Here is a 57,671-nt window from a genome sequence, read left to right as displayed (position 1 = left end):
TGAGCCGTTCTTCACCGACACCCTTGGGTCCGAGATCTTTGGCGGGCCGCGCTCCACCGAGCCGGAAACGTACGACGACGACGACGACTACGGTCCCGAAGAGGAGGATGACCGCCCGGCCAGAAAGTCTCGCTTGTCAAGAGCACGTCTGCCGAAGTTCGGCAAGGCAGCTCCTGCGGCAGGAGCGGCGGCAGGGGCCACCGCAGGCGCCGCTGCCACGGTCGCCGCCACCAGGGCAGTCCCGTCCGGCTCCCCGGCGCCCGGGTCCCGGGTTCCACCACCCCCGGCCGTGGCACCTCGAGTCGCTGATGGAGGTAGCGGCGGCGATCAGAGCCAGCCGAAAGTATCACTCTGGTCTGACCAGGACTACGACGCCGGTACCGAAAGCTCCCGGGCTGATCAGACCGGCCGGGCGGCATCGCACTTCCCAGCCGCGGCCGCTGCCAGCGCCCCTGCACTAGATGATGGCGGCGAGTCTGTCGACGACGCTGACGACGACCGCGGAAACAACCCGAAGTACACCCGGGTGCTCGTTGGTGTAGTGCTGACCATCATCTTGGTCACCGTTGTCGCGTTGGCAGTCAATCAGCTCAGTGGCTTTTTCTCACCCGACCTGGAGGCCGGACCCGGTACCGCCACAACCACCACCGCGACCCAAGCTACGGAGGAGCCGACCGAGGATGGCACTGCAACACCCTCTGAGGACAGCGAAGATACCGCCGAGCCAACCGTTGATCCAATCGATCCCATTCCGGCCGGCGTCACACGGCTCGTCCCCGATAATGCCGCCCTAAATGCCGCTAGCGACGGGGACTTGCCCCTCATCGTTGACGGTAATCCCGGTAGTTTTTGGGGAAGCCTGGTCTTCGCCAATGAGACCTTTGGTGGCCTCGCCCAGAGCATGGCTCTCGTTGTCGAACTTGAGGAAGAGTCGACCATCAACCAGATTCAGATCGAGCAGCTTAACGGTTCGGGCGGTAGCTTCACCGTTCTTCTGAACGACGAGCCAACCCTCGACGGTGCTGAGCAGATTGCGCAAAGCTCATTCACCGGTCCAACGACCAACATTCCGGTCCCACCCAACGCCGACGGTGAACCCGCTACCGCACGGTACATCATCGTTAACCTTACTCAGCTTCCTCGCTTGACCAATGTCCAGGCGGTCTTCCCATGGGGCGTCCGGATTGCCGAGATTAGCGCCTCCTAGCTTGATCCTCAGCTGTTGAGCCAACCTGGCCTGGACGGAATAAGCTGGTCGGTGGAGCGGTTCTTATCAGTAGTCGCTCCATCGAGCCCCAAGGCTACTGTTGTGGTGTCAACAAAGGAAGGTTCACCAAACCCGTGAGTATAGAAACCGGCACATCCGGAACAACCAGCAACGATACACAGAAGATCCACGATGTGATCATCGTGGGCTCAGGCCCAGCCGGGTACACAGCAGCTGTGTACACCGCGCGTGCCAACTTGGCTCCGTTGATGATTGCCAGTTCGGTCAAGGCTGGCGGTGAATTGATGAACACCACCGATGTCGAAAATTACCCTGGCTTCCCTGACGGGGTCATGGGTCCAGACCTAATGGAACAATTTGAGAAACAGGCCGTCCGCTTTGGCACCGAAATCCTGTTCGAGGATGTCACATCGCTCGAATTGAGTGGGCTGGTAAAGAAGGTCACCATCGGGACCGGTGAAACCTACCTGTCCCGATCCGTCATTATCTCCACCGGATCTGAATACCGCGAGCTGGGGCTCGATGACGAGAAGCGCCTATCCGGTCACGGCGTCAGCTGGTGTGCCACCTGTGACGGATTCTTTTTCAAGGACCAGGACATTGCCGTTATTGGAGGGGGCGACTCGGCAATGGAGGAAGCACTCTTCCTGACGAAGTTTGCACGGACCGTCACAGTAGTGCACCGCCGTGAGTCCCTTCGCGCTTCCAAAATCATGCAGGATCGGGCGCTCAATCACGAGAAGATCCGTTTTATCTGGAATTCGGAAGTCATCGGAATCGACGGTGAGGCTAAGGTGACCGGTCTACGGCTTGGAAGCACTGTTGACGACTCCACCCAGCAACTCGCAGTGACCGGAGTGTTCGTTGCTATAGGTAATGATCCCCGGGTCGAGCTCGTCAAGGATCTGCTCGAATTAACGTCCGAGGGCACCATCGCCGTTCAGGGACGTACGTCAAAGACCTCGATGCCTGGCGTCTTCGCTGCCGGCGATGTTATCGATCCCACCTATCGCCAGGCCATCACGGCGTCGGGCTCCGGCTGTGTCGCCGCACTCGACGTCGAACACTATCTTGCCGACCTTGGCGATTCGGTCGACACCGCTGCTGCAGTCCCTACCCCACCTGCCGAAAAAGTCTCTGAAGAAGCTCGCGTACTCAGCCCCAACCTAGGAGAACCACTATGACCGCTAGAGAAGTTACTGATGCCTCATTCGACGTCGACGTGCTGCAAGCCAGCAAGCCGGTACTCGTAGACTTCTGGGCAGAATGGTGTGGGCCTTGCCGGAAACTATCGCCAATTCTCGATGAGATCGCCGGAGAGCATTCCGAAAAGGTTGATGTTGTGAAACTCAACGTTGACGACAACCCCGCGACCGCCGCCAAGTATGGCATCACGTCCATCCCTGCCGTGTACGTTTTCAAAGATGGCGTCGTCGCTGCGCAGTCAATCGGCGCGAAGCCTAAGCAGGTCATCGAAGAAGAATTCGCTGATTTTCTGAAGTAACCCAGAGGTCCTTCTGGATCAGCTATTTGGATCTTCGAGTAGCCACTGCCCCTTTCAACGGGGCGGTGGCTATTCTCGTTTTAGCACCCGCTTCAGATGAATTATGGCCGCCGAGGAAACATTCGGGCAGATCTACCAGCCGAGGCAGACCTAAACGACCATCCAGCCCTCTGGTGTACCCGCATCTCAGCTCAGTATCGGTTGCCTGTCATCTGACCTGTGAGCCTTGTCAATCGAATGGCCACACACGGGTCACCTCCAGAGTCTGGGCGCGTTAGTGAGCCCGCTACCGGCAGCGCACTCAGGTGATCCCCAGCTATTGGTTCGGCTCGTTCCCTCCACCCGTTTGCCAACATCAGGCGGCCGCCCCTGTGATTGACCGAAAAGATTGGTTTCACGTGAAACACTGGCGGCGCTGGGGTCCGCTCTAACCCCAATAGGACCCCAAAGTGAACTCAGAATCCGGGCGGAGGAGGAGGGGCCACAGGTCGACAGGTCTTCTCTACGTCATGGATTTGGCCGTGACTGACTGACCGTGACCATGACCGACCACCCAAGGCCCGAATATTATGACTGGAGGATACGCTGTACATCCCCGATGGATCTGCCACGTCTACTATCCGGATCCAGGTGTTTCACGTGAAACGAGCAAGCGATGCTGTCCGGGGTCGCCTGAGGCTACCCGAAGGCCGGCGTCGACGGAGGCTCATTCGGAACAGTAGCGCCAGCGATCACGGCAACGCATACTTGCAACCCAAAGCCGCTTGTGGATGCCATGGTTCGCTCAGTGTCCGATTCCGCGCAGTGTGTTCCGGTGCACTGTCACGCAATCGACAACCGCCCGCCACCGATGGAATATGTTCGGCCGCTGGCCTTCGACGTGAACCATCCTGACCTGGTTACGATCGCTCACTACCTCGGTGACACTACAATCATGAATAGCGGTCGCATCTCTGGTCCATGCTGTCGGCGATCCGTGACTCCCATTTGACCCCGCTGTCCTCAACCCCGCCGTGAACTCTGCTTGACACGTATCGCCATCGGGTAGGCGGGGTCGATAAAAGTCTACTTCGTGAAAGCTTCATCTGCATGATTGTTTCACGTGAAACAAGCCCCCGAGGGACTACAGATTAGGCGAAGTAGCTCGGCGGTGTAATCGGGTGAGTAATCGAGCCAATCTGGTCACGACTACTCATGCCGGATCCTCATAGAACAAAAGCGGACTAAGGCGCCCAGTCGCTCCGGGCAAGGGGCTGCACCGCACGAGGAAAAGACCCCGAAGTCCGCCCCAGATACGCCCTGCAAGGCCCGGAACCTGCTCAGGGGACTTCGAGTTCCACGCGGAACATCAGATTCGAACCCGGGACGTATGGGGCGGCCCATGAGATAGTCCCGACGGCATGCCGCCTTGCCTGAGGCCGATCGAGCGCGGCAGGCAAGCTACCGAAAGTCCGTCGCATCATGCTACATACCCTGATTGGACCAACCGAACTACAGTTCCGCGGGCTGGTCATCAATCCCAACTGTTTCACGTGAAACAGCAGATGTAGCATGAAGCCAAGGCGAACCAGGCGTGCTTACGTGGGTTGCGACGCTCCCAAAACCCCCATAATTCGGTTAAGATCATCCACGCTGGCGAACTCAATGCTTACTTTTCCCTTCCGAGCTCCCAGGGTGATTTTCACGCTGGTGTCCAGTCGATCGGAAAGAGAGGTTGCTAGATAATCGAGCCGCTCATGTCGGGCGCCTGCGCGAGGGCTGGTGGGTTTCACAGGTCGCCTGAGCCCGTCACTCATCGACACCAGCTCCTCCGTTGTCCTCACCGAGAGGCCTTCAGCAACAATCTTCTGAGCGAGTTTCTCCATCTCAACCTGATCACTCAATCCGAGGAGGGCGCGGGCGTGTCCGGCCGAAAGGATCCCTGCCGCGAGCCTTCTTTGTACCAGCGGAGGGAGCTTCATTAGCCGAAGCGTATTGGAGATCTGGGGGCGCGAACGTCCAATGCGCTCAGCCAGCTCGTCATGGGAGCAGCCAAAATCATCAAGCAACTGCTGATATGCTGCTGCTTCTTCAAGCGGATTGAGCTGACTACGGTGCAGGTTCTCCAGGAGAGCATCCCTGAGAAGATCGTCGTCAGACGTCGATCGGATAATTGCCGGTACCGCAGCCAGGCCGGCTTCCCGCGAGGCACGCCAACGTCGCTCGCCCATCACCAACTCGTAGGGCTGGTCGCCGCCTTCTACAGAAGGGCGCACCACGATAGGCTGCAGGACACCTATCTCACGAATCGAATTGACGAGTTCCGCCATCTCCTCATCGTCAAAAACACTACGGGGTTGCTTGCGGTTAGCGTGGATCAACCCAACCGGGATCTCCGCGAAGGTTGCCCCAGGCACCGCCACGAGGTCCAGTTCAGCATCGGAATGCGTCGTTTCACGTGAAACGTCTTCCAACTCCTCTATCTCTGCCGTCACCACATCACGACTGACTAAGGACACACCGAATTCTTCAGGAGCGCGCGCGAACTGAGATTCGACCTCGATCGACGGGGGAGCCCCGCCACCCGTGGGTGCGTTCGCCGCGGCCGCATCGGACCCTGGGGACGCTGCAGGCACTGCGGGACTGCCGCCTGACTTCCGTTGTCCGGCGCGTTTGGGGGCCCTGGTCGGGGCTTTGAGGGCGTCTTTGTTGATTACCGAAGCATTCCGGGTGGACCGCGGCGAGTCGTCAATGGTACCGCCCTCGCTCACCGGGCGTTCCGGAGCGGCGGGAAAGAAAAGGTCGGCAGGGCGGCCGCTCCTCGGCGTTACCGTCTCTCTGACTGGATCCGGAGTCTCCACAGGTGCGCTTGGGATGAGAGCACCTAGCCCACGTCCCAATCCGCGTCGCTTTTCGGCCATGACAGGTCCCTTCAGGAGTGCAGAAACAATCTGCATCGTGTGAATAGCTAAGTCCCACCCTACTGCGGATCGGGATCAATGGAGTCGAGGCAGGCTAACTGCGTTCGGCAATCTCGGAGGCAGCTTCAAGATAGGACAACGCGCCACTGGACGAAGGATCGTACGTCATCACAGTCTGTTGGTAACTGGGAGCCTCTGAGATTCTCACCGACCGAGGGACAACCGCCTTCAAAACCTGCTTCGGAAAGTGTTCGCGTACTTCCGCTGCAACCTGAGCGGCAAGGTTCGTCCTACCGTCGTACATGGTAAGGAGGATGGTGGATACCACCAAGTCAGCATTGAGATGCTTTTGAATCATCTCTATATTCTTCAACAGCTGGCTCAAGCCTTCCAGTGCATAGTATTCGCACTGGATGGGAATCAGGACCTCTTTGGCTGCAACAAACGCGTTGACAGTCAGGAGACCAAGGCTGGGGGGACAGTCAATAAAGATATAGTCCAATCGTTCCTCGCCCTGTTTGGACCGATCCTGTGCATACAGATCAATCGCCCGGCGCAGTCGCTGCTCCCGAGCGACAAGAGAGACCAATTCAATTTCAGCCCCAGCCAAGTGAATTGTCGCTGGTGCGCACAGAAGATTTGGTACGTCGGAGCAAGCGACTACAACGGTGCCCAACGGCAGATCATCGATTAGGACGTCGTAGATACTGTCAACCTCCGCATGATGAGGCACACCAAGGGCTGTCGATGCGTTTCCCTGCGGATCAATATCGATCACCAGGACCTTGAGTCCGGCCGCTGCGAGGGCCGCCGCAATATTCACGGTCGTAGTGGTCTTTCCAACCCCGCCCTTCTGATTGCTGACCGTGAGTACACGAGTACTCTCTGGTCGAGGAAGTCTCCGACTACTCAGCTTTTCCCGGCGCCGGTTCTCGCTGGCAAGCTCGCGGGCAAGCGGTGTGCTGTCGTCCATCGCATCCATGACATTCCTTGGTGCTGCGCTAGTGGTGTTCAACGGGGCAGAAGCTGGTGCCGTCGGTTGGGGACTAGTGATCATGAATGTTGTTTCACGTGAAACAATGCCCATATTGGCGGGATCAGCAAACACTTCTGGTTGAATTTCCCCGAGGGTCACTGCGAGGGAAGATCCTGCGGACATCAACGACTGATTCCGCTTTGCACTGTCTTTCGTGGTCACGCGGGATTACTCGCTTTCAACATACCGGGGCCGGTCCTCCTTCTAGACTAGCCTGTGCCCCCGACGAACCGGCCGTGAAACAGACGGTTCGGAGGAAGATTCGAGAAGCCTCCCCGCTACTATCCGACAATGATGCGCACAACAGTTGTTGGCTGTTCCAGAAGTCCATCCCCGACCTGAAGTACTACAGTTTGTCGTCCGCCCAGCTTGCGGATAAGTTTCGCGGCCCTGCTGACTTCCTCCGCGGCACTCTGTCCCTTGATCGCCAGAACCTGGCCGCTTCCGGCAAGAATAGGTATAGTCATCTCCGCAAGCCCCCCCAACGCTGATACAGCCCGAGCAGTGACCACGGTCGGGGTCACCTTACCCACGGCGTCCTCCGCGCGTCCACGGAATACCGCGACATTTCCGAGGTCGAGATCCTCAACCACTTCGTGCAACCATGTCACGCGTCGTTCGAGGGGTTCGATCAGCGTGAAGGTAAGATCGGGCCGAGCAACCGCCAAGGCGATGCCCGGCAGGCCTGCGCCGCTTCCGACGTCCGCCACTGACACCCCGGCGGGAAACAGTTCAGCGATGACCGCGCAGTTGAGCACGTGACGGCTCCACAGCCGGGGGACCTCTCGCGGCCCGAGTAAACCCCGTTCAATTCCGGTTGTTGCGAGATGTTCCACGAACCGTTCGGCGAGACCTAGCCGGTCACCAAAAATTGTCTGCGCGGCGCTGAACTCCGCTTCAGTCATGTCCACCATATGTTAGCCCTATCTTGGGGGGCTAGGAGTCAGCGGGCGAGACGACGATGTGCCGATCGGAGCCCTCGCCCTCCGACTCGCTAATCGATCCGGCCTCGGCCACAACGTCGTGCACAATCTTGCGCTCGTACGCCGACATTGGTTCCAGGGCTACGTCGTCGCCCGACTCCTTGACCTTATTGACTGCCTCGAGAGCGATCCCGCGGAGTTCCTTACCCCGCACCTCCCGGAAACCGTCGATGTCGAGAACCAGCCGTGAACGATTGTCCGTCGACGTCAGCACGGACAATCGGGCGAGCTCCTGCAGCGCCTCAAGTACCTCCCCATCTCTGCCCACCAGCCCACTCAGTGAACCACTGGGAGGGTCTTCAGAGACGATCGAGATATAGGTACGCCCGTTCCTCACCTCGATGTCGATGTCACCGTCGATATCGGCAATGTCCAGGAGTTCCTCAAGATAATCGGCTGCCACGTCGCCCTCATCCTCCAGCCGGCTGATCGTAGCTTGAGAGTCCGTTCCCGTTTCATCAGTGTCGACCACTTCTTTGGGGGTTGTCCCGGGAACATTCTCGACTGTCATTTCCGCTTCCTGTTCTTGCGCTGTGGCTGAATGCGCTGGCCCTTGGTCTCGGCGACCTCTTCCGCAACGGGATCGGCCTTCCTCTCCCCAAGCAGCGGCATCATCGGAAGTCCCTTTTTGGCACGTCTTTCGGCCAAGGCCTTGGCCGCAGGGGACCCCGGGGTAGGCATCCGGCGGATGACGTAGAACTGCTGTGCCATCGTCCAGATATTTGTTGTAGTCCAATAGATCAGTACACCGATAGGAAAGTTGATTCCACCAATACCGAAGACCAGCGGGAGGATGTAGAGCATCAATTTCTGCTGCCGCATGAAGGGGCTTTGCATGGCTTCTTCGGACATGTTCTTGGCCATAATCTGCTTCTGGGTAATGAACTGCGAAGCTGTCATGGCCAGGATCATGATCACCGACAGGATGATGACGCTGAGGTTGGCGTTGTCGCCGAAACTTCCGAGAAAGGTCGAGGATAGCGGAGCGCCAAAGATCGTGGCGTCGTCGAACTGACGCACCTCCTGCGCCGTCATCTCCCCGATGGTTTCACCGGTTTCGGAAGCGCTCGATACTCCGTTGAGTACAGTAAAAAGCGCGAAAAAGAACGGCATTTGGATCAGTATGGGCAGGCAGGCAGCAAACGGATTGGTGCCGTGCTTCTTGTACAGCGCCATCTGTTCCTGGGTCATGGCTTGACGGGACAGTTGGTCCGTTTTGCCCTTGTACTTCTTCTGCAACTTCCTCAGATCCGGCTGCAACGCCTGCATGCCGCGCTGCGCCTTGATCTGCTTGACGAAGACCGGAATAAGCGCTGCGCGGATGACAACGACGAGTCCCACGATGGACAACGTCCACGTCCAGCCGGACGCCGCATCCATCCCCAGAAAAGTAAACCCGTCGTGGAAGAACGTCATGATCCATGACACCAGCCACTGGAACGGGAAGAGGATGGTATTGAAGAAGTCCATAGCTATTTGCTCCTCAGGCCGCCGAGCGGCTCTCGTCATCAGCAGGAATCACAGGATGATTCAGCACAACAATTTTGGGTATTTTTCCAACGGCAAAAGACCGACCACCTGCGGGCACGTGGTCCACCCCACCGTCATTCCACGGATGGCATCGACAAACCCGCCAAACCGCAAGAGCACTGCCTTTGAAGGCACCGTGGATTGTTACGGCTTCCAGCGCATACGCCGAGCAGGAAGGGAAAAACCTGCATACCTGGCCATAAAGAGGGGAAATCACTACCCGATAAGACTTCAGCACTGCAATCATGCAGTTGGCTGGCAGTTCACGCAGCGCCGACACACGTGGGGCAGCGGTCGTCATGTGCTGCCTCTCTTCCTACTGGATACCGAGTCGAAGGCCCGGTCGAAGTCGCTAGCAAGCTGACTCCAGGTTGCGTCAGCGGCAGGCGGCAGCGCCCGCACCACCACGGCCAGTCCACTGGGATGCCGGGATAAGGCTGACGAAGCCATTTGTCTAAGTCTCCTCTTAACGAGGTTTCGTGTCACGGCGTTCCCTACGCCCTTGGAGACGATGAACCCGAACCTGCTCGGATCCTCCCCGGGAATAGGCGCCATATACAACACCAAGTTCCGGCGCCCAGAACGGGAGCCGGAACGTACGGTATGGGTGAAATCTGAAGCGACTCGGACCCTATTAATGCGGGACAACACTAGGATGCCCTGGACGATCGGGGTGCTTTGGCATCGTGTGCCACCAGACTGGCCCGAGGCTTCGTCAAACTAGCTTGGCCTATTTAGGCCGACAGCTCGGTGCGGCCTTTGCCGCGGCGTGCTGAGAGGATAGCTCGGCCAGCGCGTGTGCGCATCCGAAGGCGAAAACCGTGCTTCTTAGCCCGGCGGCGGTTATTCGGCTGAAAGGTCCGCTTGCTCACTGTATTTACTCCAAGACAATCTTAGGATGCGTCCGGTCTGTTGCTACAAGGGGGAAGAACAGACTGACGATTCGACGTTGATGGCTGCGGATGGAGCAGAGACCGGCACATTTCATCAACTAAAACTGATGTGCAGGCATGCAGGATGCAGACATATAGGACTACATAACGTTAGGCGACCGGTCCCATGCCAGTCAAACCGAGCGACCAACGTGCCACAACGCTTTGAACGGCTACTCTGTGGACAACTCGAAATTCTGTTGCCCTAAAAGTCCTCCGCTGACGATCGTTGGCAGACTGGACGGCCGCGGAGGCCAGCTATCTTCTGTACTACCCTTCCTCTAGTCTTGCCCAAGGGTCATTTATCCACTAGCTGTGCATAACTCTGTGGATGATGGCCATTTTCAATGGACATGGTGAAGAGGTATTTTGTGGGCCCGGACGAGATAAATGATGTAGGGAGTTCCTGGCGCAAGGTCATTCGCACCCTCGAACACGATGAAAGGGTGACACCTCGACAGCGAGGCTTCGTTGTGCTGGCTCAGGCGCAGGGGCTTATCGGCACAACCCTTCTGGTCGCCGTTCCCAACGAACTCACTCGCGAGGTTCTTCAGACGCACCTTAAGGCCGCCCTGGATGAAGCCCTCCGGGCCGTGTTTCGCGAGGATTTGCAGTGCGCTTTTGTCATCGACCCGGAGTTGACTCCGGTGGAGGTGGAAGAGACCGAACCTGTCCACACTACGGAGCCGGCGCGTGAAGAAATCAAACCCGCTCCCACACTCCCTAGTAACTCCCATGAATTTGGTCGCCTCAATCCTAAGTATGTTTTCGATACCTTCGTGATTGGATCTTCCAATCGTTTCGCCCACGCGGCGGCGGTTGCTGTTGCCGAAGCTCCGGCAAAGGCCTACAACCCTCTATTCATCTATGGGGATTCCGGGCTTGGTAAGACTCACCTCCTCCATGCCATCGGCCACTATGCCCGCCACCTTTACACCGGCATCCGGGTTCGATATGTGAATTCTGAGGAGTTCACCAACGACTTCATTAACTCGATCAGGGACGACGAGGGTACAAGCTTCAAGCAGACATATCGAAATGTCGACATACTTCTCATTGACGATATCCAATTCCTCTCGGGAAAAGACCGGACCCAGGAAGAGTTTTTCCACACATTCAATGCCCTTCACAACCACAACAAGCAAGTAGTCATCACCTCAGACCTACCCCCAAAACAACTTTCGGGGTTCGAGGAGCGGATGAGATCTCGGTTCGAGTGGGGTCTTCTCACCGATATCCAGCCCCCCGAGCTGGAGACCCGGATAGCTATTCTCCGGAAGAAGGCCATCAGCGAAGGGATGAGTGCGCCCGATGACGTCCTCGAGTACATCGCCTCGAAAATTTCAACCAACATCAGGGAGCTCGAGGGTGCCCTCATCCGGGTTACCGCTTTCGCCAGCCTCAATCGCCAGCCCGTCGACGTAACGCTCGCCGAGGTGGTTCTCAAGGACCTCATTACCGACGACGGCGCTCAGGAAATCACCTCGGCCGTCATTATGGCTCAGACCGCCGACTACTTCCAGATCAGCATGGAAGAGCTCTGCAGCAAGTCACGTACACGAACATTGGTCACAGCACGGCAAATCGCCATGTATCTTTGCCGAGAGCTGACGGATATGTCGCTGCCGAAAATCGGACAGGAACTTGGCGGTCGGGACCACACCACTGTTATTCACGCCGATCGGAAGATCCGTGAGTTGATGGCGGAGCGTCGAGCCATCTTCAATCAGGTCACAGAACTCACCAACCGGATCAAACATCGCCGTAAAGACGCCTAACTACAGCTGAAGTATTAACAGGTGTGGATATTTCTGTGGATAACTGGTCGAACAACACGTCCTTTGCTGAGGACAACTTCGCCAGGACTGTGGATCGGCTCAAAATCAAGGGATTCGCCCACACCTCACCCTGTGTTCGGCGGGCTACTATTCACACCTTCTCAACAGGCTGTGGCCCTCTACGACTAGCTGTACTTCAGTTATCCACAGTTTCAACAGGCGTTACTACCACTACGAACCTTAAATCCAAGAGTTCTTCCACATAACATTTTCCCATCAGGTTCCACCGCCACATCATCACCCGCTGCCTCTAAGAGCAGAGGCAAGGCGTCCCTCGACAGTCAGGCTAAGCTTTCTGTAAGTACTGTTGTTCCTTGCCCTGCGGCAGAGCCCCTTCCCGCTGGCCAGTAAACTTCCCAAGAATGATGTTGAGAAAGGCGGCACCCTTCAGTGAAATTCAGAGTTGAGCGGGATGTTCTGGCTGAGGCTGTTACCTGGACAGCACGTTCGCTGTCCCCCCGCCCACCGGTCCCTGTGCTTTCCGGCCTGTTGATCAAAGCAGCTGGTGGAACCCTCAGCCTTGCCAGCTTCGACTACGAAATTTCTGCTCGCCTCGAGATCCCTGCCGATATCGCTGAAGAAGGGACTATTCTCGTGTCCGGGAGGCTGCTGGCTGACATTTGCCGTAGCTTGCCGTCTGCTCCCGTTGAGGTAGAGACGGAAGGAACCAAAGTAACGCTGACCTGCCGCAACAGCCGTTTCAACCTCGCGACCATGCCGGAAGGCGAATACCCCGAGCTTCCCACACCGCCAGAAATCAGTGGCGTCGTTGACGGAGATGCATTCGCTCAGGCTGTCTCACAGGTAATCATCGCAGCGAGTCGCGACGATACCCTTCCTATTCTTACCGGGGTTCGAATGGAGATCGAGGACGATCTTATTACTCTTCTCGCAACCGACCGATACCGGCTGGCCCTGCGGGAAGTCACCTGGAAGCCCAGGACACCGGGAATCTCAACTAGCGCCCTTGTCAAAGCGAAAACCCTCAACGAAGTAGCAAAAACCCTAGGTAGCTCAGGAGATCTCAGTATTGCCCTGTCGGGTGACAGGGAACTGATCGGGTTCGAAAGTGGCGGACGCCGCACCACGTCGCTGCTCGTTGACGGCGACTACCCAAAGATCCGTGCCTTGTTTCCGGAAAGCACTCCCATCCACGCAACAGTTGAAACCAGTGTGCTGGTTGAAGCTGTCCGCCGAGTGTCACTTGTAGCGGAACGCAATACTGCCGTTCGGATGGCCTTTAGCGCGGGGCAGGTCACTCTTGATGCCGGCACAGGCGAAGACGCCCAGGCGTCCGAGGCAATTGAAGCCACTCTCGATGGAGATGACATCACCGTTGCCTTCAACCCCCACTACCTGAGCGAGGGCCTCGGCGCCTTCAGTAGCAAGTTCGTTCGTTTTTCTTTCACCACGCCTCCGAAGCCGGTAGTGATTTCCGCCCAGGAAAACGCAACCGGCGAGGATCGCACCGATTACCGCTACTTGCTGATGCCAGTTCGAATGGCTAACCAGTAAGCAACGTTGACCACCTGACCATATTGGTCGGATCCCGGTCACTGCCCACAGGAAGAGAAGTAGCAATGCACATTGGCCTCGTCGGACTTGGCAAAATGGGCTTCAACATGCGGGAGCGGCTCCGTCGGGGAGGGATAGCTGTCACCGGGTTTGACCGGAATCCAGCTATCACTGACGTCGTTTCACTCGACCTGTTGGTCGCTTCGCTCCAGACTCCGCGAGTGATCTGGATGATGGTGCCAGCCGGAGCGGCTACCGAATCTGTTGTTCAGGACCTTGCTGCACGCTTGGATGATGGTGACCTGATCATCGACGGCGGAAATTCGCGGTTCACCGACGACCAAAGGAACGCTGAACTGCTCGCCGCGCGGGGCATCGCTTTTGTCGATTGTGGTGTTTCTGGAGGCGTGTGGGGCCTTGAAAACGGCTATGGCCTGATGGCGGGTGGCACTCCCACCGACGTGCAACGTGTCCTCCCTGTCTTTGATGCGCTTCGGCCAGAGGGGCCCCGCGAGGAGAGCTTCGTCCATGTCGGGAATGTAGGAGCGGGCCACTACGCCAAGATGGTCCATAATGGCATCGAATATGGGTTGATGCAGTCCTATGCTGAAGGATATGAGTTGTTGGCAGCAAAGGACATCATCAAAGATGTCCATGGCACTTTCCAGGCCTGGCAGCATGGAACAGTTGTCCGGTCCTGGTTGCTTGATCTTCTGGTTAAGGCCCTCGAAGACGACCCAGCGTTGACCAGGACTGCAGGATATGTTGAGGACTCAGGTGAGGGACGGTGGACTGTCGAGGAAGCCATCGCCAGCGAGATTCCGGTACCCGCGATCACGGCTGCGCTGTTTGCCCGGTTCTCATCCCGGCGGGACGATGCCCCAGCCATGAAGATGGTTGCAGCGCTTCGCCACCAGTTTGGTGGACACGCGGTTCGTGCCCCCAAGGAATCCGCGTGAGTGGAGCACAGTGTACGTCCAGCATCTATCACTGACAGATTTCCGTAGTTATGGCCAGGTCGAAGTACCGCTTGAGGCTGGAATCACGGTCTTTGTAGGGCCCAATGGGGTAGGCAAAACCAACATTGTCGAGTCTATCGGTTACCTTGCCTCGATGTCCTCGCATCGGGTCAGCACGGATAAGCCACTCATTGCATTCGGCGCCGAACGCGCCCTGGTCAGGGGAAGATTGGTCCGCGGCACCCAAACTACCAGCGTCGAGGTCGAAATCAATGCTGACCGCGCGAACCGGGCCAGAATAAATCGAGCCAACCCGGTGCGAGCCGGCGATGCAGCGGGAATACTCCGGACTGTTCTCTTCGCACCGGAGGACCTCGCCCTGGTCAAGGGGGATCCCTCGAACCGACGTCGTTTCGTCGACGAGTTGATGGTGACATTGCTGCCGCACCGGGCAGGGATGAACGCCGACTACGAGCGGGTGCTCAAGCAGCGGAATGCTCTCCTCAAGTCTGCCCGGAACAGTGGAAAGTTCTCCGCCTCCCATGAAGCCACCCTCGACGTGTGGGATCAGCATCTAGCTCAAACGGGGGCCAGGTTGTTGCATGCGCGGTTGGCGCTGTTGGCACAACTACAGCCACATTTGGAACGCGCATATCGTCAGTTGACCGATGGATCAAAAACTGCGGAAGCAACCTATCGCTCCACCCTGTCGGGTCCCGCAGCCGACGGCGCGCCCGGTGAAGACAAATCCCTAGGTTCGCTTGGAGTGGAGGACCTGACGGACAAGTTCATCGCCGAACTTCTTACCCAACGGAAGAGGGAGCTCGACCGGGGGATTTCATTGGTTGGGCCCCACAGGGATGATGTGGAATTGATCCTCGGTGGAACTATTGCCAAGGGGTACGCCTCCCATGGAGAAACCTGGTCCCTGGCCTTGGCGTTGAGGTTGGGCTCGTACTACCTGTTGATGGATGACGACCAGACGCCCGGGGCTGGCCCGGTACTCATTCTTGATGATGTTTTCGCTGAGCTTGATACAAGCCGGCGTAGGAAGCTCGCCGCAATTGTGAGCGGGGCTGAACAGGTATTGGTGACAGCGGCAGTTAGTGCAGACATTCCTGAGGCTCTTGCGGGACGCCAATTCCAGGTTGTTCCGGGAGGACTGGTTCATGGCGGTGCCTAGGGAACCGGCACAAGACAGCGACACCCCCGCAGGGTCGGATGAGAATGATCAACCGGTAGTCAATGATATTCAATTGAATGCGCCACAGTCACTGCTCAACCGGGTGCGGGATGCCTCCAAGAGTCGTGGAAACACCCGGTTACCCGCGAGCCAGCGAGCAGTCGTTGTGCCTAAACGCCGGCAAACAGGGGCGATTACGTATTCCGGACGCGATCCAGAAGGCGTGGGAAATGTGTTCAACAGGTTACTGAGTGAACGAGGTTGGAAGTCGCCGGTAGCTGTAGGAGCGGTGCTGGCGCGCTGGGATGAACTCGTTGGACAAGAAATTGCGGTCCATTGCCGGCCGGAAAGTTTCGACGGCAATACGGTCCTGGTCCGGTGTGATTCGACAGCATGGGCTACCCAGCTGAGGTTGATCAGCCCGATGTTGATTCAGAAGTTCGACACGGAGCTAGGCTCCGGCGTCGTCACCCGTATTTCGGTGCTTGGACCGGCTTCCCCAAACTGGCGCAAAGGGGGGCGGACCGTAAAGGGAAGGGGGCCCCGCGACACCTACGGATAGGACACGGTACCGATGCATTGGACCGGCCTCTTGCGAGTTCGGTAAACGCCGTGTAGGGCTGTGAACTCCCCGCAGGACGTATCCGTCCCTAGCGGCCTCCCCCGGGAGCCTCCTAACCGGCTTTATTCGCCAGTAGAGGGCTATTTAGTGCCGAATTGGCCATGGGGGCAGGGTAGAATGGGGAGTGGGCATTCCCGAGGGGATGCCTTTGACCTGTTGCCTGCTCCGTAGGCGTTAGACAGAGAAGTTAATTACCTAAAGATTCCTACCTTTGAGGAGCCGACAGCGCCTGTGGCTAATGACAATGAGCTGGACGCCAAAACCCAGGGCACTCCGCAGTCTGCTGCAGGAGCCCAAAATGGGACCACCGGATACGACGCGAGCGACATTAGCGTCCTGGAAGGTCTTGAGGCGGTTCGCAAACGCCCGGGCATGTACATTGGTTCGACCGGCCCACGCGGGCTCCATCACCTGGTTAATGAGGTGGTTGACAACTCGGTCGATGAGGCGCTTGCTGGGCATTGCGACACCATCAGGGTGACCTTGCTGGCGGACGGGGGCGTCCGGGTCATTGATAATGGACGCGGAATCCCAGTGGACATGCACCCCACCGAGGGGCGGCCTACGGTTGAGGTTGTCATGACAATCCTTCATGCCGGCGGTAAGTTCGGCGGGGGTGGCTACGCGGTGTCGGGTGGCCTGCACGGCGTCGGTATATCAGTGGTCAACGCCCTGTCGTCGCGGGTGGAAACCGAAGTGAAACGTCAAGGGTACGTCTGGAATCAGTCCTTCGCCGATGGAGGTAAGCCGGTTGGTGAGCTACGCCGGGGGGCCGAAACCACCGAAACAGGGACCACCCAGACGTTCTATCCTGACGCCACGATTTTCGAGACCGTGGAGTTCGATTTTGAAACCCTCCGTGCCCGGTTCCAGCAAATGGCCTTCCTGAACAAGGGGCTTCGCATCATCCTCGTGGATGAGCGGGCCACCGAGGTGGAAACCGAGGAGATCGCTGAGACCTCAGCTGGCGGCGCTGTGGAAGAGGACGCTCCGAAGCACCGTCAGGTGGACTACATGTATGAGAACGGGTTGCTTGACTACGTCAATCACCTGAACTCATCCAAGCGAGTCGATGTGATTCACGAGGACGTCATCGGGTTCGAAACTGAAGACACCGACCGCAAGATCGCCGTTGAAGTGGCCATGCAGTGGACCAGTGCGTATTCAGAAAGTGTTCATACCTACGCCAACACCATCAATACCCATGAAGGCGGTACACACGAAGAGGGTTTTCGTGCGGCGATGACATCCCTCATCAACCGCTATGCGCGGGATAAAAACATCATCAAGGAAAAAGACGAAAACCTCACCGGCGATGACATCCGCGAGGGCCTGACGGCAGTTGTCTCTGTGAAGCTTTCCGAACCGCAGTTTGAAGGCCAGACGAAAACCAAACTGGGCAACTCGGAAGCCAAGGGCTTTGTTCAGCGGGTGGTCACCGATCAGCTTGGTGACTGGCTGGAACGCAATCCTGGTCCGGCACGGGACGTGATTCGCAAATCAATCCAGGCTGCGCAGGCGCGGCTCGCTGCGCGGAAGGCCCGCGAATCGACTCGCCGCAAAGGCCTTCTCGAATCGGGGGGCATGCCCGGCAAGCTGAAGGACTGCCAATCGAAGGATCCTTCGAAGTCGGAAATTTACATTGTGGAGGGCGATTCAGCAGGTGGTTCGGCCGTTCGAGGCCGTAACCCTGACACTCAGGCGATCCTTCCCCTGCGCGGCAAGATCCTGAACGTTGAACGGGCGCGGCTCGATCGCGCCTTGGGTAACAGCGAAGTGCAGGCCATGATTACCGCGTTCGGCGCCGGAATTGGCGAGGACTTCGACGTCGCGAAGGCCAGGTATCACAAGATCGTGTTGATGGCTGATGCTGATGTTGATGGCCAGCACATCACCACGCTGCTCCTGACCCTTTTGTTCCGCTATATGAGGCCATTGATTGAAAACGGCTACGTCTATCTGGCGCAGCCACCCCTCTACCGGATCAAGTGGTCCAACGCCACCCATTCTTATGTCTTCAGCGACCGTGAACGGGATGAAGTCATCAAGATGGGGCTGGCCAACAATCAGCGGTTGCCCAAGGACAACGGTGTGCAGCGGTACAAGGGCCTCGGGGAGATGAACTACACCGAACTTTGGGAGACCACCATGGATCCCGATAACCGCACGCTGCTGCAGGTTACGGTCGACGACGCGGCCGCAGCGGATCAGACCTTCTCGGTCTTGATGGGTGAAGATGTCGAGTCCCGTCGAAACTTCATTCAGCAGAACGCGAAGGACGTTAGATTCCTCGATATTTAGGGAGCACGGGCGACGTATTACGTCACAGCGACCTCCAACGGCCTTGGTACTTAGACACTGAACGGAACTAACGTATGAGCGACGAAGAAACACCCGACCTTCCCCTCGAAGGGCGTGTCCTCTCCGATCGAGTAGAACAGGTCGACCTGCAGACGGAGATGCAACGGTCTTACCTGGACTACGCGATGGCAGTCATTGTTGGTCGCGCGCTGCCTGACGTCCGTGATGGGTTGAAACCAGTTCACCGGCGGGTTCTCTACGCAATGTTCGACGGTGGATATCGCCCGGACCGTTCCTTTAACAAGTGTGCCCGCGTGGTGGGTGAGGTCATGGGTCAGTACCACCCCCACGGTGATACTGCGATCTACGACGCGTTGGTCCGCCTGATTCAGGACTGGACCATGCGGTACCCGCTGGCTCTGGGGCAGGGTAACTTCGGGTCACCCGGCAATGACGGAGCGGCCGCTCCCCGGTACACCGAAACCAAGATGGCTCCGCTCGCGATGGAGATGGTCCGCGACATCGACGAAGAAACCGTCGATTTTCAGGACAATTACGACGGCAAGAACCAGGAGCCGACGATCCTCCCGGCCCGATTCCCCAACCTGCTTGTCAACGGATCATCGGGTATAGCCGTTGGCATGGCCACCAACATCCCACCACACAATCTCCGCGAGGTTGCCTCAGGTGTTCAGTGGTACCTGGAAAACCCCGACGCCACCAAGGAAGAGCTTCTAGAGGAACTTTTGGTGCGCGTTAAGGGCCCGGACTTCCCGACGGGGGCGCAGATTCTGGGCCACAAGGGAATCGAGGACGCCTATCGGACCGGGCGTGGATCAGTCACGATGCGTGCCGTGGTCAATGTTGAGGAAATTCAGGGCCGCACCTGCCTGGTGGTCACCGAGTTGCCCTACCAGGCCAACCCCGACAACCTGGCTATCAAGATTGCTGATCTGGTCAAGGACGGCAAGATCAGCGGGATCGCCGATCTCCGCGATGAAACATCGGGTCGGACCGGACAGCGCCTGGTGATTGTTCTGAAGCGGGACGCTGTCGCCAAGGTGGTGCTGAACAATCTCTACAAGCACACCCAGCTCCAGGACAACTTCAGCGCCAACATGCTGGCCATCGTCGACGACGTACCCCGCACGCTGAGCCTTGATGCCTTCATCAGGCATTGGGTCACCCACCAGCTCGAGGTCATCGTCCGGCGGACGCAGTATCGGTTGCGGAAAGCTGAGGAAGCAGCCCACATATTGCGCGGCCTACTGAAGGCACTTGACGCACTCGATGAAGTTATTGCCCTGATCAGGAGGTCATCAACTGTCGAAGACGCCCGCCACGGGTTGATGGGGTTGCTGGCTATCGATGAGATCCAGGCGCAGGCCATCCTGGATATGCAACTACGCCGCCTCGCTGCCCTGGAACGCCAGAAGATCCAGGACCAGCACGCGAAGTTGGAGGCGGAGATCACGGAATACCAGAAAATCCTGGCCTCCAACCAACTGCAACGGGATATTGTCTCCACCGAACTCCGCGAAATCGTCGATAAGCACGGCGACGACCGCCGCACCGAAATCCTGATGGGCTTCGACTCGGACATGAGCATGGAGGACCTGATCCCCGAGGAAGAGATGGTTGTGACCATCACCCGCGGCGGTTACGTCAAAAGGACCCGTAGCGACAACTACCGACAGCAGGCGCGGGGAGGCAAGGGCATCAAGGGTGCCCAGCTCCGCGGGGATGACGTCGTCGAGCACTTCTTTGTCACCACCACCCACCACTGGTTGCTCTTCTTCACCAACCTGGGACGGGTCTACCGGGCCAAGGCGTACGAGTTGGTCGAGGCAGGACGGGACGCGAAGGGTCAACACGTAGCTAACCTGCTTGCTTTCCAGCCTGACGAATCCATTGCTCAGGTCCTGGATCTGCGTGACTACCAACAGTCTCCGTATCTGGTCCTGGCAACCAAGCGCGGCCTGGCGAAGAAGACCCGGCTGGAGGATTACGACACCAACCGTACGGCCGGGGTCATCGCCATCAACCTGCGCGACGGCGACGAACTGGTTTCCGCTCAGCTGGTCTCTGAAAGCGATGACATGATGCTGGTCTCGCGTAAGGGGCAGTCCCTCCGATTCACGGCGACAAATGATGCGCTACGGCCTATGGGCAGGGCAACATCGGGTGTCACTGGCATGAAGTTCCGCGACGACGATGAATTATTGGCCGCCAATGTGGTCACCGACGAATCATTTGTGTTCATTGTGACGGAGGGCGGGTTCGCCAAGCGGACCAAGGTCGAGGAATACCGCGTACAGGGTCGAGGTGGTCTGGGGATCAAGGTGGCCAAGCTCGCTGAGGAACGGGGCGACCTGGTTGGGGCGCTGATTGTTCAGGAAGAGGATGAGGTGCTCGTGGTGATGGGCGGCGGTAAGGTGGTTCGCTCAGCTGTGACTGGAGTTCCGGCCAAGGGCCGCGACACTATGGGTGTCATCTTCGCCAAGCCCGACAAGAAGGACCGCATCATCGCCGTCGCACGCAACAGCGAGCGAGGACTGACGGTGGAGGATGGTGCCGAGGACCCGGGGACCGAAGGAGGCGAATCACTGGGGGCAGTGACCGATGAAGTACCGTTGACGTCAGAAGAAACGACTGAGCGGGAAGCGCAGTCACCAGATAATGGAGGTACCGAGTGAGCTCGCCCAACTCTAGCCCACGGGCAACCGGAGGATCGGTCAGACAGACTGGTACCGGACCCCGCGTAAACGCTCCCGCACGGCCAACCCAGCGGCCAGCTGGTGCCGCCCCCGGTACACGCCCCGGAGCTGTACGTCCTGGGCTGGTGAAACCAGCACCCAAAGCCAAGGCGCGCAAGGCAAGACTTCTGGTGAGCAAGGTGGACCCTTGGTCTGTCCTGAAGATGTCATTCTTGCTATCGGTCGCCTTGGGGATAGTGACAGTGGTTGCAGCGATCGTCATTTGGACGGTGCTGGACCTCACAGGGATTTTTGATGGAGTGAATGACCTGCTGCGTGAGATAGCGGGTTCTGAAAGTGGAGGGTTTGATCTCCGCCAGTTTGCTTCGCTCGGTCAGGTGGTGTCCTTCGCAACAATCATTGCCGTCGTCAATGTGGTGCTCTTGACTGCTCTGGCCATGTTATCGGCCGTGCTGTACAACATTTCGTCGACGTTGGTCGGCGGTATTGGGGTTACTCTCACCGACGACTGACCGTCCAGGTGAGGGCCTGTTTGCGAACGATTTGATGATTGCCGAGATACTCCTGTAAAGTCGTGTTTCGGCCCGAACAGGCTTCGGGGCGTATAGCTCAGGCGGTTAGAGCGCTTCGCTGATAACGAAGAGGTCCCAGGTTCAAGTCCTGGTACGCCCACGGACCTACCAGCCGCAGGTAACTGCGATAGGAGGAACACTGTGAAGAAGTTGTTGGTTATCGCAGCAGCTGTTGCAAGTGCTTTCGCCTATAAGAGGTGGCAGGAGTCCGAGAGGGAAAAAGCGGTATGGAGTAGGGCGACCGACACGGTCGGCTAAGCTATACTGGTGAGGTTGCCGTCACGGCAATCGTTCGGGGGCATGGCGCAATTGGTAGCGCACCTGCTTTGCAAGCAGGGGGTTCGGGGTTCGAGTCCCCGTGCCTCCACCGAAAGGAAAAGGTTCCGGTCTGTTGACCGGAACCTTTTTCGTTTTAGCGAAGATTAACCGCAGAGCACTGGGTGAATTAGTGTTACTTGGTGATCATCTTCCTGTCGATTCTTGGGGTACTTGGTGTAGCGGCGTCGGGGCCGATTATGGCGGCGACGGTGGCACCCGCTTTGGCTATCGCCTTTTGGCGTAACGCCATCGGCGCGGTGGTCATGGGCGGACCGGCGGCTATCTCCAAACGGCACGAATTCAAGGCGCTACGCCGCGTCGACTACCTCCGCCTTGCTGTAGCTGCCACCGCGCTAGCATTGCACTTCGCGTGCTTCATCACCGCCCTTAAGCTGACCTCGGTGGCAGCGGCCACGGCGCTGGTCTGCCTGCAGGTGGCCTGGATAGCGTTGTTCAACGCGATCCAGGGTTCGCGGCCCGCTACCAAAGTGATTGTCGGCCTGAGCGTGGCGCTGGCCGGCGTCGTCGTGATCACAGGGTTCGACCTGACGTTGTCCCGGGATGCTATTCTCGGGGACCTCCTGGCCCTTGCTGGCGGGGCGCTGGCGGGGATCTATCAGATGGCCGGAGCCAGCGCCCGGAAGACCATGTCCACCGGAACCTACACCACGCTGTGCTACGGCGGATGTGCGGTGATCCTATTGATGATGTGTTTTGTCTTCCGGCAACCGTTGACCGGGTTCTCGCCCGCAGCCTGGGTGGGGATCCTCGCCGTCACCCTGGTGGCTCAGCTGATGGGTCACACGGTGTTCAACCATCTGCTGGCCGTGATGAGTCCGCTCGTTGTCTCAATGATCATCCTGCTGGAAATTCCCGGCGCCGCGTTGTTGGCCGCGATATTCCTTGGCGAACAGTTGCCAGCTGGAACCTACGGGGGTCTGTTGCTGATCCTGGTGGGCCTGGCGATAGTGGTGGGCGGCCAGACAGCCGGGCGCGCCCGAGCCAGGGCCGCGGGCGCTCCGGTTGCCCCCCCGGTGCTGGGGGGCTCTTAGGACAGGGGTCCCTGATCATCGGCGGGGGGCTGAGCTGTTCCACCACGGCGAACACTGTGGGGGCTGCGCGCGGAGTGAACGGCGCGGATCATTTTCGCTGGATAATAGATCGACATGAAGATCAGCGGGGGGACCTTGAGGAACCGTTTGTTGATGCTGTGGGCTTTGTAGGTGCGATCAAACCTGGTCACGTAGTAGCGGTAATCCTTGGGTGAATCCTCTAACCGGCGTGCGGACATCCCGCTTACCATGGTCGGAAGGTAGCGAATCACCAGGTCGTGGTCGGCGAGATGAAGTGAGAGGTCAATGTCCTCGTGCATCTCGTCGGCCGCATCACGGCACGTTGATCCGCGGATCTGTTCCCAGGCCGTGTGGCGGATCGCCATATTGGAACCGAACAGGAAATGATACTGATTCCGAGCCAGCTTCAGGACCAGCTGCCGCAGCTTGTCATCGGCCAGGAGTCCCCAACGGCGCATCGGCATGTCGTAATAGACCACTGGTCCTGTGGCCGCGGCCACCTCGGGGTCAACAAAACCAGCAAGAACCTTTTCCACCCAATCGGGTTCCACTACAGAATCCGCGTCGATCCGACCGATGATGTCCCCAATAGCGCTGTTGAAGCCATAGTTGCGGGTAGGGATGAGGCCCTGGTCGGCTGATTGCTCCAGCAGTCTGATCGGGCTCTCGGGGTATTCCAGCTGCATCTGGGTGACGATGCGAGCTGTGCCGTCCGTGGAACGGTTATCGACTACGAGAATTTCATCGGCCGGGACTGACTGGTAGATGGCAGCGATCAGGCACTGTCTGATGACGCTTTCCTCGTTATACGCCGGAACGACTATGGAGACGGTGTTCTTCAAGGGATGCACGGCCGTAAATCTACCACCGTAGCTCGTCATACTGGCCCAGGACGGCTTAAACAGGAAAGGCGGCTCCGAAGAACCGCCCTCCCTTGTTGCTAAACCACTGACGCTACTTTGTAGCGTCCTTGACGTCTTCCGCTACCTCAGCGACTTTTCCGGTTGCCGTAGTGCCAGCAGACTTTGCTGCATCTGGAGCGTCGTCCACCGCGTTGCCAGCCTTCGCGGCGGCTCGGTCGGCGGCTTCCTTGATGTCGGCGACAACATCCTTGGCTTCCTTGGCTCGCTCGGCCTCGCCGGTAGGCTTGGTTTCCACCTTTACAGGGGTTTTCCAAGGGTCCTCGACCGGTTTCGATGCCCGCCAGACTGCTACGCCTGCGGTGATGGCCGCGGCGATAATACCGAAGATCAGCCAACCCTTACTGCCGCTCTTCTGACGCCTCTTCAGGTCACGCGATGCCTTCAGGGCCGCTGCCGCGGCAGCTTTCTGGGCCTTCTTGACGGCCTTCTTGTCACCGGTGACCCGGGTGACCACCCGATTCACTGGTTCGGGAATCGTCGCATTGGACAATGAACGGGATACGGAGTCGGCTGCGTCGCCAAGCTTGTGGGAGAGCGTCGGAAGATAGTCATCGACTACCTTGTCCCGGGCACTCGTGATCGCCGGGGCTGCTCGATCCAGAGTCTTCTGGATGTGGGGGGTAGTGGAATCCACCACATAGGAGATACGAGGCGCAACCTTGTCCAGTCCGTCCTGGATACGGGGGGTGACGGTAGAAATGCCGCCGGAAATGCCGTGGGCGGCCCGTTGGACTCCATGCTGGATCCTGGGCGACGCTGATCCGTAGCCCTTTTCGATACGGGGTGCTACCCAGTTGTAGGCGGCGTCCACGCGGGGCGCGGCCCAATCCCGTGCGGCTTCGGCACTGGTGGCGACGCTCTTCTCAAGGTCGTGGGTCATACGTTTGTTCTTCTTCACATCTGCCTCCCGCGGATAGTGGCTGTTGACTGTCAGCCTACGTGCTAACGCTTTCTCGTGCTATTCGTCCACCGTATTCTGCACGATTTTCACTGTGCGCTGAACGGGCCATTCTCAGCGGTTTGCCAGGGGCTCCGTGAAAGAATAGCAATATGACAGCTATTGCAACAGCACAAGCAACTATCCATACCAACCTCGGTGACATCCTTGTCAACCTGTTTGGGAACCACGCACCAAAAACCGTGCAGAACTTTGTCGGTCTCGCCACCGGCGAAAAGACGTGGACCCACCCCCAGAGCGGTGAGGAATCCACGAAGCCGCTGTATGACGGCACCATCTTCCACCGGGTGATCAAGGACTTCATGATTCAGGGCGGAGACCCTCTCGGCCAAGGTATCGGCGGACCGGGTTACCAGTTCGACGACGAGATCAACCCCGACCTCGACTTCACTGCTCCCTACAAGCTGGCCATGGCCAACGCAGGAATCCAGGGCGGCCGCGGCACCAACGGGTCACAATTTTTCATCACTTCGGTACCGACCACCTGGTTGCAGGGCAAGCACACCATCTTTGGCGATGTCACCGATGAAACCTCGCGCGGCATCGTCGAGCAGTTGAATGCCATTCCTACCGATTCGCGCGACAAGCCGCTGGAAGACGTAGTAATCACCTCGATCACGGTCAAGCAGCTCTAAAACCCCAATGACATACGGAATCCCGGCGGATCAGCCGCAACAGGAAGCGCCCGTGTGCCCCAGACACGTAGATCGGGTTAGCTATGTCCGCTGCCAGCGGTGTGGCAGGCCAGCGTGTCCGGAGTGCCAGCGCCCGGCTGCCGTCGGGGTCCAGTGTGTTGACTGCGTAAGGGAAAGCGCGCGTAACGCCCCGACCCGGCGAACCCTTTTCGGGGGAGTAGCGAGGCAAGGGAAGCCGATTCTCACTTTCTCCATCATTGGTGTCTGCGTAGTGCTTTTTCTGCTGCAGCTGGTGACTCCCGGCCTCACCGAGGTGTTGTCGTATGCCCCCCTCTATACCTCCGAGTATCTTTCTCCCGAGCCGTGGCGGATGCTGAGTGCAGCATTCCTCCACTCAACCGGATTCCTGCTGCACATCGCCTTTAACATGTACGCCCTGTGGATCATGGGACAGGCGTTGGAGCCGCTGCTGGGACGAGCCCGTTTCCTGGCGCTCTACCTGCTGTCAGCGTTTGGAGGGTCAGTGGCGGTGCTGCTGCTCTCCAACCCATTGCAGTCGGTGGTCGGTGCTTCGGGAGCGGTCTTCGGACTCTTCGGGGCGATGTTCATCGTGCAGCGCAGTAGGGGCGGCGACGTGAGGCAACTGGTGGTTTTGATTGCAATCAATGGCGTACTCGGGTTTGTGGTGTCTGGGATCTCATGGCAAGCGCACCTGGGCGGGCTCCTTGCAGGGGCTGCGGCCGCCGCCATCATCGCCTACGCGCCGAAGGGTAGTAATCGGGCCCTGATTCATTGGAGTGGCCTTGCGGGCTTGGCGGCGGTACTCGTTGGACTGACTGTGCTGGGGTCCGCCCTGGTACGGCTGCCCCTTGGGTAAGAGTTGTCCACAGGTCTTATCAACAGCGGGGATAACTTACACACATGTAATTCCACAGGTGTGGATAAGCACGGGCCCGCACTCGGCAGTATTTTATCTTTCACACCCACTAAGTTACCCACAGCTGTGGATAACTTAGTGCACAACGTGTGTACGGAGCGGAACTCCCTCTGGTTTCCGGAGAGAGACTAGTGCCACCGAGTGGTCATCAGGAACCCAATGATCGCCAGACCAAACCCGACCAGAATGTTCCAGGAATCGATCGAGGGAATCGGGAACCGTGCTTCGGAAACGTAGTACACGATGATCCACAAGAGGCCAAGGATCATCAGACCGAACATGACTGGTTTGTACCAAACGGGGTTCGGCTTGCGCTCAGCGGAGGCTGCAGCCGTGTTGGACTGGGTCGGCTTCTTGCGGGACTTCGACTCGGGCACTTGTCCTCCTAGATAGGCGAAGCCTCATCAGCTTCGCCATAGTGTTTACCCTCACAAGGGCTCGGCAGTCGGCGATCACACACGCTATCCTGAAAAAGAATCACTGTGGTCAGCACGGTTTCCGCTTAATTCTAACCAATGAACCGGTACCGGGGTGCCGGAAGGCCATGCACCTGAAATTCCTGGAGCGCTGCTGCTGATGCCGGGCGGTGCTGACAAGACATGATTCCGTCTTCGACAGTTCAACGATTGGCACCCTGCACCATGAGCAAAATTACCCGCATTCTGGTTATCGACAACTACGACAGCTTTGTCTATACCTTGGTCGGCTACCTGCAGGAGCTGGGAGCCGAGACCACTGTGGTGCGGAACGACGACGTGACGTTGGCTGAGGCGATTGCCCTCGCCGACGTGCGCGACGGTGTGCTCGTGTCACCGGGGCCGGGCGCTCCTGGAGACGCGGGGATCTGCATCGAGATGATCAAATGGTGCGGTGCCAATCAAATGCCAATGCTGGGTGTCTGTCTGGGACATCAGGCGCTGGCTGAAGCCTACGGCGGCACCGTGACTCACGCGCCGGAACTCATGCACGGCAAGACCTCGCTGGTGGAGCATGAGGCGGAGAGCATTTTTACTGGGCTACCCTCACCCTTGACCGCCACGCGGTACCACTCGCTCGCAGCCGTGAGCGATGTTGTCCCGCCGGAGCTGGTGGTTACCGCACGTACCGCCAGCGGCATCATCATGGGGTTGGAGCACCGGACCGCCCCATTGTGCGGCGTCCAATTCCATCCCGAGTCCGTGTTGACCGAAGGTGGCTATCGGATGTTGGGTAACTGGCTCGAGTCCCTCGGGCTGACTGGAGCCGCAGCGACGTCCTCAACGCTGAGCCCGCTGATCTCCAAGTAGGTTTCCGCCCGGATGCCCTCTCTGCCGAGCGGCTAGGGCTCCTCGGGCTCTTCCGAAGGAGTCGCTGTCGGAGTCGCTGTCCGTGTCGGCGTTGAAGTAGTGGTCGGAGTCGTGGTCGGTTCAGGCGATGGTTTCTCGGGCGCCGGTTCCATTGCCACAGTGAGGACGATTTCTGTCCCCGGGGCAACAGCCGAGCCGGCTTCTTCACTCTGGTCGGTGACGGTATCCGGTTCCACCACTTCGTTTTCAACCTGGACAACCCGGACCGTCAGACCCTTCGCCGGGTCCTCAAGCAACGCCCTGGCCTCATCGACAGGCAATTCGATCACGCGGGGCATCTCAACCAGCCCAGTGGACAGCACCAGATCGACGTCGGACCCGACGGGCACTGAACCTCCCACTGCGGGGTTCGTGGAAATGACGCGGCCAGCCGGAATGGTTGCGCTGTTCTCCTCAGTGACGTCGCCCCCGCTGAGACCGGCTGAGGTCAGCGCGTCTCTGGCGGATGACTCTGTCATTCCTGTGATGCTGTCGGGAATGACGGCGTCGGATGGTCCCTCCGAGATAGAGACGTTGACGGTTGATCCGGGTTCGACCTCCTCACCAGCCCCGGGATCGGAATCAATCACCAGCCCCGGATCGACCGTGTCGCTGAATTCTTCCTCGAACTGTGGGCGCAGGTCTGCGGCGAAGATGGCGTTGGCCGCTTCGTCCTGAGTCATCCCTTCGACCGTCGGAACAGCCTGCAGCACTGGACCGGCAGGTTCGTTGTTCAAAAGGTTGAGCAACACAAAGGTTCCACCGGCGAGGACCAGAGCCACGATGATGAAAAAGGTTGTGGTCCAGGCACGTCTGGTCGACCGACGTCGGTGGTCGTCGTCATCGTGGTCATCGCTGGATGTGCGGGGCAGGGGGAAAGGGGGGTGGTCTTCAGTAACGGGTCCGGAGCTCATTGAGCCTCCGGCCAGTACCTTGGCCATGGCGCGGGTCTGCGGCTCCTCGTCGGGCCCGGAAACCGCTGCTGGAAGCGTCGATAGGGCCGTGGTGGCGAGCTCCTGCGGCGAGGTAGTCGGAACGACACCCTTCCGGGCCGCCTGCAGTGCGGTACGGAAGGCGACAGCATCCTGGTAACGGTCCTGGCGGTCCTTCTCCAGGGCACGGTGCAGCACGGCGTCCAGCGCCGGCGACACCTCGGGATTGAACTGGCTGGCCGGTTTGGGCTCTTCCCGGACGTGTTGGTACGCCACCGAGACTGGGCTATCCCCAATGAAGGGCGGGCGCGCGGTAAACAGTTCGTACATCAGGCAGCCGGCCGAGTACAGGTCGCTGCGGGCGTCGACCGTCTCGCCGCGCGCCTGCTCAGGGGAGAGGTACTGCGCAGTTCCAATGACGGCCTGGGTCTGCGTCATGGTGGCAGCTGAATCGGCCATGGCCCGGGCAATGCCGAAGTCCATGACTTTCACGTTGCCCTCTGGGGTGATCATGACGTTGGCCGGTTTAATGTCGCGGTGGACTATGCCCGCCTTATGGCTGTATTCCAGGGCAGACAACACACCGACCATGTGTTCTGCTGACTCATCAAGGGACAGGTCGCCCGCCCGGATCAGATCGCGCAGCGTTCGGCCTGCCACGTATTCCATCACAATGAACGGAACTCTGACGTCGTCGACTGAGCGCCCGGGAACATCTTCTTCGCCGGTGTCGTAGACGGAGACGATAGTGGGATGGTTGAGGGCGGCGACCGCTTGCGCCTCGCGGCGGAAGCGGGATTGGAACAGTGGATCGCGGGCAAGATCCCGGCGCAGCACCTTGATGGCCACCGACCGGCCCAGCCGGATGTCACGACCGAGGTGGACATCGGCCATGCCGCCACGCCCGATGAGCTCACCTACTTCGTAACGTCCGTTGAGGACCCTATCAGTGGTCACGTGTCCGCCTTCCGCCTGCATCTGGGTAGTAACCGAAGAGCGCTACGGCGCTTCGGTGGGGGGTGGTGGGCTGGTGGTCACGACAGGGGGCTGTGTAGTCGCTACAGGGGGCGGGGTGGTCGCTACGGGGGGCGGGGTGAGTTGCGCTGGTCCTGAGGACACCACGTAGTTCACTGTGCTACCCGGCGCCACCTCCGATCCTTCGGTGGGGTCCACGCTGAGGACAGTCCCCGCGGGTTCCTCGGATACCTGCTCGCCTGTCTGGGAGCCCACCAGGCCTGCTTCAGCGAGTGCGGCCGCGAGTTGCTGCTCGGTTGCCCCCACTAGCCGTGCCGGGACAGCCACGGTCGCGGGAGCTTCAGGTCCGGTCGACACCGTCACGGTTACCCTGTCACCCCGCGTTAGGCTTCCGACAGGCGCCACCGCAATCACGATGCCTTCGGCCAGGTCCTCCGAGTTCTGCTCCTCGATAACAGGGTCAAGGCCACGCGAGATGAGGTCATCCCGAACTTGATCTACCGGGAAGCCCACGAACTCGACTGCGCTAATCACCACTGGCTCTTCAGTTTCCTCCGGCTCAGTCGTCGGCGTTTCGGAGGGCGTTTCACTGGAGGTTTCTGTCTCTGTCTCGGTCGGGTTTGCGCTGGTAGAGACGGCCGTGGTGGTTGCAGGAGGTGCAGTGGTGGGGTCGTCGTCGGCGCCTGTGAGCACCGGCCAGAGGAAGAACAATCCGACGCCAAATCCCACCAACAGAAACAGCAGAATCAGGGGGATCAGCCAGGGGCTTCGACCCCGGGATTCGTGGACGGGTTCGTCCCTATCGATGTCGTCCTCGTGCCATTCGCGCGACGCGGCAACCGCTGTGCTTCCGACGACCGGCAGTGACGACGTCGACGACGACGGCACGGCTCTCGTCGCCGCGGTTCGGGGTACGGGTACCGGAGCGGTGATCGGTCCGGTACCCGCCCCGAAGAGGAGCATCCCCGGCACGGCGGTCTCGGCGGCCCGGATGTCATTGCGCCGGATGGCGGCGACCGCCTGAGCCAGCAACTCTGCGTCGGCAGGACGTTCGGCCGGGTCTTTGGCGAGCATCGAAGCGATGAGGGCACGGACCGGGGTGGGGATGGTCTCGGGCAGGGGCGGCGGCGCATCATTGACCTGGGCCAGGGCTATAGCGATCTGGGACTCACCGGAGAACGGTCGACGGCCAGCGAGCAGCTCGTAACCAATCACCCCGAGCGCGTAGATGTCACTGGAACCGGTGGCGGCTTGACCCGTGGCCTGCTCGGGCGCAAGGTACTGGGCCGTGCCCATCACCTGGCCGGTGGCGGTCAAGGGAACCTGATCGGCCAGTCGGGCGATACCGAAGTCGGTGATCTTGACCCGACCGTCCGGCAGGATGAGCAGGTTGCCCGGCTTCACATCGCGATGCACGAGCCCCTGACGGTGTGCCACCGAGAGGGCAGTAGCCGTTTGTCCCACGATGGAGAGGGCGCGGTCCGGTGACAGGATCTGCTCGCGCTCAATAATGGTCGAAAGTGGCTGGCCCGGGACCAGCTCCATTACAAGGTAGGCGGAGCCGCCCTCCTCGCCGTAATCAAAAACGTTGGCGATGCCGTCATGGTTGAGCAGGGCAGTGTGCCGTGCCTCGGCGCGAAAGCGGTCGAGGAAGTTGGGGTCGCCCGTGTACTCCTCTTTCAGAATCTTGATAGCGACTTCGCGGCCCAGAACCTGGTCCATCGCTTTCCAGACCTCGCCCATTCCGCCAATGGCAATCCGGTCGGTCAGCTTGAACCGTCCGCCTAAGGTGATCCCTGATGTAGGCCTCACTTATTCAACACCGCCTCTATCAGTTGCTTAGCGCTTGGACTCGTGAGTTGGGCGCCCGTCGCAATGTCGACGTTCTGCATCACGATTGACACCACCACCTGGGGATCATCGGCCGGCGCAAACCCAGTGAACCAGGCATTGTCGCCCTGGCCCGATACCTCGGCTGTGCCTGTTTTACCAGCGACGTCGACGCCGGGGACGGCTGCTGCGCGAGCCGTGCCGTTGTTGACCACATTGACCATCCAGTCGGTGAGCTGGCTTGCCGATTCGGCGCTCATGGACTCCCTGAACACCTCGGGTTCCGGTGTGCTGATCGGTTCCAGGTCGGGAGCCCGCAGGGCCTTGACCAGGTTTGGCTTCATCAGGACGCCATCATTGGCGATCGCTGCGTTCACCATGGCCATCTGGAGGGGGGTCACCCGGACGTCAAACTGGCCGATGGCCGACTGGGCGAGCTCCGGTTCGGACGGCTCGGCTGGGAACTGGCTGGCCTCGACCCGGACGGGAATGTTGAATATTTCCCCGAAACCGAACTCCTGTGCCTGTTCCAGGACCGATTGTGCACCCAAATCCCAGGCGATCTGGGCGAAGGGTGTGTTACAGGATTGTTCAAGCGCAAACTCAAGGTTAGCCGTCGCCCGTGAGGCGCAACCACCGTTGACGAAGTTGGGAAGGCCAGCATCGGTTCCGGGGAGGTCGAGAACCGGCGGGTTGGGGATCTCCGAGTCGGCGTCAAAGTCCCCGGATTCCAGGGCTGCTGCAGCGACCACCAGTTTGAAAACGGAACCGGGGGCCACCAGGGATTCCGTCGCGGGATTGAAGTAGGGCGAGAGGCCGGGGACGGTGGACAATTCCTCGAGGTTCTGGAGGACCACAGCCGTGTCGTGTCCGGCCAGCAGGTTCGGGTCGTAGGACGGTTTGGACACCATGGCGAGGATGTTGCCGGTGCCGGGTTCCATCACCACGATCGAGCCCTGTTGACCATCCGGAATTAGATCCCACGCCAATTGCTGGATCTCCGGGTCGATCGTCAGTTCAACAGACGCGCCCCGCGCCTGGGCGCCTGAGAACAGTTGAACGATGCGATCGTAGAACAGCTCGTCACTGGTGCCCGACAGCTCGTCGGCCATGACGCTTTCCAACTGGGTCGCACCGTTGGCCAGCGAGTAGAACCCGGTCAGGTGGGCGTATAGATTTGGTTCGTTGTAGACCCGCTGGTAGTTGAACTGATCGTTGGACGGGACAGACTCGGCTACGGCCCGCCCGTCCACGAGGATTGATCCGCGGTTTTTACCAAAGTCCTGAAGCAGTGAACGGTTGTTCCAGTCGTTGCTGGCAAGGGCCTTGGCTTCGAAGAACTGGACATATGTCAGTGATCCGAGGACCAGCGTGAACATGGCGAGGGCTACCAGCCACGCGCTCCTGATTGCCTGATTCATGCGCTGACCTCCTTGGATCGGCCAGTGGACGGCCCGGTGCGGAAATCCTGCCGGTCAGGGAATGAGTCCTTCATCGGTCCGGTGACCGCCGGCCGGCGGGCGGATTCCGAGATGAGCAGCAGAATGGCGACGATGATCCAGTTGGCGAGCAGCGAAGATCCACCGGCGGACATGAACGGCGTGGTGAGACCGGTGAGGGGAATCAGCCGGGTTACCCCACCCATGACCACGAAGCACTGCAGGGCGATCGTGAAGGACAGGCCGCAGGCCAACAGTTTGCCGAACCCATCCCGGGTGCCCAGCGCGGTGCGGATACCACGGGACACCAGCAGGACGAACAGCATGATGATGCCGAAGAGCCCGATCAACCCCAGCTCCTCACCGAGTGCAGCAATGATCATGTCGCTGTTGGCATAGATCACCAGATCAGGACGCCCCTCCCCGAGACCGGTGCCGAAGAGTCCACCATTGGCGAGGCCGAAGAGCCCTTGCACCACCTGGAAACTGCTCCCGGATTGACGGTTGAACACCTCCGGGTCGAACGCGTTGATCCAACTGTCGATGCGCAATGACACGTGGCTGAACAACTGGATAGCCACGAAGCCACCAGCGGCGATCATCAGCAGGCCGATCAGGACCCAGCTGATCCGGCTGGTGGCCACGTAAATCATCACCATGAACAGGCCGAAGAAGAGGACCGACGATCCGAGATCGCGCTGGAAGATCAGGACTCCAATGCTGACCAGCCAGGCGACGACCATGGGAGCGAGATCCTTGAAGCGGGGCAGTTGCAGCGGTCCCACCTTCTTGCCTGCCAGCAGGATGAGATCCCGGTTGGTTGAAAGGTAGCCTGCAAAAAAGATGGCGAGGGTAATCTTGGCGATTTCTCCGGGCTGGAAGGTACCGAACCCCACATTGATCCAAATCCGGGCACCGTTGATCTCGAGCCCGAGTGGAGAGAGCGGCAGCAGCAACAGGACGGCGCTGGCGATCAGGGAAATATAAGTGAACCGTCGAAGCATCCGGTGGTTCTTGAAGACCAGCAGGACCGCAATCGAGGCTGCCATGGCCACCGAGGTCCAGAGGAACTGGCTTTCCGCGACGGTGGTGTCATTTGCCAGGTCGATCCGGTAGATCATTGCCAAGCCAACACCATTGAGCGCAACCACAATCGGGAGTATTACCGGATCGGCATATTTGGCGCGGATCCGGAGGACGAGGTGGAAAGCTAGAGCAAGCGCAGCCAGAATGCCGCTCTGGGTCCAGAAGGCGGAGTCGAATGGGTTGTCCTTTTCCAGGCCCACGATGAGGTTCGCGCTAATTGCCACACTGAGGGCCAGCACCAGAAGGAGCGCTTCCACGTTGCGGCGTGATCTGGGAATAGTGAGGACGTCGCTCATGATGTCTCGTCTCGGCAGCCCTGCGCGTCACCGGGTGCGGCCTGGGCACTGTTCTCCGGGCTGGGACTGCTGGATGGGTCGGCTGTTGGATCAGAAGTGCTGGAGCTGGACGGTGACGGCGACGCGGACGGTGACGGGGTTGCGTCCTCCGGCGGGCACGCCACAGCGCGCAGGTCGGCTCGGAGGCCCTCGACAATACGCTGGGCATGTTCAAGGTCGGTGGCAGGCAGGGAACTGGTCACCCGGGCACGCTGGTATTCAGGGAGGTTGGATACCGGAATGTCAGTCTCCTGGTCGAGGTGGCTGAGCTTCACGGGCCCGATCGTCTGGGATACCCCGTTGAAGATCGCCACGTTGTCGTCGTAGGCGGCGACGTAATAGCGGGTCTGCGTCCAGGCGTACCCGAACCACAGGACGGCTACCAGAATCAGGGCCATCAGTCCCAGAAAGGACGGGACGAGCCAGCGTTTACGGCCCCTAGTGGGTTCACCGTCGTCATCGAACAGCTCTGCATCCACTGCGGCCTTGTGGGTCAGCATCATCGCGGCGCGGCGTTCGGTGGTGCGCTGCGTGACAATCGGAATCTGACCGGTTTCCGTGGCCAGAGCGGCCGATCCAACCAGCACATGCGGCCGCGAGGAGAGATCCTGCCGGATCACGTTGGCGCGGATTGCTGAACCCGGGGCTGCCTCGGGCGGTTCTGCATCGTCCTTTTCTCCCGCGGCAGTCTTCGCAGGGGGGATGGTGGTGAGTGCCGCGGTCCGGAGATCCTCGGGCGTCGCCTCGACGATCTCGACGACTGCGATCGTCACGTTGTCGGGGGACCCACCAGCAAGAGTCAGATCGATGAGGGTATCTACGCAGGCCCGAAGATCCGGCGTCTCACGCATGATTCGCGCGATGAGGGGATCCCCGAGGACGGCGTTGAGGCCATCCGAGCACAGGAGCCAGCGCTCTCCGGCGGTGACCTCAAAGGAATGCAGATCCAGTTCGGGGCTTGCGTCAACGTCACCGAGTACCCGCATCAGCACGTTCTTATGCGGGTGGACGTCGGCTTCCTCGGGTTTCAGACGCCCCTCGTCGATAAGCCGCTGCACGAAGGTGTGATCGACGCTGATCTGCTCGAAGACGTCATCTTTGAGCCGGTAGGCCCGGGAGTCACCGATGTGAGCGAACTCGATCCGGTCGCCGTTGAGCAAGAGTGCTGTGACTGTGGTGCCCATTCCGGCCAACTGGGGGTTGGCGCTCACCAGCTCCGACAGCAGGGAATTTGCAGTCTGGATTTCGTCAGCGAGCTGGTTGGCTGCGTCGCCGTCGTAATCCTTTCGGTCCAGATGGACCAGGTCCAGCACCGTTGAGGCGGACGCCACGTTGCCACCCGCATGACCGCCCATACCGTCGGCCACGACGGCAAGGTAGCGTCCAACATAGGCGGAGTCATCGTTCTTGGCGCGGACCATCCCGACGTCCGAGCGTGCCGCGAAACGCATGATGTAGGCCAACGCTATGACCTCAATTCGATGACCGTCTTGCCGATCCGAACAGGGACACCCAAATCAACCGGTAAAGCGCGGGTTAGCTGGCTGCCCGCCAGGAAGGTGCCGTTGGTGGAGCCGAGATCCTCAATGAACCAGCGGCTCCCCTGGGGAAACAACCGTGCGTGACGACCGGAGGCGTAGTCATCTTCGAGTACCAGGGTTGCCTCTTGTGCCCGCCCCAGCAGGATGGGACCCGAGGAAAGTTCGAGTGTGGTGCCTTCTAGGGGGCCCTCGGTGACGACCAGGGTGCGCGCTGTCACGCGGGGTGAAACCTCCTCGACCAGTTCGGGGTGCTTTCGCGCCTGGCGCGCTGAGGGGGTACCGAGGCGGTTTCGACTGCCTACCACGAGATCCCGTCGTAGGGCGCTGACTACGCTGATCACGAGAATCCAGATCAGGATCAGGAAGCCATACCGGAGCACAGCGAGTGTCAGTTCACTCAGTTCACTCATTCCTAGCGGCCACCGTTCGGGACCGGGATGAGTCGGAAGGTCATGCGCGTGCGGCCCATCGTGATGATCGATCCGTCAGTCAGGTCGGTTTTTCCTTGAACGCGCTGGCCGTTGACGTAGCTGCCATTGGTGGAGCCGAGGTCGACGGCCTGGGTGGTGCCACCCTGGGTGCGGATCTCCAGATGCTTCCGGGAGACTCCCGTGTCATCGACGAGAATATCTGCTTCTGAGGAGCGGCCAAGGATTATCGATCCGGCATTGAGTGAGTAGCGCTGGCCGTCGAGGTCAAGGACGGGCTGTAACCTGGTCGGCTGGCGGGTGGGAGCGTCGGGGGTTGCTGGTCGTCGCGGGCCATCCTGCTTCTCGGTCGCTGAATCAATCTCGAAAATCCCAGCTTTGAGGCTGGTGTCGCGAGTGAATGACACTTTGACAGCACCCCGCAGGGTGTAGCCCTGACTGTTGACGTGCTTGATGACGACGTCGCACAACTCTTCAGCGAGGGACGCGCCCCATTCCTGGGCCAGTACGAAATCAGACTCTGACAGCCGGGCCGTGAAGACGTTTGGCGCGAGGGTGCGGCCCTCTGTGAGTGTGATGGCTTTGTTGTCCAGTTCCCTCCGCAGGGCACTGGCTATCTCGACAGGTTGCACCTGGGATCGCGACCCGGTCGAGAAGGCGCCTCGGACAATCTTTTCCAATCCGCGTTCAACGTTATCCAAAATGCCCATTTGCTGCCTCCTCACCCATCGACTGGTTGGTTGGTCGGAACAGCCGCTCATAGCCCTCGTTGTGCACGAAGGCATGGTCGACGTACGACACGATCAGTTCGATACTACTGGGGACCTCTGGAAAAGGCCTTAACCACTCGTCGTGCATCAACCACCAGGAGATGACAATTCCGGCATCAGGACGGGTGCGACAGGGTACCCGTCCCAAACCCTGACTGCCGGGGAGGGCAGAGCGTTTAGGTGATTCAAGTGATGCTCCGTTATGCTTATTTCTGCTGTTCTCGGAGGTTTTCGAACGTTTGACGGAGAAATTCTGAGCGGTTGCGCGCGAGTGGCGGAACGGCAGACGCGCTGGCTTCAGGTGCCAGTATCCGAAAGGGTGTGGGGGTTCAAATCCCCCCTCGCGCACGGCTTAGACCCCCGGTTATCCGGGGGTCTTCTTCGTTAAGTCGCGAGTGTGGTAGTGAAATCCTGGTTGCTGTTGTTGTGGATCCGTGGCTGGGATTACTGGAAGTCCCGCGATTTGGTCGTTGCCTTCATCTTCAGTACTTCAAACTTGTCCGCCACAATATTCACCACACCCTCCGAAGATCGCTCCAGCATGCCACGGACCAGCACACCGCTTGCCTCCCGCGCGATGCGCCGGTAGCGCTGCCAGACTCCCACCGAGCAGATCACGTTCACCAGTCCCGTCTCATCCTCAAGGTTCATGAAGGTAATCCCGCTGGCAGTGGCCGGTCGTTGCCGGTGGGTGACCACACCGCCCACTTCAACCCTCCGTCCTGACTCAGCCTGCACCAGATCCGCGGCAGTCAGAACACCCCGCCTGGTCAGGGTTGATCTGAGGTGCCGTACAGGATGATCATCGGGGGTGATGCCGGTGGACCAGAGGTCAGAGGCGACCCGGTCAGCAGCAGTGAGGTCAGGGAATAGCGGAGGTTGGATATACACGGTGGTGCCCTTGAGTTGTCCAGCTCGTTCGGTCGCGGCGGGGCCGGCATTCCAGAGCGCTTCACGCTCGGTGAGCCCCATCGACTCGAATGCTCCCGCCGCTGCCAGCGATTCAAGCTGGGCGGCGTTGAGTTCAGTGCGCCGTACCAGGTCAGCCATATCCGCAAAAACACCGTTGCGAAGGCGCTCGGAGACAATCTGTTCTGCCACCCTGGCCCCGATGGACTGGACGCTATCCAGGCCCAACCGCACAGCAAAGGTGGCATCCCGCCGGTGCAGCGTCGAGTCGAAAGGGATCTTTCGGTCAAAAGGCCCAACAGGTGGTTGATGATGATCACAGCAGGCGTCCATCCCTGTGGCTGGTCCGATAGCAGCACCGGTATGTTCATCGAGGGGCTCAAGATCTGCATGCACTCCCGACTGCAGCAGATCCGGCCGAAGGACTGTCACCCCATGCCGGCGGGCATCCGCCACCAGGGTCTGCGGAGAATAGAATCCCATCGGCTGAGCCCGCAACAGTGAAGCGAGGAAGGCCCCGGGATAGTGCAATCTCAACCAGGCACTGACATACACCAGGAGGGCGAAGCTGATGGAGTGGCTCTCAGCAAAACCGAAATTGGCGAAGGCCTGGATTTTGAGGTAGATCGAATCAGCTGTCTCACCGGTAATGCCATTGGCTGCCATCCCTGCATACAGCTTGTCCCGCAGGGTATCAATGCGTTCAAGTCCTCGTTTGGACCCCATGGCCCTGCGTAGCTGGTCGGCGTCGGCCCCCGAACAGTTACCAACCACCATGGCCATCTGCATGAGTTGTTCCTGAAAGAGCGGTACCCCCAGGGTTCGTTCCAGTACGGGTTCCAGTTTGGGATGCAGGTAGGTGACGTCCTCCTCCTTCAACTTCCGTTTAATGTAGGGGTGGACGGCCCCACCCTGAATAGGCCCTGGCCGTACCAGTGCCACCTCAATCACCAGGTCATAAAACTCTCGCGGCTGGAGGCGGGGCAACATGCCCATCTGGGCACGACTCTCCACCTGGAACACGCCGATGGAATCGGCGAAGCAGAGCATGTCATAGACGCCCTGCTCTTCCTTCGGAATGCTGTGCAAATCCCACTTTTCACCAAAATGCTTCTCAGCCAGATCGAAGTTGTACTGGATGGCGGCGAGGATTCCTAGCCCCAGCAGGTCGAACTTCACCAACCCCATCCACGCACAGTCGTCCTTGTCCCACTGCAGGACGGTCCGGTTCTCCATCCGTCCATGCTCAATCGGGCAAACCTCGCCAACAGGCCGATCCGTGAGCACCATCCCCCCTGAATGGATGCCAAGGTGCCGCGGAAATTTCAGCACACTCTGAGCCAGGTTAACGACCGCCTCAGGGATGTCGTGGTCGTCGCTGGACACGAGCCCACCCCACCGTTCAATCTGTTTGGACCAGGCGTCCTGCTGCCCCGGGCTGTGGCCCAGAGCCTTGGCCATGTCACGGACAGCAAATTTGGGCCGGTAGGTGATCACGTTGGCTACCTGGGCGGCATTGAATCTGCCGTACTTGTTGTACACATATTGAATGACTTCCTCCCGCCGGTCGGAATCGAAATCGACGTCGATATCCGGTTCCTCATCACGCATGCTGGAAAGGAAACGCTCAAACGGCAGATTATACAGAATCGAATCCACAGCAGTGATTTCCAGCAGGTAGCAGACAGCCGAGTTGGCAGCCGAACCACGACCCTGGCAGAGAATCCCCTGGTTCCGGGCGAAGTGCACCAGGTCGTGAACAATCAGGAAGTAGCCGGGGAACTTCTTGTCCTCAATGACTCCAAGTTCCTTTTCGATCCGCTCCACCACATCACTGCGTCCTGGATAAAACTTGTCGGCACCCTGCCAGACCAGCTTCCGCAAGTAGCTCATCTGGGTATGCCCGTCCGGGAGGGTCAAATGAGGCAGCCCGGGCTTGACGCTCCGCAGCCTGAACGCAAGGTCGTCGGCAAGATCCACTGTTCGTTCGATGGCACCGGGATAAGCTGCAAACCGAGCAGCCATTTCTGCTCCGCTGCGTAGATGAGCAGTTCCTGCAGCGGGCAACCAACCGTTCATCTCATCGAGACTCCTTCGTGCACGCACGGCTGCCAGCGCCGTGGCCAGTTGGTGCTGAGCGGGTGAGGCATAGTGCACGTTGTTGGTGGCGATCACAGGAAGCCTCAGCCGGGCTGCCACAGCAGCCAGCGCATCGTTGAAAGCACTGTCCATCGGGTTTCCCTGGTCGGAGAGCTCAACAGCAACGTTGTCCTGCCCAAACAGCTCAACCAGGTGCCCGACGGCAGATCGGGCACCCCTCTCGCCATCACGCATCAGCGCTCGGCGGACAGTACCTTTTCGACAGCCGGTGAGGATCATCCAACTGTCTGACGCCCGCCCGGCCAACCCATCAAGGCTGTACAGCGGTTTCCCTTTCTCTGCGCCCTCGGCCAATTGTGCAGTGGTGATGGCGCCAGCCAGCCTCCGGTATCCCTCTGCGCCCCGGGCGAGGACCAGTAGGTGGCTGCCTTCCGGATCGGGCTCACCGTTTTGGGGTTTCTGCAGATCCAGGGACAGTTCAGTGCCATAAACAGTGCTCAACTGTGGGTATTTTTCGGCGGCTTCGGCAAGGTGAACCACCCCGTAGAGGCCGTCATGATCGGTCAACGCCAGACCATGCAGCCGCAGCCGGTGGGCTTCCTCAACTAATTGTTCGGGACTTGACGCACCGTCGAGAAAGCTGAAGTTTGAGTGAACGTGAAGTTCCGCATAGGGCACCAGGGGGCCGGTTGGCTCAGGAAGCTCTGCGTCGGGTGCCCGGTACGGTTGGCGTTTCGGTGACCAGGCAGGGCTGTCCCCGCCGTCAGCACCCACGGGTGGCGCACCAGGACGACTGTGGTCAGAGAGGGTTCGCTCAAACTCCGACCACGAGATGGGCGGATTACTCCATCCCATGGCTACCCCACCGTTTCCTCGCAGGCATAGCCCTAGTCATAGCTGGCCTCAGCCCACCAGCGGTGATCCTCGAGCAGCAGTAACCAGGCTGCACCTGTGCTATCCACGAGCTGGAAACGGTTGAGCACGCGGCTTGCTGAATCCCACCATCGTTCACTGATGGGCCAGGGCCCGGCCCAGTGCTGCACCGTGCGTTGGCCGGTGGTTGTTCCTGGTGCAGCGAACCGTACGGGGGTGCTGGTAAGCATTCCTCGGGTGTCAACGTCAACGGTGCACCCTGCAACATCCTGAACGAGCACCTCAAGGGGAGTGTCGAAGACGGTGGCCGGTGCTGGGCCCGGCAACCGTCCAGGCCAGGGTTGGCCCTGTTGGGACTTTGCCGTTGCCGGATGACTGGTTGATGAGTCACCCCACGGGATGAACACCCTGCGGTCCTTGAGCATCCTGCCCCCTGCAACTATCGCAGTGAGCACTGCTCCGTGGCCCAGCATGCTTTGCACGCGGGCCAGCCCATGGTGGATGCTTTCATCGGGTCCGGTGCCCCATAGCCCGTCCGCGTGGTCGCCGAGATCCTCAACAGTGTCAGGAATTGTTTGTACCCGGGTGATGCCTGATTGCAGTCCGTGTTCAATCAGCCCGCCACCTTGCAGCTGCCACCTGACGCGATCGAGGACGTCGTCAGCATCAAACCATCGAGGGTGCCGCCAGAGCCGGTCAGACACTTCGCCGGATTCGGAGTGCAGTACCACCCGCACCGCGGTACACACGAAACCGGTCTCGCGAAGGCGGTCAACAAAGCGGTCAGCAGCGGTACGGAAAGCGAAAGCAAGTTCATCAATTCGAGTCAGGGCCGGTTCGAAGTCGACGACGACATCGAGTTCAGGTGGGGGCTTTCGGGCCACGACAGTGCGGTGGTCGAGCCCGCTGGCTTTGCGGTGCGCGAGGGCTCCCTCGACGCCGAACCGGTTGCGGATGTCACCGGAATCCAATCCGGCAAAGTCGCCTAGAGTCCTGATTCCCAACCGTCGCAGCAGGACTGCGAGTTTGGGTTCACCAAGCACCTCCAAGGGGAACGTGCTCAGGAAGTGTGGTGATTCACCGGGTGGGACAACCCAGATGGGGTCCTGTTCAGCACCCTCAAGAACTTCTGTGGCACGGGCTGCATGCTCAGCTGCGAACGGTGAATCGGCGACACCAATCCTTGCGGTGTTCAGACCAAACGAAGCGAGCGTGGTGAGAAGTACCGACCCTGCGGGAGCCTCGCCGCCGTAGTACCTGCTGGGTCCCTGGGCGTGGATGGCGCAAAGCCCCGGGCGTACCACCTGGACCCCCGGCATGATCTTTTCAATACCGGCGACTACTGGTTCAAAGACCCGTACATCGAGGTCCGGAGCATAGCGTTCGACGACGAGTTCAGGGCACCGTGCCTGGGCTTCACGGACCCTTAACCCACGTTTTACTCCTTCGGCCCGCGCCGAAGGGGAACAGGCGAACACCTTGCCCTTGTCAATAAGCGCAAGGGGAGCATTGACTGGAACGTCAAGTTCACGAAGGGCAGCGGTAATCGGCCAATCTGGGATCCAGAGCATCATGATTCTGGTGGCGTTCTGCCGGGGTGGTTGAGGAGGTGCCTGCAGCTTCATGAGGCGTTCACCACCTGGGGAATAAAGGGCTGTCTCTCATTACCGCTACCAACACCGGGGAACTGGGCCCACGTGCTTTGCCGCAGTTCGGTCAGAGAGAGTTCCGAGCTCCGGGAGCGGCCAGTGTGTCCCGTGGCGGTGACCTTCAACCTACGGGTCTGGAGGTGTCCCGACCCGGATCCCAAGCCTCCCCACCTGTTTTCTGACACGCTGAGTACGGCTTCGCTCTGCGGCCAGGTACCCAGGGTGATCAAGGCTGCTCCGCGCTGCCGCAGCCGTGCCCTGAGCCGTGCCGCATCTGAACCAGTAATAGTTGATGGTGCCTTGGTCAGAATGACTGACACCACGTCCACCATTGCTGCTGTGACTGCTAGCCATTGGCCATCCAGATGGGGAATGAGGATCAGGCGATCCAGATCAATACCCAGGTTTGCTGCCGCCTCAACGTTGAAGTCGGGGATACCGATGACGCTGCACCAGGCGCCAGAGCCTGATGGGCCAGCTAGCAAGGCCATCGCCAGTGTGGTGGAGTTTTCAACCGAGTAGGCGGCACCAGCCATCAGACCACCGCCAGGGAGGATTCGTCCGAGAGAGGGAATGGTGGGCAACCGCCGGGAGCCCAGCCGGCTGCCCTGCATCTGATTGATCTTCTCCTGCAGCCCTGATTCGCTGCGGGATTTACCAGCGGTTTCGGGTACCAGCATGTCCTGATCCGGGGCGTATCCCGGAGACATCACAGGGCTGGTTGCTGGTGCGCTCACCCTTTAATTTTCGAATATATGTTCGATTAAGTCAATCGGTTGTTCGGCCCTTCAAACCTCCTGAACATACGGTTTGGAGGTCCCTCGGAGTACCCTATCCTCATGTGCGGACGTTTTGTGGTGGCGGGATCTGACCAGGACCTCATCGACCTGTTTGACGTTGACTTTGTTGATCAGGAGCTGCCGGAACCCTCCTACAATGTTGCTCCCACAGACACCGTCCGGCTTCTGCTGGAGCGACTGGAGGATACCGGTGGTCATCCTGCCAGACGCTTGACCACCGCCCGGTGGGGGCTGGTGCCGTCCTGGCTGAAAGACCCAAAGAAGGGCCCACCCCTGATCAACGCCAGGGCTGAAACTATCCTTGAGAAACCCTCCTTCCGCACCGCTGCTTCACGTCGCCGGGGCATCGTGATGGCCAACGGCTATTACGAGTGGGAAAAGGGGCCGGATGGCAAAATACCTACCTACCTTCACGGCCAGACCAACGACATGCTAGCCTTCGCAGCCCTGTATGAATACTGGCCAGACCCAACACTTCCGGATGATCATCAAGACAAATGGCTGCGCAGCTGCACCATTATCACCACCACAGCCAGTGACACGCTCGGCCATATTCACGACCGAACACCGCTCATTCTCCCCCCGGATCTCTACTCAGAATGGCTGAATCCACGAATGACCAGTAGCGCTGACGTGCGGACACTGATCGACGCCATTCCTGAACCTCAACTCGTGCCCCGCGTCGTCGGAGACGCCGTCGGATCGGTCCGCAATAACGGGCCGCAGCTGATTGAGCCCGCCGCTTGATGACGGTCTCAGCAGTCTCCGATCCCGCAACCCCACAGTTCTCGGTTCTCGTACTCAGCGCCAACCGGGACCACCACCTCGCCAATCTGGTGGCGGGTCTTAATCGTTCAACCCTGCAGCCCACTGAGCTGGTGGTCGCCTACATGGGCCAGCCAAACCCCGCGCCACTGGTCTCAATGATTCCTCAGCGGATTGTCCACCTTCCAGCGTCGGCAACCGGCGCCCTCAACCTTGCTGCCGCCCGCAACGCGGCTGCCGCGGCAGCTTCGACTGACACCCTCATCTTCCTGGACGTGGACTGCATCCCGGCCAGCACGTTGTGCGAAACCCTACACCGGGACCTGGCGGACGCCGGGGGGCTTGTCATGGCCCAGCCCCGCTACCTGAGTGCCGCAGGATTCCCCAGGCACGACGGCGATGCAGGGCTGATGCGCGCCTCGATCCCGCACCGAGCGCGGAAGTCGCTGGCGCCGGCGGCGGGCGCATCACCTGCCCGCACCGACCGCTATGAGCTGTTCTGGTCCCTGGGTTTTACTGTCACGGCAGACGATTTCGGACGGATCGGCGGATTCGATGAGGCGTTCACCGGGTATGGCGGGGAAGACACAGATTTTTCCTTCACCGCCCGGGACCGTGGCGTGACACTCTCGTTCTCCAACGCCACGATGTTTCACCAGCATCACGGGGTCACCCGCCCCCCGCTGCAGCACTTCTCCGATATCGTTGCCAACAGCCTCGTGTTCTACCGGAAACGGGGGGTGTGGCCGATGACCGGGTGGTTGACTGCCTTCGCCGACGCCGGGTACATCGCCTGGGCCGCCGACGGCAACACGGTTGACGTGCTTAGACAGCCCACCGCGGGTGAGGTTGCAGCGGCACAGGTGAATGCACCGTACTAAGCACCTGACGCCGAGGCCCTGGACACCAGGTCAAGAAACCGGTCGCTGAAGGTGTCGCGGCTGACAAACAGGGCCGCCCCCAGCGCTCCGGCATCAGATCCCACAGCCTGGCGCAGGAGCTCCGGCCACGCTGCAGCTGACCAGATCTCAGCCAGCGGGATTCCGGCTGACCTGTTCAGAGCGCGGGCAAAGGCAGTCTGCTCTCCGAAAGGCCGCGCCTCTGGCACCAGGATGGTGGGCCGGCTGGCAGCGGCCGCCGCCGCGACGGCGTGGTATCCGGCGGACGTGACGATGAGATCCGCCGCCGCCAACTCCGGGCGCGGGTCCCCGACAACGCCGAGCAGGCGCACATTCGGTGGCAGGTTGGCGCTGCCGGAGCTGAGACCCACCACATTCCACTGCCATTCGGGGGATGATCGTGCAGCTCTGGCGATCTCCGTGACGCTCACCCCGCTGCCCCCGAGGCTGGTCTGGACGGTAATGACCTTCCCGCCAGCGGGGACGGTCCTGGCAGCGGCAGAACCTGGTGGTTCGAGCATCCCCAGATACTGCGTCCGGTCTCCGTATGCCTCATGATAGGTGGCATCCTCCAGGGTTTGAGGATAGTAGGCGAACAGCCCGGTGGCGGCAGCGTAGGCGCTCTGATGTGCCACGTCCGAACGGTCACCGGGCATCCGCCGGTAAAGGACCGGATATCCGCAGAGCCGGGCGAAGACTGCGGCCTCGGCGGAGACGTCGATGATCACCACCTGGGGATCGAAGTCCTGCCAGGCAGCATGCAGCTGGGAAAACCGGTCCCTGATAGTTGAGGTGGTGGGTGCGTAGTGCAGAAACGGTTCAGGGGGCACCGGGTAGGGCTCGCCGTTGGGCCGGATATCAGCGGCGAGCTGGGCAAAGCGGGTGTGCGGGATGCCGCTCAGTCCTGGCGGTTCGGTGGAGCCGGTGACCAGGAGATCGACTACCTGCAACCGTGCGATAGCCAAGGCGTGGCGCAGGTGTCCGGATCCGTGATGATGGGTGTAATAGGCAACGCGGGGGAGGGCCATCGGTACCCTAGGACGCCAGTATCTCGGCATCGGTCAGCAGGCCCTGGCCCACCAACTCCCCGAGATGCTTTTCGTAGCTGGTGATCATCACCTCGGCGGCGAACCGCGACGCGGAGGCCCGTACCTCCACGCTATCTGCGTGGCGGGCTTGTTCGATGGCCACCGCCAGGTCGGCTGCCGCGAACCCCCTGGCGACCACCCCGGCCCGCTCGTCAATAATTTCGGCCATCGCGCCGCAGGGCAGAGCAGCCACCGGTGTACCGCAGGCCATCGCTTCGACGGTGCTCAGTCCGAAGGGTTCTGCCCATAACGGTGAGGAGATGAACACGGCACCCGAGCTGAGGAACGACGCCAGCTGGCCGTGGTCGAGGTGGCCAACATGTTGTACCGATTCGCTGAGCAGCGGAGCGATGGTCCGGTCGAAATAATCCTGATCGCTGATGGGACCAGCAAAACGGATGCGCATCCCGGCGAGGGCAGCAGCTTCGATTGCCACGTGCAGGCCCTTCTCGGGGGTGATCCGGCCGGACCAGACAGCCGTGTTGGGCCGTCGTCGGGCCAGACCTGCAGTGCGCCATTCTTCGAGGCGGATTCCGTTGTGAACCACGTTGATGTTCCGCAGGTGGGTTCTCCACTGCAGCGCGTTGGCCGCCGACACGCTGACAAACTTTTGCCGCGGGGTGGGGGTGTAGCCAGCCGCGTCAAAGACGTCGGTCACCCGTGGGAGTGGTGGGGTGTGAAGGATGGTCAGCATGGGCTGGCGCGGCGGATCGGCATGCGGCAGTGGGCTGAGCGAGTTATTGATGACGACGTCGAACTCGCCCTCGTTGACTCGGGCGAGAGTCAGACGCTGCGCATTGTCGAGGAGGTGCGTCTGAGCATCGCGATCAGGGCCGTCAAGATACTTGGTGAAGGTGAATCCGGCGTTCAGGACGGGCACCACTGTGCCCGGCCCCCGACTGCCGTCCTTGGCGAACAAGGTCACTGAATGGCCTCGAGCTGTCAGCTCTTCGGTCAGCAGGGCGGTATGCATCTCCAGCCCGCCGGGATAGGGGCTGGCTATCGGATGGTGCAGGTGTGCCATGACGGCAATGGTGAGCGGTTGCGCAAGCAGCATAAAAGTAAGTATGCTTCATTTCCGTGAAAAGTCGACACGGAATGAGGAACGAGATCTACTGGGCGGATTTCTCCGCATGAAGATTTTTGGTGATCAGGTCCTGTTTACGGACCGCTGCATGGGTTGAGCGTTCAGCGACCAGCCACGCTGGCGGCTCCTGCAAAAGGGCAGTGATGTCAGTGGTGGAGAGCGGTTCAGTGACTCCCCCACGGGCAAGACCGCTGATGGAGATACCGAGCTTCTGCGCCACTACGGGGCGGGGATGGGGCCCGCTGCGGCGAAGTTCAGCGAGCCACTCAGGAGGATTCTGCTGCAGTTCGTTGAACTCGGCGCGGGTGACGTCAGTGTCCTGGAACTCCTGTGGAGCGGCTGGCAGGTAGATTCCCAGTTTCTTTGCCGCTGTAGCGGGCTTCATGGTCTGGGGGCTTTTCGCGGGGGTCATTCCTCAACCCTAGCTCCCCCCGCCGCCTCCGACCCGCCCTGGGTTCGCATTCGTGCGAAGAAGGCGGCAAGCTCGGTCGTCGCTGTGAGCGGTAGCACGTGGGCCACGTACTGGTCCGGACGGACGACGACGACGACGCCCTCCCGGTCCAGCCCGCGCAGTTCGTAAATGTCCTGGTCGGGGTCGACACCGAATACCTTTTCCAGGTAGTCCAGTTTGAACGGCCCCACCCGGGGTTTGAACACCGCCGGCACGGCGTTGATGTCGAGGCTCCGGTGGTCCTGCTGGTAGATCACTTTGACGTCGAACCACGCGTCCTGGTCCGCGCCCCCGGGGGTCACCATGAGAGGAGAATCCGGCGAGGATTCCAACCAGTTGGCCAAAGTGGCGGCCTTCGACTGAGTGCCCGGAAGGGCCGCATCGGCGAAGACATAGATCCGCCACCGCCCGTCGGCCGTCGCCTGGTGGCCAAGCTGAAGCGGGTTGGTATCGCAGACGCGCACTACTGGCGCTGACTTGAAACGTTTGCCGATAGGGAACCCGGCGGCGAGCTCCTGGTGAGTTGCCTCGCCGACAATCATGGAGGGCGTGTACTCGGTCATGAATCCGGCCGGAAACTCCATGGTGCTGGTATAAAAGTTCTCCAGTTCAGTCGGATCCTCAAATTCCTCGGGTTTCTTGGCCATCAGGGAGGACCACTGCCTGTCGAAGTCGATCAGGTTCTTCGCTACGACCTGCCGCTCGGCGGAATAGGTCGACAACAGACTGTCAGGGCTGCGGCCCTCCAGGACGTGCCCCAGCTTCCAGGCGATGTTGAACCCGTCCTGCATGGAGACGTTCATTCCCTGGCCGGCTTTTGCGCTGTGCGTGTGGCAGGCGTCCCCGGTGATGAAGACCCGGGGGCTGCGGGTGCCGAGCTCCTCGGGGCGGACGTCGTCGAACCGGTCAGTCAGGCGGTGGCCTACCTCATAGACGCTATGCCAGGCGACGTTCCGGACGTTCAGCGTGTAGGGGTGAAGGATGGCGTTGGCTTTCGCGATGATCTGTTCGACTGTGGTGCTGCGGATTTCGCCCGTGGTGTGGGTGTCGACGTCGCCAAGATCCACATACATGCGGAAGAGATGGCCACCTTCCCGGGGAATGAGGAGGATGCTCCCTCCAGCGCCTGACTGGATGGCGCACTTCAACCTGATGTCGGGGAAGTCAGTCGTGGCGAGCACATCCATGACACCCCAGGCGTGATTCGCCGCTTCTCCGGCGAGCGTGCAGCCGATGGCGGTCCGCACTTTGCTGCGGGCACCGTCTGCGCCGATCACGTATCTCGCCCGTACTGACCGTTGCGTGCCTTCGAGCGGTCCGGTGGTGTGGGTGAGCGTGACGGCGACGGGGTATTCGCCCTCGCTGGAGACTTCCAGGCCGGTGAACTCCAGGCCGTAGTCAGGTTTCATGCGGGTGGGGGAGTGCGCCATGACCTCGGCGAAGTAGTCGAGGACCCGTGCCTGGTTGACGATGAGATGCGGGAATTCGCTGACGCCGGCCGGGTCGTCGAGCGGTCGGGCGGTCCTGATGATGCGTGACGGGTCCGCCGGGTTGGGCTTCCAGAACGCCATCTCGGTGATCCGATATGCCTCTGCGATGATCCGTTCAGCAAATCCGAACGCCTGAAAGGTCTCAACACTGCGTGCCTGGATGCCGTCGGCCTGCCCGATCGCGAGTCGGTCGGGCCGCCGCTCAACTATGCGGGTAGTGATACTCGGGAATTGGGACAACTGGGCAGCCGCGAGCATTCCAGCCGGACCGCTGCCGATGATCAGCACGTCGACCTCATCGGGAAGGTCGTCGGGACGATTGACGCCGACGCCGGCAACGGCCTGAACCCGCGGGTCACCTGAAACGTAGCCGTGATGGTGAAAATGCACGGTTTTCCTCACTCACTTCGTTGTGAAAGCTCGACGGCCAGCAAAATCTGTTCTCTATGCGAACAGGTCCTCCGATAATCGAATGACGTTCCTCGAACTGTACGACGGGCCTGACGCAGGACACAACGATCCCAGCCCCACAGGGAAGGGTTGACGTGCCCCTCGCCACGGATGATAGTTGATCGTATACGATTTCATACATTAAGTACTGATGGAGTTGCGGAGCGTGCGCGCAGCACAGCTCTGCAGAACGATGAGGAGAAACGCGGTATGAGCCTTCAGTCCCAGACTCAGACGGTGAGCGCTGAACTGCTGGCCCGCACCCGCAAGGTTGTTGCAGTCCACATCAACTACCCAAGCCGCGCTGCCCAGCGCGGTCGCACGCCACTGAAGCCGTCCTACTTCCTGAAGCCGTCGACGTCGCTCGCGCTCGGATCAATTGATGCTCCAGGCACCGTCGAGCGGCCGCTAGGGTGTGAATTGCTCGGGTTTGAGGGCGAAATCGCCCTGATTATCGGCACGACGGCACGCAGGGTTGCGCTCGACGACGCCTGGAGCCATGTCGCCTGGGTGACGGCGAGCAACGATTTGGGGGTTTACGACCTTCGGTACGCCGACAAGGGGTCGAACGTCCGCTCCAAGGGGGGCGATGGCTTCACTCCCCTCGGTCCGCGCCTGATTCCCGCTGGCGAGGTGGACCCCGCCGCGCTGCGGGTGCGCACCTGGCATAACGGCACCCTCATGCAGGATGACACCACCGAAGAGCTCCTGTTTCCTTTCCCCCAGCTGGTCGCCGACCTGACCCAGCTCCTCACCCTTGAGGAAGGCGACATCATCCTGACCGGCACCCCGGCGGGCGCGTCGGTGGCCCACCCCGGGGACACGATCGACATTGAGGTCACCGGGGGCACCCACAGCAGCGGCCGGTTGAGCACCCGGGTGGTCGAGGGAACGACGCCGTTCGCCGACTTTGGTGCCCGGCCCGAAACCGATGACACCCAGCGCGAGGAAGCCTACGGATCGCGGGAGGCGGCCGGGTTGGAACCGCTCGGTCACGCTTTGCCGCCGGAACTGAAGAAAAAGCTCGAGAGTGTTGCGACCGCCACCCTGTCCTCCCAGTTACGGAAGCGTGGCCTGAATAACGTGAGCATTGACGGGCTTCAGGCCACCCGCCCGGAGCGCCGCGTGGTGGGACTGGCCCGCACACTGCGTTTCGTTCCCAACCGGGAGGACCTTTTCGCATCACATGGTGGCGGGTTCAACGCCCAGAAGCGCGCCATTGACTCGGTGAACGACGGCGAAATCCTCGTCATGGAGGCGCGCGGCGAAAAGGGCACCGGAACAGTGGGGGACATCCTGGCCATGCGCGCCCAGGTGCGGGGGGCGGCGGCCATCATCACCGACGGCGGGGTGCGCGACTACTCAGCGGTGGCCGACCTCGACATGCCCACCTACTTCGCCAACCCGCACCCTGCGGTGCTGGGCCGGCGACACGTCCCGTGGGACACGGACATCACCATCGCGTGCGGCGGGACGACAGTCCAACCCGGTGACATCATCGTGGCCGATTCGGATGGCATCCTCGTGATTCCGCCGGGTCTTGCCGAGGAGCTCGTCGACGATTGCATCCTGCAGGAGCAGGAGGAGACCTTCATTTTCGAGATGGTCAAACAGGGAAACGGCGTCGACGGGCTATACCCGATGAACGCCGATTGGAAGGCCAAGTACGTGCAGTGGGTTGCCGCGGGAGCAACACGTGACTGACGCCGTCGTCGTAGCGTCGCCCCTGATGCAGGGTGGCGAGGTCACGCCGGAAAGCAAGTCCGAGCGGGCCTACACTGCGATCAAGGCGCGCATCATCGAAGGTTCCGTCACGCCTGGCTATCGTCTGGTGCTGGCGAAGATCGCCGGGGACCTTGGGGTCAGTGTGGTTCCGGTCCGGGAGGCAATCCGGCGGCTTGAGGCCGAAGGGTTGGTGACGTTCGAACGCAATGTCGGTGCCACCGTCTCCGGGATCGACCCGACCGAGTACCTCTACACCATGCAGACCCTGAGCATCATTGAGGGTGCCGCGACCGCACTGTCTGCGCCGTCGATCGATTCGGTGGCGATTGCCCGCGCCCGCGCGGTGAATACCCAGATGCGCGACTGCCTTGCCCATTTCGATCCGGTCCGGTTTACGGCACTGAACCAGGAGTTCCACAGCATACTGTTTGAGCACTGCCCCAACCCGCACATTCTTGACCTGGTGCACCGGGGCTGGGACCGGCTGGCCACGTTGCGGTCCTCGACCTTCAGGTTTGTCCCGGCACGTGCCAGGGAGTCGGTCCTGGAACATGATGCCCTCCTGCGCCTTATCGAATCGGGCGCCGACGCCGAGACGATCGAGGGTGCGGCGCGTCGGCACCGGACGGGAACCCTCAACGCTTACCTGGCCCAAACGCCAGTTTCCGCCGAATCAGTTCCGCACAGCACTCAGGAAGAGAACCAATGACGTCCACTGTCCCTAAAATCAGCTACTACGTCCCCGAGAACCTGCCTACCCACATCCAGCACTACATCAACGGGGTATTCGTCGATTCGGTGGGCGGCGCGACCTTCGACGTGCTGGATCCGGTATCCAACACCACCTACGCCACCGCAGCCGCAGGGCAACGGGAGGACATCGACCTCGCCGTGGCCGCCGCGCGCACGGCGTTCAGTCATGGCCCCTGGCCGCGGATGAAACCACGGGAACGCGCGCGGGTCCTCAACAGGATCGCCGACGCCGTCGAGGCGCAGGAATCGCGCCTCGCCGATCTCGAAAGTTTCGACACTGGCCTGCCCATTACCCAGGCCAAGGGCCAGGCCCTGCGGGCCGCCGAGAACTTCCGCTTCTTCGCGGATCTCATCGTGGCCCAGTTCGACGACGCCATGAAGGTGCCGGGCTCCCAGATCAACTACGTGAACCGGAAGCCCATCGGCGTCGCCGGGTTGATCACACCCTGGAACACCCCCTTCATGCTCGAATCCTGGAAACTCGCCCCGGCCCTGGCCACCGGCAACACCGTGGTCCTCAAACCCGCCGAGTTCACACCACTTTCAGCGTCCCTGTGGGCCCAGATCTTCAAGGACGCCGGGCTGCCCGACGGCGTATTCAACCTGGTCAACGGGCTCGGCGAGGAGGCGGGGGACGCGCTGGTCAAACACGCCGATGTTCCGCTGATCTCCTTCACCGGCGAGACCACCACGGGTCAGACTATTTTCCGGAACGCGGCGACACACCTCAAGGGCCTGTCCATGGAACTTGGCGGGAAGTCGCCGTGTGTCATCTTCGCCGACGCGGACCTCGACGCTGCTCTTGATTCGGCTCTCTTCGGTGTCTTCTCGCTCAACGGTGAACGCTGCACCGCAGGCTCCCGCATCCTGGTGGAACGCGGCATCTACGACGAGTTCTGCGAAAGGTACGCTGCGAGGGCGAGGGCCATCGTCGTCGGCGACCCCCATGACCCCAGGACCGAGGTGGGCGCCCTGGTCCACCCCGAGCACTATGAGAAGGTCGCCTCCTACGTCGAGCTCGGGAAGTCGGAGGGCCGGTTGCTGGCCGGTGGTGGCCGTCCGCCACATCTCCCCGAGGGCAACTACATTGCGCCGACGGTGTTCGCCGATGTCGCCCCGGAAGCGCGAATCTTCCAGGAAGAAATCTTCGGACCCGTCGTCGCCATCACCCCGTTTGAGAACGACGACGAAGCGCTCGCGCTCGCCAACAACACTAAATACGGGCTCGCCGCCTACATCTGGACGCAAAACCTGACCCGGGCCCACACCTTTTCCCAGAACATGGAGGCCGGCATGGTGTGGTTGAACAGCCACAACGTGCGTGACCTCCGCACCCCGTTCGGAGGGGTGAAGGCGTCGGGTCTGGGCCACGAGGGCGGTTACCGTTCAATCGACTTCTATACCGACCAGCAGGCAGTCCACATCAGCCTCGGCGCCGTCCACACCCCAAAGTTCGGCGACACTTCCACCGCGCATAACCTCTAAAAGCCCTGCTACCTTTCGTCTTGCTCAACGAAGAGAGACCATCATGACCAACTTTGTCCCCACTCCCAGCGTCCCGGCACCGGACATTGTCCGGTGCGCCTACATGGAAATTGTTGTCACTGACCTCGTGAGGTCGCGGGAGTTTTATGTCGACATCCTTGGCCTGCACGTGACCGAGGAAGACGACGGCACCATTTACCTGCGGTCGCTGGAGGAGTTTATTCACCACAACCTGGTGCTGCGCCAGGGTCCCGTGGCTGCCGTCGCCGCCTTCGCCTACCGGGTGAAGTCTCCGGCCGAGGTGGATGCCGCCGAGGCGTATTACACGGAGCTGGGCTGCCGTACCGAGCGGCGCAAAGACGGGTTCACGAAGGGCGTCGGCGATTCTGTCCGGGTGGAGGACCCGTTGGGCTTCCCCTATGAGTTTTTCTACGAGGTTGAGCACGTTGAACGCCTCACTCAACGCTACGACCTCTACTCCGCTGGGGAACTGGTGCGCCTTGACCATTTCAACCAGGTCACTCCCGATGTGCCGCGCGGACGCAAATACCTTGAGGACCTGGGCTTCCGGGTTTCGGAGGACATCCAGGATTCCGACGGCGTGAGTTACGCGGTCTGGATGCACCGCAAGCAGACGGTGCATGACACGGCCCTGACCGGTGGCAACGGTCCGCGGATGCATCACGTCGCGTTTGCCACCCACGAGAAGCACAACATCATCCAGATCTGCGACAAGATGGGCGCTCTGCGCATCTCCGACCGGATTGAACGCGGCCCCGGGCGGCACGGCGTCTCCAACGCTTTCTACCTGTACATTCTGGACCCCGACGGGCATCGGATCGAGATCTACACCCAGGATTACTACACGGGTGACCCGGACAATCCCACTGTCACCTGGGACGTCCACGACAATCAGCGCCGCGACTGGTGGGGCAACGCCGTCGTCCCGTCCTGGTACAGCGAAGCCTCACTGGTGCTTGACCTCGACGGCAATCCTCAGCCCGTCGTCGTCCGTGAGGAAAAAAGCGAGATGGCGGTGACGGTGGGCGCCGACGGCTTCTCCTACACCCGCCAGGAGGGCGATAGTATTGCCCAGGGATTCAAGCTGGGAGCGCAGCTGTAGCCATGCTTGACGCCACAACCATTGAAGCTATCGCCGATGAACTGGTGAAGGCCGGCCGCAGCCGCACCCCGATTCCGCGCCTCACTGCCCGGTATCCCGACATGACGGTCGACGACGCCTACGCCGTCCAGCAGCTGTGGCGCCAGCGCAACGAAGCTGCCGGACGCAGGCTGGTGGGACGCAAGATTGGCCTCACCTCCAGGGCCATGCAGGCCGCCACCGGCATCACCGAACCGGACTACGGGGCCATTTTCGATGACATGGTGCTGGACACCGGTTGCTCGGTGGACTGGGACCGATACACCCATCCGCGGGTCGAGGTGGAGCTGGCGTTTGTGCTGAAGACTGATCTGTCCGGTCCTGGCTGCACCATCTTCGACGTCCTGAACGCCACCGACTACGTGGTTCCGGCCCTGGAGATCCTCGATTCCCGGATCGAGATGGAGGGCAGGACCATTGTGGACACCATCTCGGACAACGCGGCGATGGGGGCCATGGTGGTGGGCGGCCGCCCGGTGAAGCCCGACGCCGTCGATCTCCGCTGGATCGCCGCCATCCTCTATAAGAACCAGACAGTCGAGGAGACCGGCGTCGCCGCAGGGGTGCTCGACCACCCGGCTGCCGGCGTCCGCTGGCTGGCCAACAAGATTGCCGCCCATGGCGATAGCCTGAAGGCCGGGGACATTATCCTTGCTGGCTCCTTCACGCGACCACTGTGGGTTCAGAAGGGCGACACCATCCACGCCGACTACGGACCGCTGGGAGCTGTAACATGCCACTTCCGCTAGAGACCACGTTTCGTGAAGCGCTCGCAGGGGCGGATCGCCCGTTGGCGGGCATGTGGGTGTGCTCGGGAAGTCCGCTGATCGCCGAGCTCTGCGCCGGGGCCGGCCTGGACTGGCTCCTCATCGACGCCGAGCACAGCCCGAACGGGCTCGAATCCATCCTTGCTCAACTCCAGGCCGTGCACGGCTACCCGGTCCACGCGATGGTCCGTCCGCCAGTGAACGACACCGTACTGATCAAGCAGTACCTTGACCTCGGGGTGCAGAACCTCTTGATCCCGATGGTTCATTCGGTGGCTGACGCTGAAGCCGCCGTGACAGCCACCCGGTACCCACCGGAGGGGGTCCGCGGCGTCGGCTCGGCGCTGGCCCGCGGAGCCCGGTGGAACCGTGTCCCCGACTATCTTTCCCGCGCCGGCGAAACCATCAGCGTGACGGTGCAGGTCGAGTCGGTTGCCGCCGTCGATGCCGTCGAGGCTGTCCTGGCCGTCGACGGTGTTGACGCGATCTTCGTGGGCCCTGCCGACCTTGCTGCTTCCCTGGGGGTGCTCGGGCAGCAGGAACATCCCCGCGTGCGGGCCGCCGTCGAGCACTGTCTTTCGGCGGCTCAGAAGGCTGGGAAACCGGCTGGAGTGAACGCCTTCAACCCCGATACTGCACGCCACTATCTGGATCGTGGTGCCAGTTTCATTCTGGTGGGTGCCGACGTCGCGCTGTTGGCGCGGGGTTCGGAGGCCCTGGCAGCTCAGTTCGTTCCCGTGTCCGACGGCGATTCTCCCGCCAGCTACTGAACCTCCTGTCCAATCGGCCGAGGTAGGGGTCCGGCGGACGCGCTCGTGGGTTAGTGTGATCAGGTGTCCGAGCCCCAGCCCAGCGTCCTCACCGTCGGTTTTGTCCCAGGTGTGACCCCCGGCAAATGGGTCAGCAGGTGGCGCGAGAGGCATCCGGCTAAACCGCTGGAGACCGTCGAGTACGAAGTTGCCAGCCAGGAGCTTGCCCTCCGTGACGGCACTGTAGACCTTGGTTTTGTCCGCCTACCGGTGGAGCGCGAGGGTCTCAGCGTCATCCCGCTCTACGAGGAACAGCCAGTGGTGGTAGCGGGCAAGGACCACGAACTGTCGCTGTTTGATGAGGTGCCATTCGCTGAACTGGCCGAGGAGAACCTGCTTGAGGTCGGCGCGAACGGTGGGGAGAAGGGTGCCATCGAACTGGCGGCGACGGGCGCCGGCGTGGTGATTGTGCCCATGTCGATTGCCCGCCTCTACACCCGCAGGGACGCAATCTATCGTCCGGTGCTGGATGTACCAGCCACCACCATCGCCGTAACCTGGTTGGCCGACAATCTTTCCGAAGACATCGAGGAATTCATTGGCATTGTCAGGGGGCGCACCGAGCATAGTTCACGGCAGCCTTCGGCCAGGGAACCGGCAAAGAAGGAAAAGAAGGCGCTGAAAGCAGCGGTCAAGAAGCAACCTTCGGCAGGGTCCGCGAAGCCCGGCCAGAAGGCTGGCGGGACCAAGCGATCGTCAGCAGGCGGCAAGAAACAAACCCCGCGCGGTCGAAAGCCCGGTGCGGGCGGGCGTGGCCGACGCTAGCCGGTGCAGACCCCTGTTTGCTGACCCCGAACTCCCCAGCCCCTTCCCTTTCGCAGAACCGTGAGGTCTGGTGGGTGATCTTGTGAGTCGCCCGATCTGACGCCTCGGTGGGTGGGTTGTGGGGTTTCGTGCACGCCCCCTGTGGGCTGTGACCGGGCCGCGAAAAATAGTTCAAAATTCTTTTCCGGGTGCCTTCCTGCGGACCTTGTTTTGTCAGTGCCCGATGATGGAATGAAGGTATGAAAAGCAGTACAGCTTCTCCTACCGGAAAGGGATACCCTCCCGAATCCGGCCCGGACTCCGGCTCCAGTAGAGGGCC

50 protein-coding genes and 3 tRNA genes (1 of these 53 running past the window's edge) are annotated in these 57,671 nt (G+C 60.5%); 28 read left to right on the top strand and 25 right to left on the bottom strand.

All coding sequences use genetic code 11. The features are described 5' to 3' along the window. From ACX80O_RS04930 to trxA, 3 genes are all read left to right on the top strand, one after another. Window positions 1–1,207 carry the 3' portion of an ABC transporter substrate-binding protein gene (locus ACX80O_RS04930; protein ID WP_459332731.1) on the top strand. 320 nt of this gene lie to the left of the window's left edge, so only the last 1,207 of its 1,527 coding nucleotides appear in the window; the start codon falls outside the window, past its left edge; the stop codon is at window positions 1,205–1,207. Window positions 1,208–1,341: 134 nt separating this feature from the next. After that, the gene (gene trxB, locus ACX80O_RS04925; RefSeq protein WP_459332730.1) at window positions 1,342–2,412 is read left to right on the top strand and encodes a thioredoxin-disulfide reductase; all 1,071 of its coding nucleotides are present in this window, start codon (window positions 1,342–1,344) and stop codon (window positions 2,410–2,412) included. Further along, entirely contained in the window at window positions 2,409–2,732 is a 324-nt protein-coding gene (gene trxA, locus ACX80O_RS04920) for a thioredoxin (RefSeq protein ID WP_459307486.1), read from the top strand. Before trxB ends, trxA begins: the two co-directional genes overlap by 4 nt. Before the next feature lie 1,577 nt (window positions 2,733–4,309). On the opposite strand, the gene ACX80O_RS04915 is transcribed toward trxA, so the two are convergent. The 8 genes from ACX80O_RS04915 to rpmH all read right to left on the bottom strand — a co-directional run bounded on the left by ACX80O_RS04915 (window position 4,310) and on the right by rpmH (window position 10,053). Then, the gene (locus tag ACX80O_RS04915) at window positions 4,310–5,632 is read right to left on the bottom strand and encodes a ParB/RepB/Spo0J family partition protein (RefSeq protein ID WP_459332729.1); all 1,323 of its coding nucleotides are present in this window, start codon (window positions 5,630–5,632) and stop codon (window positions 4,310–4,312) included. Window positions 5,633–5,726: 94 nt separating this feature from the next. Then, window positions 5,727–6,689 (bottom strand): ParA family protein, encoded by a 963-nt coding sequence (locus ACX80O_RS04910; RefSeq protein WP_459307623.1) that lies wholly within the window; start codon window positions 6,687–6,689, stop codon window positions 5,727–5,729. A 260-nt stretch (window positions 6,690–6,949) separates the two neighbouring features. Further along, a complete protein-coding gene (gene rsmG / locus ACX80O_RS04905; RefSeq protein ID WP_459332728.1) occupies window positions 6,950–7,582 on the bottom strand; it encodes a 16S rRNA (guanine(527)-N(7))-methyltransferase RsmG in 633 nt (210 codons plus the stop codon). Window positions 7,583–7,604: 22 nt separating this feature from the next. Continuing rightward, window positions 7,605–8,162 (bottom strand): Jag family protein, encoded by a 558-nt coding sequence (locus tag ACX80O_RS04900; RefSeq protein WP_459307483.1) that lies wholly within the window; start codon window positions 8,160–8,162, stop codon window positions 7,605–7,607. Then, on the bottom strand, window positions 8,159–9,121 hold the full coding sequence (gene yidC, locus ACX80O_RS04895) for a membrane protein insertase YidC (RefSeq protein WP_459307482.1): 963 nt from the start codon (window positions 9,119–9,121) through the stop codon (window positions 8,159–8,161). Before yidC ends, ACX80O_RS04900 begins: the two co-directional genes overlap by 4 nt. 13 nt (window positions 9,122–9,134) lie before the next feature. Next, window positions 9,135–9,482: a membrane protein insertion efficiency factor YidD gene (gene yidD / locus ACX80O_RS04890; RefSeq protein WP_459307481.1), complete on the bottom strand. Its 348-nt coding sequence runs from the start codon at window positions 9,480–9,482 to the stop codon at window positions 9,135–9,137. Further along, entirely contained in the window at window positions 9,479–9,832 is a 354-nt protein-coding gene (rnpA, locus tag ACX80O_RS04885) for a ribonuclease P protein component (protein ID WP_459307480.1), read from the bottom strand. The genes yidD and rnpA overlap by 4 nt, the downstream gene beginning before the upstream one ends. Before the next feature lie 83 nt (window positions 9,833–9,915). After that, the gene (gene rpmH / locus ACX80O_RS04880) at window positions 9,916–10,053 is read right to left on the bottom strand and encodes a 50S ribosomal protein L34 (protein ID WP_022892375.1); all 138 of its coding nucleotides are present in this window, start codon (window positions 10,051–10,053) and stop codon (window positions 9,916–9,918) included. Window positions 10,054–10,466: 413 nt separating this feature from the next. Between rpmH and dnaA the strand changes: the two genes are divergently transcribed. From dnaA to ACX80O_RS04820, 12 genes are all read left to right on the top strand, one after another. After that, window positions 10,467–11,891, top strand: a complete 1,425-nt coding sequence (gene dnaA / locus ACX80O_RS04875; protein ID WP_459307622.1) for a chromosomal replication initiator protein DnaA — start codon at window positions 10,467–10,469, stop codon at window positions 11,889–11,891. Between the two features lie 450 nt (window positions 11,892–12,341). Next, entirely contained in the window at window positions 12,342–13,466 is a 1,125-nt protein-coding gene (gene dnaN / locus ACX80O_RS04870) for a DNA polymerase III subunit beta (protein WP_459332727.1), read from the top strand. A 65-nt stretch (window positions 13,467–13,531) separates the two neighbouring features. Continuing rightward, window positions 13,532–14,425, top strand: coding sequence for a phosphogluconate dehydrogenase (NAD(+)-dependent, decarboxylating) (gnd, locus tag ACX80O_RS04865; protein WP_459332726.1), 894 nt, complete (start codon window positions 13,532–13,534; stop codon window positions 14,423–14,425). A gap of 10 nt (window positions 14,426–14,435) precedes the next feature. Further along, window positions 14,436–15,608 (top strand): DNA replication/repair protein RecF, encoded by a 1,173-nt coding sequence (recF, locus tag ACX80O_RS04860; protein ID WP_459332725.1) that lies wholly within the window; start codon window positions 14,436–14,438, stop codon window positions 15,606–15,608. Continuing rightward, the gene (locus tag ACX80O_RS04855) at window positions 15,595–16,170 is read left to right on the top strand and encodes a DciA family protein (RefSeq protein WP_459307476.1); all 576 of its coding nucleotides are present in this window, start codon (window positions 15,595–15,597) and stop codon (window positions 16,168–16,170) included. The genes recF and ACX80O_RS04855 overlap by 14 nt, the downstream gene beginning before the upstream one ends. A 291-nt stretch (window positions 16,171–16,461) precedes the next feature. Next, window positions 16,462–18,531 (top strand): DNA topoisomerase (ATP-hydrolyzing) subunit B, encoded by a 2,070-nt coding sequence (gene gyrB / locus ACX80O_RS04850; protein ID WP_459332724.1) that lies wholly within the window; start codon window positions 16,462–16,464, stop codon window positions 18,529–18,531. A 74-nt stretch (window positions 18,532–18,605) separates the two neighbouring features. After that, on the top strand, window positions 18,606–21,227 hold the full coding sequence (gene gyrA / locus ACX80O_RS04845; protein ID WP_459332723.1) for a DNA gyrase subunit A: 2,622 nt from the start codon (window positions 18,606–18,608) through the stop codon (window positions 21,225–21,227). Further along, the gene (locus ACX80O_RS04840) at window positions 21,224–21,760 is read left to right on the top strand and encodes a DUF3566 domain-containing protein (protein ID WP_459307473.1); all 537 of its coding nucleotides are present in this window, start codon (window positions 21,224–21,226) and stop codon (window positions 21,758–21,760) included. The genes gyrA and ACX80O_RS04840 overlap by 4 nt, the downstream gene beginning before the upstream one ends. 86 nt (window positions 21,761–21,846) lie before the next feature. After that, a tRNA-Ile gene (locus ACX80O_RS04835) sits at window positions 21,847–21,920 on the top strand. A 41-nt stretch (window positions 21,921–21,961) separates the two neighbouring features. Beyond that, a complete protein-coding gene (locus ACX80O_RS04830) occupies window positions 21,962–22,078 on the top strand; it encodes a DLW-39 family protein (RefSeq protein ID WP_459307472.1) in 117 nt (38 codons plus the stop codon). 36 nt (window positions 22,079–22,114) lie between these two features. After that, a tRNA-Ala gene (locus ACX80O_RS04825) sits at window positions 22,115–22,187 on the top strand. A gap of 91 nt (window positions 22,188–22,278) precedes the next feature. Then, window positions 22,279–23,190, top strand: coding sequence for a DMT family transporter (locus ACX80O_RS04820; RefSeq protein ID WP_459307471.1), 912 nt, complete (start codon window positions 22,279–22,281; stop codon window positions 23,188–23,190). Here ACX80O_RS04820 and ACX80O_RS04815 read toward each other — a convergent pair. Together ACX80O_RS04815 and ACX80O_RS04810 are read right to left on the bottom strand one after the other, a co-directional pair. Next, window positions 23,187–24,092 (bottom strand): glycosyltransferase family 2 protein, encoded by a 906-nt coding sequence (locus ACX80O_RS04815; protein ID WP_459307470.1) that lies wholly within the window; start codon window positions 24,090–24,092, stop codon window positions 23,187–23,189. The two genes, ACX80O_RS04820 and ACX80O_RS04815, sit on opposite strands and share 4 nt — an antisense overlap. Window positions 24,093–24,165: 73 nt before the next feature. Next, window positions 24,166–25,014 (bottom strand): hypothetical protein, encoded by an 849-nt coding sequence (locus ACX80O_RS04810; RefSeq protein WP_459332722.1) that lies wholly within the window; start codon window positions 25,012–25,014, stop codon window positions 24,166–24,168. 170 nt (window positions 25,015–25,184) lie between these two features. On the opposite strand from ACX80O_RS04810, the gene ACX80O_RS04805 reads away from it, so the two are divergent. After that, on the top strand, window positions 25,185–25,727 hold the full coding sequence (locus ACX80O_RS04805) for a peptidylprolyl isomerase (RefSeq protein ID WP_459332721.1): 543 nt from the start codon (window positions 25,185–25,187) through the stop codon (window positions 25,725–25,727). A gap of 271 nt (window positions 25,728–25,998) precedes the next feature. Next, window positions 25,999–26,604: a rhomboid family intramembrane serine protease gene (locus ACX80O_RS04800; protein WP_459307467.1), complete on the top strand. Its 606-nt coding sequence runs from the start codon at window positions 25,999–26,001 to the stop codon at window positions 26,602–26,604. Window positions 26,605–26,792: 188 nt separating this feature from the next. On the opposite strand, the gene ACX80O_RS04795 is transcribed toward ACX80O_RS04800, so the two are convergent. Continuing rightward, window positions 26,793–27,041 carry a cell division protein CrgA gene (locus tag ACX80O_RS04795; RefSeq protein ID WP_459307466.1) on the bottom strand — a complete coding sequence of 83 codons (249 nt, stop codon included), beginning with the start codon at window positions 27,039–27,041 and terminating at the stop codon, window positions 26,793–26,795. A 264-nt stretch (window positions 27,042–27,305) separates the two neighbouring features. Between ACX80O_RS04795 and ACX80O_RS04790 the strand changes: the two genes are divergently transcribed. Continuing rightward, window positions 27,306–27,950: an anthranilate synthase component II gene (locus ACX80O_RS04790; protein WP_459332720.1), complete on the top strand. Its 645-nt coding sequence runs from the start codon at window positions 27,306–27,308 to the stop codon at window positions 27,948–27,950. Window positions 27,951–27,982: 32 nt separating this feature from the next. On the opposite strand, the gene pknB is transcribed toward ACX80O_RS04790, so the two are convergent. The 7 genes from pknB to ACX80O_RS04755 are packed head-to-tail and all read right to left on the bottom strand — an operon-like array spanning window position 27,983 to window position 37,265. Beyond that, on the bottom strand, window positions 27,983–29,878 hold the full coding sequence (gene pknB / locus ACX80O_RS04785; protein WP_459332719.1) for a Stk1 family PASTA domain-containing Ser/Thr kinase: 1,896 nt from the start codon (window positions 29,876–29,878) through the stop codon (window positions 27,983–27,985). 42 nt (window positions 29,879–29,920) lie between these two features. Continuing rightward, window positions 29,921–31,708: a protein kinase domain-containing protein gene (locus ACX80O_RS04780; protein ID WP_459332718.1), complete on the bottom strand. Its 1,788-nt coding sequence runs from the start codon at window positions 31,706–31,708 to the stop codon at window positions 29,921–29,923. Next, complete coding sequence (locus ACX80O_RS04775) at window positions 31,705–33,147, bottom strand: peptidoglycan D,D-transpeptidase FtsI family protein (RefSeq protein ID WP_459332717.1); 1,443 nt, start codon at window positions 33,145–33,147, stop codon at window positions 31,705–31,707. Before ACX80O_RS04775 ends, ACX80O_RS04780 begins: the two co-directional genes overlap by 4 nt. Continuing rightward, window positions 33,144–34,547, bottom strand: coding sequence for an FtsW/RodA/SpoVE family cell cycle protein (locus tag ACX80O_RS04770; protein ID WP_459332716.1), 1,404 nt, complete (start codon window positions 34,545–34,547; stop codon window positions 33,144–33,146). The genes ACX80O_RS04775 and ACX80O_RS04770 overlap by 4 nt, the downstream gene beginning before the upstream one ends. Next, the gene (locus ACX80O_RS04765) at window positions 34,544–36,037 is read right to left on the bottom strand and encodes a PP2C family protein-serine/threonine phosphatase (RefSeq protein ID WP_459332715.1); all 1,494 of its coding nucleotides are present in this window, start codon (window positions 36,035–36,037) and stop codon (window positions 34,544–34,546) included. Before ACX80O_RS04765 ends, ACX80O_RS04770 begins: the two co-directional genes overlap by 4 nt. Window positions 36,038–36,051: 14 nt before the next feature. Next, complete coding sequence (locus tag ACX80O_RS04760; protein ID WP_459332714.1) at window positions 36,052–36,537, bottom strand: FHA domain-containing protein FhaB/FipA; 486 nt, start codon at window positions 36,535–36,537, stop codon at window positions 36,052–36,054. Window positions 36,538–36,539: 2 nt separating this feature from the next. After that, the gene (locus ACX80O_RS04755; protein WP_459307458.1) at window positions 36,540–37,265 is read right to left on the bottom strand and encodes an FHA domain-containing protein; all 726 of its coding nucleotides are present in this window, start codon (window positions 37,263–37,265) and stop codon (window positions 36,540–36,542) included. Window positions 37,266–37,590: 325 nt separating this feature from the next. Here ACX80O_RS04755 and ACX80O_RS04750 point away from each other — a divergent pair. Continuing rightward, window positions 37,591–37,673: transfer RNA gene (locus ACX80O_RS04750), tRNA-Leu, on the top strand. Between the two features lie 96 nt (window positions 37,674–37,769). Here ACX80O_RS04750 and ACX80O_RS04745 read toward each other — a convergent pair. The 3 genes from ACX80O_RS04745 to imuA' are packed head-to-tail and all read right to left on the bottom strand — an operon-like array spanning window position 37,770 to window position 43,593. Beyond that, a complete protein-coding gene (locus ACX80O_RS04745; protein WP_459332713.1) occupies window positions 37,770–41,189 on the bottom strand; it encodes an error-prone DNA polymerase in 3,420 nt (1,139 codons plus the stop codon). 32 nt (window positions 41,190–41,221) lie between these two features. After that, window positions 41,222–42,832, bottom strand: a complete 1,611-nt coding sequence (locus ACX80O_RS04740) for a DNA polymerase Y family protein (protein ID WP_459332712.1) — start codon at window positions 42,830–42,832, stop codon at window positions 41,222–41,224. Then, complete coding sequence (imuA', locus tag ACX80O_RS04735) at window positions 42,829–43,593, bottom strand: DnaE2-dependent mutagenesis accessory factor ImuA' (protein ID WP_459307455.1); 765 nt, start codon at window positions 43,591–43,593, stop codon at window positions 42,829–42,831. Before imuA' ends, ACX80O_RS04740 begins: the two co-directional genes overlap by 4 nt. A gap of 102 nt (window positions 43,594–43,695) precedes the next feature. Here imuA' and ACX80O_RS04730 point away from each other — a divergent pair, with 102 nt between their 5' ends. Together ACX80O_RS04730 and ACX80O_RS04725 are read left to right on the top strand one after the other, a co-directional pair. Further along, on the top strand, window positions 43,696–44,403 hold the full coding sequence (locus ACX80O_RS04730; RefSeq protein WP_459307454.1) for an SOS response-associated peptidase: 708 nt from the start codon (window positions 43,696–43,698) through the stop codon (window positions 44,401–44,403). Further along, entirely contained in the window at window positions 44,403–45,302 is a 900-nt protein-coding gene (locus ACX80O_RS04725) for a glycosyltransferase family 2 protein (RefSeq protein WP_459307453.1), read from the top strand. Before ACX80O_RS04730 ends, ACX80O_RS04725 begins: the two co-directional genes overlap by 1 nt. Here ACX80O_RS04725 and ACX80O_RS04720 read toward each other — a convergent pair. The 4 genes from ACX80O_RS04720 to ACX80O_RS04705 are packed head-to-tail and all read right to left on the bottom strand — an operon-like array spanning window position 45,299 to window position 49,826. Continuing rightward, on the bottom strand, window positions 45,299–46,348 hold the full coding sequence (locus ACX80O_RS04720) for a glycosyl transferase (RefSeq protein WP_459332711.1): 1,050 nt from the start codon (window positions 46,346–46,348) through the stop codon (window positions 45,299–45,301). The genes ACX80O_RS04725 and ACX80O_RS04720 overlap by 4 nt on opposite strands. 7 nt (window positions 46,349–46,355) lie before the next feature. Further along, the gene (locus tag ACX80O_RS04715) at window positions 46,356–47,465 is read right to left on the bottom strand and encodes a glycosyltransferase (RefSeq protein WP_459307451.1); all 1,110 of its coding nucleotides are present in this window, start codon (window positions 47,463–47,465) and stop codon (window positions 46,356–46,358) included. 55 nt (window positions 47,466–47,520) lie between these two features. After that, complete coding sequence (locus tag ACX80O_RS04710) at window positions 47,521–47,907, bottom strand: DUF5997 family protein (RefSeq protein WP_459307450.1); 387 nt, start codon at window positions 47,905–47,907, stop codon at window positions 47,521–47,523. Continuing rightward, window positions 47,904–49,826 carry an FAD-binding monooxygenase gene (locus ACX80O_RS04705; protein WP_459332710.1) on the bottom strand — a complete coding sequence of 641 codons (1,923 nt, stop codon included), beginning with the start codon at window positions 49,824–49,826 and terminating at the stop codon, window positions 47,904–47,906. Before ACX80O_RS04705 ends, ACX80O_RS04710 begins: the two co-directional genes overlap by 4 nt. A 270-nt stretch (window positions 49,827–50,096) precedes the next feature. Between ACX80O_RS04705 and ACX80O_RS04700 the strand changes: the two genes are divergently transcribed. The 7 genes from ACX80O_RS04700 (at window position 50,097) to ACX80O_RS04670 (ending at window position 57,352) form a co-directional block, all read left to right on the top strand. Then, window positions 50,097–51,590, top strand: coding sequence for a fumarylacetoacetate hydrolase family protein (locus ACX80O_RS04700; protein ID WP_459332709.1), 1,494 nt, complete (start codon window positions 50,097–50,099; stop codon window positions 51,588–51,590). 25 nt (window positions 51,591–51,615) lie between these two features. Then, complete coding sequence (locus tag ACX80O_RS04695; RefSeq protein ID WP_459332812.1) at window positions 51,616–52,320, top strand: GntR family transcriptional regulator; 705 nt, start codon at window positions 51,616–51,618, stop codon at window positions 52,318–52,320. Further along, window positions 52,317–53,849: a 5-carboxymethyl-2-hydroxymuconate semialdehyde dehydrogenase gene (hpaE, locus tag ACX80O_RS04690; RefSeq protein ID WP_459332708.1), complete on the top strand. Its 1,533-nt coding sequence runs from the start codon at window positions 52,317–52,319 to the stop codon at window positions 53,847–53,849. The genes ACX80O_RS04695 and hpaE overlap by 4 nt, the downstream gene beginning before the upstream one ends. A gap of 43 nt (window positions 53,850–53,892) precedes the next feature. After that, window positions 53,893–54,972 carry a 3,4-dihydroxyphenylacetate 2,3-dioxygenase gene (hpaD, locus tag ACX80O_RS04685; protein WP_459332707.1) on the top strand — a complete coding sequence of 360 codons (1,080 nt, stop codon included), beginning with the start codon at window positions 53,893–53,895 and terminating at the stop codon, window positions 54,970–54,972. A 2-nt stretch (window positions 54,973–54,974) separates the two neighbouring features. Then, complete coding sequence (gene hpaH / locus ACX80O_RS04680) at window positions 54,975–55,760, top strand: 2-oxo-hept-4-ene-1,7-dioate hydratase (RefSeq protein WP_459332706.1); 786 nt, start codon at window positions 54,975–54,977, stop codon at window positions 55,758–55,760. Beyond that, a complete protein-coding gene (locus ACX80O_RS04675; RefSeq protein WP_459332705.1) occupies window positions 55,745–56,548 on the top strand; it encodes an HpcH/HpaI aldolase family protein in 804 nt (267 codons plus the stop codon). Before hpaH ends, ACX80O_RS04675 begins: the two co-directional genes overlap by 16 nt. Window positions 56,549–56,611: 63 nt before the next feature. After that, a complete protein-coding gene (locus ACX80O_RS04670; RefSeq protein WP_459332704.1) occupies window positions 56,612–57,352 on the top strand; it encodes a LysR family substrate-binding domain-containing protein in 741 nt (246 codons plus the stop codon). Window positions 57,353–57,671 lie beyond the last annotated feature (319 nt).

The organism is Arthrobacter glycogeni (genome assembly GCF_054511155.1).
The sequence above is the reverse complement of the archived record's forward strand: the minus strand, read 5'-3'. Positions and strand labels throughout refer to the sequence as shown.

What these genes read in the sequence shown, in the direction of transcription:
- trxA (WP_459307486.1), top strand. Translation starts at nt 2,409, where the DNA reads ATGACCGCTAGAGAAGTTACTGATGCCTCATTCGACGTCGACGTGCTG.
- ACX80O_RS04915 (WP_459332729.1), bottom strand. Translation starts at nt 5,632, where the DNA reads ATGGCCGAAAAGCGACGCGGATTGGGACGTGGGCTAGGTGCTCTCATC.
- ACX80O_RS04910 (WP_459307623.1), bottom strand. Translation starts at nt 6,689, where the DNA reads ATGATCACTAGTCCCCAACCGACGGCACCAGCTTCTGCCCCGTTGAAC.
- rsmG (WP_459332728.1), bottom strand. Translation starts at nt 7,582, where the DNA reads ATGGTGGACATGACTGAAGCGGAGTTCAGCGCCGCGCAGACAATTTTT.
- ACX80O_RS04900 (WP_459307483.1), bottom strand. Translation starts at nt 8,162, where the DNA reads ATGACAGTCGAGAATGTTCCCGGGACAACCCCCAAAGAAGTGGTCGAC.
- yidC (WP_459307482.1), bottom strand. Translation starts at nt 9,121, where the DNA reads ATGGACTTCTTCAATACCATCCTCTTCCCGTTCCAGTGGCTGGTGTCA.
- yidD (WP_459307481.1), bottom strand. Translation starts at nt 9,482, where the DNA reads ATGACGACCGCTGCCCCACGTGTGTCGGCGCTGCGTGAACTGCCAGCC.
- dnaA (WP_459307622.1), top strand. Translation starts at nt 10,467, where the DNA reads ATGGTGAAGAGGTATTTTGTGGGCCCGGACGAGATAAATGATGTAGGG.
- gnd (WP_459332726.1), top strand. Translation starts at nt 13,532, where the DNA reads ATGCACATTGGCCTCGTCGGACTTGGCAAAATGGGCTTCAACATGCGG.
- ACX80O_RS04855 (WP_459307476.1), top strand. Translation starts at nt 15,595, where the DNA reads ATGGCGGTGCCTAGGGAACCGGCACAAGACAGCGACACCCCCGCAGGG.
- gyrA (WP_459332723.1), top strand. Translation starts at nt 18,606, where the DNA reads ATGAGCGACGAAGAAACACCCGACCTTCCCCTCGAAGGGCGTGTCCTC.
- ACX80O_RS04815 (WP_459307470.1), bottom strand. Translation starts at nt 24,092, where the DNA reads ATGACGAGCTACGGTGGTAGATTTACGGCCGTGCATCCCTTGAAGAAC.
- ACX80O_RS04810 (WP_459332722.1), bottom strand. Translation starts at nt 25,014, where the DNA reads ATGACCCACGACCTTGAGAAGAGCGTCGCCACCAGTGCCGAAGCCGCA.
- ACX80O_RS04805 (WP_459332721.1), top strand. Translation starts at nt 25,185, where the DNA reads ATGACAGCTATTGCAACAGCACAAGCAACTATCCATACCAACCTCGGT.
- ACX80O_RS04790 (WP_459332720.1), top strand. Translation starts at nt 27,306, where the DNA reads ATGAGCAAAATTACCCGCATTCTGGTTATCGACAACTACGACAGCTTT.
- ACX80O_RS04775 (WP_459332717.1), bottom strand. Translation starts at nt 33,147, where the DNA reads ATGAATCAGGCAATCAGGAGCGCGTGGCTGGTAGCCCTCGCCATGTTC.
- ACX80O_RS04770 (WP_459332716.1), bottom strand. Translation starts at nt 34,547, where the DNA reads ATGAGCGACGTCCTCACTATTCCCAGATCACGCCGCAACGTGGAAGCG.
- ACX80O_RS04765 (WP_459332715.1), bottom strand. Translation starts at nt 36,037, where the DNA reads ATGCGTTTCGCGGCACGCTCGGACGTCGGGATGGTCCGCGCCAAGAAC.
- ACX80O_RS04760 (WP_459332714.1), bottom strand. Translation starts at nt 36,537, where the DNA reads ATGAGTGAACTGAGTGAACTGACACTCGCTGTGCTCCGGTATGGCTTC.
- ACX80O_RS04755 (WP_459307458.1), bottom strand. Translation starts at nt 37,265, where the DNA reads ATGGGCATTTTGGATAACGTTGAACGCGGATTGGAAAAGATTGTCCGA.
- ACX80O_RS04745 (WP_459332713.1), bottom strand. Translation starts at nt 41,189, where the DNA reads ATGGGATGGAGTAATCCGCCCATCTCGTGGTCGGAGTTTGAGCGAACC.
- ACX80O_RS04740 (WP_459332712.1), bottom strand. Translation starts at nt 42,832, where the DNA reads ATGAAGCTGCAGGCACCTCCTCAACCACCCCGGCAGAACGCCACCAGA.
- ACX80O_RS04730 (WP_459307454.1), top strand. Translation starts at nt 43,696, where the DNA reads ATGTGCGGACGTTTTGTGGTGGCGGGATCTGACCAGGACCTCATCGAC.
- ACX80O_RS04725 (WP_459307453.1), top strand. Translation starts at nt 44,403, where the DNA reads ATGACGGTCTCAGCAGTCTCCGATCCCGCAACCCCACAGTTCTCGGTT.
- ACX80O_RS04720 (WP_459332711.1), bottom strand. Translation starts at nt 46,348, where the DNA reads ATGGCCCTCCCCCGCGTTGCCTATTACACCCATCATCACGGATCCGGA.
- ACX80O_RS04715 (WP_459307451.1), bottom strand. Translation starts at nt 47,465, where the DNA reads ATGCTGCTTGCGCAACCGCTCACCATTGCCGTCATGGCACACCTGCAC.
- ACX80O_RS04710 (WP_459307450.1), bottom strand. Translation starts at nt 47,907, where the DNA reads ATGACCCCCGCGAAAAGCCCCCAGACCATGAAGCCCGCTACAGCGGCA.
- ACX80O_RS04700 (WP_459332709.1), top strand. Translation starts at nt 50,097, where the DNA reads ATGAGCCTTCAGTCCCAGACTCAGACGGTGAGCGCTGAACTGCTGGCC.
- ACX80O_RS04695 (WP_459332812.1), top strand. Translation starts at nt 51,616, where the DNA reads ATGCAGGGTGGCGAGGTCACGCCGGAAAGCAAGTCCGAGCGGGCCTAC.
- hpaE (WP_459332708.1), top strand. Translation starts at nt 52,317, where the DNA reads ATGACGTCCACTGTCCCTAAAATCAGCTACTACGTCCCCGAGAACCTG.
- hpaD (WP_459332707.1), top strand. Translation starts at nt 53,893, where the DNA reads ATGACCAACTTTGTCCCCACTCCCAGCGTCCCGGCACCGGACATTGTC.
- hpaH (WP_459332706.1), top strand. Translation starts at nt 54,975, where the DNA reads ATGCTTGACGCCACAACCATTGAAGCTATCGCCGATGAACTGGTGAAG.
- ACX80O_RS04675 (WP_459332705.1), top strand. Translation starts at nt 55,745, where the DNA reads ATGCCACTTCCGCTAGAGACCACGTTTCGTGAAGCGCTCGCAGGGGCG.